The following is a 56,769-nucleotide window of genomic DNA, read 5'->3' as shown; positions in this document are numbered from 1 at the left end:
TCGCCGCTCGCCGACGCCGACGCCACCGGGAAGCCGTTGATGGTGAGGTCTTCGGTCGAAGCCTTGTCAACCCCGTCCATCCAGCCGGAATTGAGATAGTCCGAGAGCGACTGTTCGGCCGGCACCCGCACCACGTCGAAGCGCATCGCCTGGGTGCCGCCCTCGCGGACGCCGATCACGGCCTGCGCCGTGTTGTCCAGGGTGAACGTGTCGGGCGCGGCGAAGGAGAAGCCGAGCTTGGGGTGCAGGAAGCGCCGGCCGCGCACGAAGCCCTCGCTCGGATCCTCGCCGTAGACGATGTTGTCGATCGCGGCCAGATAGGTCTCGCGGTCGCGCTCGCTCGATTGCGGCGAAGCATATTGCCGGGCGCTCGCCTGCGCGTTCTTGACGCGCTCGGGCGTCGCCGGATGCGAGGACAGGAAATCCTGTGCGCGCGGATCCAGCGAGACCTTGCCGGCCTTGAGCGCCGCGTTGCGCTCCATCGCCAGCAGGAAGCGGGCGGCGCCATAGGGATCGAAATTGGCGCGCGCCGAAATGCCGACGCCGATGCCGTCAGCCTCGAATTCCTGCGCGCGCGAGAAGCTCGCCATCGTCAGCTTGGTCTTGGCCAGCGCCAGCGCCGTGAGGTCCGGATCGTTGCCCATCTCGGTGACGACGCGGGTGACCACGGCCGCTTGCCGCGCCTGGTCTTCCCGGATCGAGGCGTGCTTGGCCAGCACATGCGCCATTTCGTGGCTGAGCACCGAGGACAATTCCGAGGTGTCGCTGGCGAGCGCGATCAGTCCGCGCGTCACGTAGAGCTGCCCGGTCGGCAGCGCGAACGCGTTCACGGCGCCTGAATTGAGGATCGTGACCCGGTAGGCCTGGTCGGGGCGGTCGGATGCCGCGACCAGCCGGTCGACGGTCTTGCCGATCAGGGCGCTGAGCCTGGGATCGTCATAGGCGCCGCCATAGGAAGACAGGATGCGCTCATGCTCGCGCTCGCTCGCGGGCGTCTGCGCAACTGTCCGATTGGGCTTGGTCGACGCGGCCGTGGGGGCCGCGGTGTCCAGCCGTCCCACATTGCCGCAGGCCGAAAGAAGTAGCGCGACGCACAACAGCGCCGGCGCTGCCAAAAGGCGGCAGCCTGTCTTTTCCCCACGCCATCCCGCACGATGCGTCAAATCAACTACTGGGACCGGTGATCCGATCGGCTTCGATCAGACCCCGGTCTCATCCCCTTTGTTTGCCCATGATGGCTTCGAAACCGCCGCCGGGCCTCGAATCACGCGCTATTTTACGCTCAGAACCTCAACCTGCCCCACCCGCAGCAATTCGATCCGTGGTCCTCCCCGCGACCAGATATAGCCCCGGACACGAATCCGACGATTTTCGAGCGACTTGGCTCCAATTCCGGCCGACTCGAAGGCCGGCATGGTGCGCCTTGAAATAGTCGCGGCAAAGTCCTGTGTCCAGTTCCGCCCGAAATTCAGGTAGGTTGTCGCCCCCACCTGCCGAACAGACATTACCCTGCCCTCAACTACCAAAAAACGCCCCATCCCCGCCAGAATATCGCCCGCACTTTCCGCGTTTTTTATGACAGCGGGATCAGCCCATACTCCTTTTTTTGCCTGGCGCGCCACGCCTTCGGCGGCCGCCAGCGCGGCGGCGCAGTCCCTGTCGGTCACATCGACGGATGCCAGCGCCTCGCCGCGGCGAAGCATTTCGCCTTGTACCGATGTCTCCGAGCCGGTTGCGAAGACAAAGGCCGGCTGCCGGCCGTAGCGATCGGGTGCGTCGTCCTCGCCATGCAGCGTCACATCGCGCCCGCCGATGATGGCCGACAGCGCGGCTCTGCCGCGGGCCGCGTCCGTACCTGTTCGCTCGATCCCGGCAAGGCGGATTTCGCGGCCGTCATCGAGGCGAAAGCTGCGCCCGTCGATCACGGCGACGACGCGCCCTTCGCCCTGCGGCTCGAACGCGCAATCGGCGTCCGCGCGTGCGCCGGTGGACAGCAACAGCAGTGCCGCAACAATGCATCCGTGACGCCGGGCCGGATCGGTCATAACCTGGTTCTTGTCCCTGCCTGTTCCAGTAGAAGGGTGTCAGGGCTTTGCTACCAGAGATTGCCACGCGGGGGGAGGCCATGGAAGTCAACGGCATTGCACATATTTTCCTCACCGCCTCGAATTACAAGCGCTCCCGCGACTTCTACGCCAGACTGCTGCCGTTCCTCGGGATGAAGCCTGTGATCGACACCGAAACGACCTACTACTGCGTCGGCGGCCGCACCGCGATCGGCATCAACGCGCCGTCGCCCGAGCACGCCGGCGCGGCGTTCGAGCAAAAGCGCGTCGGCCTGCATCATCTCTGCTTCCGCGCCCGCGAGCGCGCCGATATCGACGAACTGCATGCCTTCCTGGTCGGCGAGGGCGCAACGGTTGTGCGCGCGCCGCGCGAGGACCGATGGGCGCCGGGATACTACTCGCTGCTGTTCGAGGATCCCGATGGCATCCGCCTTGAGGTCAATCACGTTCCGGGCAAGGGGCTGCTGGGGTAACCATTCCGTTCGGCGGAAAACGCAACAGGCCATGCTCGCAGCGCTCGCGCCTTGCCGCTGCTGACGGCATGCGGCATGATCGCGCCGACAAGAATGCTAAGCCGCAGGCAATGTGGCAGGGGAGGACTTTCAGTGAAAAAAACCATCGGCGGCATTATTATTGCCGCGGCGCTGGCGATGTCGGCGACCGCGGCGCTGGCGCAAGCCAAGCCACCGCTCAAGCTCGGCGGCATTCTCGACATGTCGGGCCTCTACGCCGATATCACCGGCGTCGGCAGCGAGACGGCCGCGAAGATGGCGGTCGAAGATTTTGGCGGCGAAGTGCTGGGACGCAAGGTCGAGATCGTCGCCGCCGATCACCTCAACAAGGCCGACCTGGCCGCCAGTATCGCGCGCGACATGCTCGACAACCAGGGCGTGGAGATGCTGTACGATGTCGCGGCGTCGGCCACCGCGCTGGCCGCCGGCGAGATCGCGAAAGCCCGCAACAAGATCGTCATGTACAGCGGCCCGGCCTCGATCCGCCTCAGCAACGAGGCCTGCGGCCCCTACACCGTGCATTATGCCTATGACACCTACGCGCAGGCGAACGTCACCGGGCTTGCCACCGTCAAGTCGGGTTTCGAGACCTGGTTCTTCCTGACCGCCGACTACGCCTTTGGCCATGACCTGGAAAAGGACACCACCAGCGTGGTGGTGAAGGCCGGCGGCAAGATCCTGGGCGGCGTCAGGCACCCGCTCAACACGTCGGACTTCTCCTCGTTCCTGCTGCAGGCGCAAAGCTCCAAGGCCAAGGTCGTCGGTCTCGCCAATGCCGGCGGCGACACCATCAACGCGATCAAGCAGGCGGCGGAATTCGGGCTGACGCGAAGCGGCGGCCAGAAGCTCTCGCCGCTGCTGGCGTTCGTCACCGACATCGACAGCGTCGGGCTGGAGACCGCGCAGGGTCTGTTGCTGGCCGAGGCCTTCTATTGGGATCTCAACGACGAGACGCGGGCGTTTTCCAAGCGCTTCGCCGAGCGCGTCAAGCGGCCGCCGACCGCGGCGCAGGCCAGCGTCTACTCCTCGGTCGGCCATTACCTGAAAGCGGTCAAGGCCGCCGGCACCACCGATGCGGCCGCGGTCATCAAGGTGATGAAGGACACGCCCATCAACGACATGTTCGCCAGGAACGGAAGGATCCGCGAGGACGGCCGCATGGTGCACGACATGTATCTGTTCGAGGTCAAGAAGCCGCAGGAATCGAAGGCGCGCTGGGACTATTACAAGCTGCTGGCGACGATCCCCGGCAGCGAGGCGTTCCAGCCGCTGGAGGCCTCGCGCTGTCCGCTGGTGAAGAAGTGATTGAGTGAAAGGTCGTCATTCCGGGATGGTGCGCTAGCACCAGACCTCAGATGCGCAATTGCGCACCGGGGAATCTCGAGATTCCGGGTTCGATGCTGCGCATCGCCCCGGAATGACGGAGCAATTAACAACAACGAAAGCATCCACCGATGAGCGCAAATGAAATGGTTCTCCAGCAGCTCGATGCCGGGCTGCTCACCATCACCATGAATCGTCCCGACCGGCGCAACGCGCTCAACCCGGACATGACGCGCGGGCTGGTGGAGGCGGCGCGGCGAGCGGCCGAGGATCATGAGGTGCGCGCGGTGCTGCTCAAGGGCGCCGGCGGCACCTTCTGCGTCGGCGGCGACGTCAAATCGATGGCGGAGGGGCGGGCGCCGCTCGGCTTCGAGGCCAAGATGGCCAATCTGCGCCGTGGCATGGAAGTCTCGCGCATCCTGCACCAGATGCCGAAACCGGTGGTGGCGCAGCTCGACGGTGCCGCGGCCGGCGCCGGGCTCTCGATCGCGCTGTCCTGCGACCTGCGCGTCGCCAGCGCCTCCTGCAAGATCACGACCGCGTTCGCCAAGGTCGGGCTTTCGGGCGATTACGGCGGCACCTATTTCCTGACCCAGATGCTCGGGGCCGCCAAGGCGCGCGAACTGTATCTGACCTCGCCGGTGCTGAGCGCGACCGAGGCCTACAATCTCGGCATCGTGACCAAGGTAGTGCCGGACGCCGACATTGACGCCGAGGCGCGCGATCTCGCGATGTCGCTGGCGCAGGGGCCCTCTGTGACGCTGGGCTACATCAAGCGCAACATCAACAACGCCGAGACGATGTCGCTGGAGGCCTGTTTCGACGCCGAGGCGATCCACCACTCGCGTTCGGGCGATACTGCCGACCACAAGGAAGCGGCGAAGGCGTTCGTGGAGAAACGCAAGCCCGCATTTCAGGGTCATTGAGATGACCGAATATCTCAGGCTGCGACAGATATGCCTGGTGGCGCCGCATCTGGAGCCGGCGATCTCGGACATCTCCGCGATCATGGGCCTTGAGGTCTGCTACCGCGACGGCAACGTCGCCAAGTACGGGCTGGAGAACGCGCTGCTGCCGGTCGACACCATACTGCTGGAGGTGGTGGCGCCGTTCCAGCCGGGCACCGCGGCCGGGCGATTTCTCGACAAGAACGGCGGCCGCGGCGGATACATGGCGATCTTCTGCTGCGACGATCCCGACGCGCGCGGCCGGCACGCCAACGGGCTCGGCGTGCGCACCGCCAACGTCATCACGCACGCGCCCTATCACGGCGTGCAACTGCACCCGCGCGATTGTCGCGCCGCCTTCATCGAGTTCAACCATACCACCGGCAGCGACGATGTGCTCGGCCCCTATCCGCCGGCAGGCCCGGACTGGCAGAAATCGATCAGGAAGGACGTCACGCGGGCGCTGACCGCGGTCGAAATGCAGAGCCCGGATCCGCAAGGCCTCGCCGCGCATTGGGGCAGGATCACCGGCATTGCCGTCAGCAACAATGCCCGCGGCGAGCCCGAGCTGAAATTGCCCAACGCCAGCTTCCGCTTCGTCAAGGGGCCGAGCGATCTGATGAGCGGGCTGACGTTCGAGGTTGCCGATATCGCCAAGGTGCGCGACGCCGCTCGCGCGAAGGGCTGCAAGGTGTCGGGCGACAGTTTCGATCTTTGCGGCGTGACGTTCAAGCTGGTGGCGTGAAGCGACACCGCGGCCCCTCTCCCCTTGTGGGAGAGGGTGGATCGACGACGCGAAGCGGCGGCGAGACGGGTGAGGGGTTCTCTCCGCAAACAAATCTCTCGCGTGGAGAGAACCCCTCATCCGGCGCTTCGCGCCACCTTCTCCCACAAGGGGAGAAGGGGAATTGCGGATGGAAACTTATCTTCCCTTGAAGTTCGCCACCCGCCGTTCGGCGGTGGCCTTGACGCCTTCCTTGAAATCTTCGGTGGCGCGCAGCCGGCTCTGCTCGGCGAGTTCGTGGTTGGTGGCCGCCAGCACCCGGTCGGCGAGGCCGGCGCGCATGGTGGCGCGGGTCGAGATCAGGCCGAGCGGCGAGCATTCGGCGATTTCCTGGGCGAGCTTCATCGCCTCGGCGCGCACCTGGTCCTGCGGAACGCAGAGATTGGCGAGACCCATCCTGGTGGCCTCCTCACCGGTGACGCGGCGGCTGGTGTAGAAGATCAGTTCCGCGTTGTTCCTGCCGACCAGTTCGGGAAGCGTCGTGGTCAGCCCAAAGCCCGGATGAAAACCGAGCTTGGTGAAGTTGGCGGCGAAGCGCGCCTCGGGGCAGGTGACGCGAAAATCCGCGGAGACCGCGAGCCCGAGACCGCCGCCGATGGCGGCGCCCTGCACGGCGGCGACGATCGGCTTCTTGTTGCGGAAGATGCGCACCGCATGCAGGTAAAGGCTGTTGATCGAACCCAGGCTGTCGGCCGGGTCGCCCTTGGACTTGGATTGGGCCTTGGCCTCTTCCGCCTCCTGCGCCTGCCGCGCCGGATCGCTGAAATTGGCGCCGGCGCAGAACGCCTTGCCTTGCGCGGCGAGAACCGAAGCGCGGATTTCGATCTCCCGGTCGAATTCCTCCAGCGCGTCCGCGATCTGGTTGATCAGCGAGATGTCGAAGAAATTCAGCGGCGGCCGCTGGATCTCGATCAGGCCGACATGGCCGTGCTTCTCGACGCCGATATCCGTGTACTTGCTCATGCGATTTCCTTTTCGAGTTGGCGAAGGCCCGGCCGCGCGCTAGCGCAAGCCAAGCCCGCGGGCGATGATGCCGCGCAGCACCTCGGTGGTGCCGCCCTGGATCGTCAGCTTGGGTGCGGTCTTGATCGCGAACGACAGTTGATGCTCCAGCGTCTCGCGGTTGGTGGCGGTTTCCTCGACAAAAGCGGCGAGGTCGCGCACCCGGTGCGGCAGCTGCTGTTCCCACACCGTGCCGATGTCCTTGACGATGGAGGCCTCGACCACCGGCTCCTTGCCGGCCTGCAGCATGCCCGCCACCGACACCGACATGCGCCGCATGGTGTGGACCTGCGCCACCAGCCGGCCGATGCCCTCGGCGCTGCGGGTGTCCGGGTTTTTGCCGACCGCCCGAACCAGTTCGGTCAAGACGTAATAGGTTTCCAGAAAACGCTCCGGCCCCGAACGTTCATAGGCGAGTTCCGAGGTCGCCTGCTTCCAGGCGCCGTCGACTTCGCCAAGCACATGATCGTCGGGAAGGAAGTGGTCGGTGAACACCACCTCGTTGAACTCGAATTGCCCGGTGATCTGACCGATCGGGTTCACCTGGATGCCCGGCTGCTTCATCTTGACCAGGAATTGCGTCAGGCCGTGGCGGCGGTTTTCCTTGGTCGGCGGCGAGGTGCGGAAGATCGCGATCATGTAGTCGGCGATATGGGCCGACGAGGTCCAGATCTTGGTGCCGTTGATCAGGTAGCCGCCGTCGGTCTTGGTGGCGCGGGTTTTCGCCGCAAACAGGTCGGAGCCGGAATTCGGCTCGCTCATGCCGATCGCAAAGCACACCTCGCCGCGGCAGATGCGCGGCAGGATGTCCATCTTGATGTTCTCGGGCGCGTATTTCAGCAGCACCGGGCCGCTCTGCCGGTCGGCGACGAAGAAGCGCCGGGTCGGCGCGTTGGCCACCCGCATTTCCTCGGTCACGACATAGCGCTCGAGGAACGAGCGTTCGTGACCGCCGTATTTCTTCGGCCAGGTCATGCCGAGCCAGCCGCGCGCGCCGACCTTGCGGGAGAATTCCGGCGCGTCGGTGTCTTCGCGATTGGGCTGGTGCGGGTCGAAGGTGCCGGCGGCGATTTCCTCGGCGAGAAAGGCGCGCACTTCCTTGCGCAACTGCTCGCATTCAGCTGGCAGGCGGATCGGATCGAAACGGAGGGCTGCGGTCATGTCAGGGTCTCGACTTCCAATGCGGACAAATCGGCGTGAAACTCAGCGCGAGGCCACCAGCGGCCACAGCTCATCGGCGCCTCGGGCGGCCACCAGCCTGCCGAGTTCGACCGCCCAGTGGCTTTCGGAACCGAAATCGTCGCGCCACGCCAGCGCGCGCAGCGAATACCGGTGCAGGATGTGCTCGATGGTGAAGCCGATCGCGCCATGGACCTGATGGGCGATGCCGCTGCCCTTTTCGGCCGCCTCCGCGCAGCGAATCTTGGCCGCGGCGGCCTCGAGGAACAGCTCATCATTGAAGGCGGTGGCGTTGGCAAAGGCGTCCGCGGCCGAAGTCGCCGCCGCCAGCGCCGCCGCCGACTCGCCGGCCAGCCGCGCCAGATTGTGCTGCACCGCCTGGAATTTGGAAATCTTCTTCTCGAACGCGACGCGCTCGTTGGAATAGCGCACGGAAATCTCCAGCATCGATTCCAGCGCGCCCGCGATCTGCAGCGAGCGCGCGACGCCGCCCATCAGCATCAGCTGCGTCTGGCCGAAACCAAAGGGCGCGGGCTTGATCGTGGCCGGCTGGGCCTTGTCCAGCGTCACGGTGTCGGACTGGTCGCCGCCGAGATTGAGCCCGGTCTCGATCCGGCATTTGCCGGCCTCGACCAGCGCGATGTGCTGGCTTCCCTTCGCGTCGCTGGCGAGGACCGCGATGTGCCGGGCTGATTTCGCAAACGGCACGCCGCGGGCCTTGCCCGACAGGGTCCCGTCGGCGTTGACGCTGATGCGGTCCCTCGGGCTGGCGGGCGCGACCGTCATTTCACCGTCGGGCGAGGAAATTTTCGCCTGCGCCAGCAGCCAGCCCGCCAGCATGGTTTCGGCGAGCGGCACGGCGACGGCAAAACGCCCGGCGACGCTCAACACGCTGAAACCTTCGGCCAGCGACGCGCCGGAACCGCCACACTCTTCGCCGACCCAGGACAGCGGCAGGCCGGCTTCGGTCAGCGCCTGCCACAGCGGCGCCTTCCAGGCGCCCTTGCCGTCGCGATTGATGGTCTGGGCGTCGGCGAGATCGGCGAAGATCTTCTCCGCGGTCTCGGCAACGATGTTATCACTCTCCGCCACGGCGTTCCCCGATATTGATGGGCGCGGCCCCGCCCTGGCGCGCCGCGCCAGGGCCTCGGGTGCGGCCTTTTCTTGCGCTTTATGATGGGCAAAAGCCATAGCCGTGACAAGCGCTGTCCGCAGGGCCGCCTGCGACGGTGGCATGAGGATCGGGCGCGAAGAATTAATTCCGCGCAACGGATTTTCTCGGATTTGCACGCCGTTCGTCGCGCGATATGGTAGGCGCTCTGCCTGCCGACCGGCGGCGCCAACGCCAGCTCAAGAACAACAAGAGGAAATGCGGATGTCGAAGGATGGTTTGTGCGCGATTGTCACCGGCTCCGCCTCGGGCCTCGGGGCGGCGACCGCGGCGATGCTGGCCAAGGGCGGCGCGCGTATCGTCGTCAACTATTCCAGCAGCAAGAAAGAGGCCGAGGCGACCGCCGACCTCTGTCGCAGCGCCGGCGCCGAGATCGTGGTGGTGCAGGGCGACGTTTCCCGGGACGAGGACTGCAAGAAGATCGCGGCCGCCGCGGCGTCCTGGGGCCGTCTCGACGCGCTCGTCAACAACGCCGGCGTCACCAAGCACGTGCCGCATGACAATCTGGACGGGCTTTCGGCCGAGGATTTCCAGCGCATCTACGCCGTCAACACCATCGGTCCGTTCCAGATGATCCGCGCGGCGCGCGCGCAGCTCGAGGCCGGCGCCAAGGCGTCCGGCCGTCCGTCCGCGGTGGTCAACATATCTTCGGTGGCCGGCATTTCCGGCGGCGGTTCCTCGGTCGCCTATGCCGCGAGCAAGGGCGCGCTCAACACCATGACGCAATCGCTGGGGCGGGCGCTGGCGCCGTTGATCCGCGTCAACACCGTCTGCCCCGGCTTCATCGATACGCCCTGGTTCACCAAGGGCCGCGGCGAGGCCGGCGCCAAGGCGGTGCGCGACTCCGTCGTGGCCAAGGTCCCGCTCAAGGTCGCCTCGAAAGCGGAGGACATCGCGCAACTGGTGTGCTTCCTCGCATTGCCCGCCTCGGGCCACATGACCGGCGAGTTCGTGCGGATGGACGCGGGGATGCATCTGGTGTTGTAAATGTTTGAGACCGTCATTCCGGGATGGTGCGTTAGCACCAGACCCGGAATCTCGAGATCCCGGGTTCGATGCTTTGCATCGCCCCGGGATGACGGCCACGCCGTCAGCGGTTACCCGGATCGGAGATCACGTGGCTCATTTCGCTTGCGAACGATCGATGGGAGAGGCGGCATGAACCGAACAGGTCCCGCGCTTTTCGCGGTCGCCGCCCTTGTCGGTTCCGCGTCACTGGTTCCGGCCTACGCCGCGCCGCCGACGGTGATACCCTCGCCGGGCTATGATCTGCGGTTGCGGGAGCAGCGGGCCGCGTCGCGGGCGGTCGTGCAGCCGCCTGCTCCGGTCATCAAGCCGGCGAAGCCGCGTCGCGCCGAGCGGGCGCCCGCGCATTGATGCCGCCGATGTTGCGACGCTCCGCATTGAAGATATTACTCGCGCTCTGCGTAAGCGTGCCGTTCGCCGGCACGGCCGAAGCCGCCGACTATGCCGGCGCCATCAGCGCCTTTCGCCGCGCGCATGGATTGAAGCCGGTGAAGCTCGACGCCAGGCTCAACGCGGCGGCGCTCAAGCAGGCGCAGGCGATGGCCGCGAGCGGCTCGGTCAGCCACAGTGCGGCCGGCAGTTTCTCGTCGCGGATGGCGCCGTTACGCAAGTCGCAGGCGGCGGAGAATATCGGCGCCGGTTTTCTCACCTTCGCCGAGATGCTGAAGCAGTGGCAGAATTCTCCCGGCCACCGCGCCAATCTGCTGCTGCCGGGTGTGAGCCGCGTCGGCGTCGCCTTTGTCGACAACGCGAGGTCGCCCTATCGAAAGTTCTGGGCAATGGTGATCACGGACTGAAGCCGCCGGCCGGCAGCCCGTTTGAAACACGGGCGCGCAAGGGCGCAGTTCAACTTCGCTTCTGTTTGGGTTGCGACGCCTGCGACGAGCCGAACATCTTCTTCAGGCCGTCGATTCCCTGCGAGAGCCGCGGCCATTCGCAGGAGAACGAACTCCGCGCGCAATTGATGGCCCTGATCCGCGCCGCCTGCTTGACGGGGCTGGCCACCGGTATCGGCACCTTTTCGGTTTCGCTGCGAAGGGAAACCTGTTGCACCGGCTTCGGTTGCGCCTCCGGTGGCTGAAGTTGCTGGGCCATCAGCGCCGCGGCGATGCGGTTGCGGCGCTGGCGATCGAGATAGGCGGTGTACTGTTCGTCGATCTTCTTCTGCTCTTCCGGCGTGGGGTTCGGTCCCGCGATGTCGAAGGTCCGGTCCTGCATGAAATCGTAATAGGTATAGCCGCCGCCGGGCTTGCGGCGGCCGGCGTATTTGGCGTTGCAATCGGCAAGCGCCGCTGTCTTTTCTTCTCTGCTCTTGGCCTTCTCCGCCAGATCCGCGCACGATTCGAAATCGAACGGCGTACTCCGCCACCACTGCGCGCCGGAGCTTACCGGCGCCAGCACCAACAGGCTCCCGACTGCGGCAACAACAAACGCAACTGCACGTGAGGCGATCACGGAAGGTATTTCTCCAGTCGATTCTTGGGAGCTTTGCTTGATTCGATTGTCATCATTTTGGCAGCGCTGTCACCCCAAAATTGTACCGCTTTCTCGCTTGCGCCGCAGTCTGGATCGCGGCAAGTCGATGGAACTTTTGTCGCTTGACAAGAAATTCAAGGAAATTCAACGACGAAGAGTTGGCGGGCGCCGCCACGCAGTGATCACGGATGCGTCACGTGAGGTATGGGGAAAAGCGCCAAATTGTGGCTGGAATCATCTCGACCGCGGCGGCCGTCATGATTCGCATCGTTCGCCCGGCTCCGCCACCTCAACTGCAGAATTCGTAGTCGAGCGAAAATCGGTTCTGTCCTTCGACATCGGCTGGCTGGCGGATCCTTAAGGACCGGGTGGCCCGTCCCGGTTGGCGGGTATTGCGCCAGGTGGCGGAATGACCGAAGAAGGCTCTGTTTTGGCGACCGCGCCCTAAGTCGCATGTGCCAAAGCCGTGAGGGGGAAAGCCGTCTGCATGAACATCACCACCGCCATGACCCGCGTGGCGAAGGCCGCGCCTGACCTGATCGAGGCGTTCCGGGACGCGCCGACATCCGTGATCAGCGACAATTTGGCCCGGCTTCCGGGCGCGGTGGGCCTGCGGCCGTTTCACCGCGGCGGCCGGCTGGTCGGCCAGGCCTTTACGGTGCGCACCCGTCCCGGCGACAATCTGGCGATCCATCACGCGCTCGAACTGGTTGGGCCGGGCGACGTGATCGTGGTCGATGGCGGCGGCGACGAGACCCGGGCGCTGGTCGGCGAGATCATGAAGAACATCGCCGAACACCGCGGTGCGGCGGGCTACGTGATCGACGGCGCGATCCGCGACGTCGCCGCCTTCGCGGCTTCCGACTTTCCGTGTTTCGCCCGCGCGGTCATCCATCGCGGCCCCTACAAGAGCGGACCGGGCGAGATCAACGTGCCGGTCTCGATCGGCGGCTCGGTGATCAACCCCGGCGACATCGTGGTCGGCGACGAGGACGGCGTGGTGTCGTTTCCGGTCGCGATCGCGGCGACGTTGCTGGAGGCGGTCCGCGCCCAGGTCGCGCGCGAGGAGCAAACCCTGGTCGCGATCCGCGAAGGCCGCTATCAGGGCAGCTACGGCAAGTCTTGACAGGCACAGGCGCGCAACGGCGCTGACGGAGGATCCATGAGTCAGAAGAACGAGTTTCACAATCTCGACCATCCCGATGACGGCCTGTTTCGCGATCTCGCGCCGGGCCTCACCACGCGCATTTTCGCCGGCGAGCAGGCGATGCTGTCGGTGGTGACGCTGGCGCCGCATTCGCAAGGCACGCTGCACCATCATCCCGAGGAGCAATGGGGCGTGCTGCTCGAGGGCTCCGCGATCCGGGTTCAGGGCGGCGAGGAAATTCCGGTCAAGAAGGGCGACTTCTGGCGTACGCCCGGCAACGTGCCGCACACGATGCGGGCCGGGCCCGATGGCGCCCGCGTGCTTGACATCTTCAGCCCGCCACGGCCGGAGTACAAGAAGGCCGGGTCCGGCTTCGGCGCCTGACCGGTCACGTCTGCGACAAGAGCAACAGGTTCGGGGACAAACGGGGAGAGATTTTGTGAAGATTACCAGACGTGGATTGCTCGCGGCGTCAGCCGCGTTTTCGGTCGCGCCGGCGTGGGCGCAGCCGGCGAAGAACCTGACGCTGGTGGTGCCGTTTCCGCCGGGCGGATCCACCGATGCGCTGGCGCGGCTGCTGCAGTCGCATTTGCAAGTAAAGCTCGGCCGCACTGTTCTGGTGGAGAACAAGTCCGGCGCGGCCGGCTCGCTCGGCGCGGCGCAGGTCGCCAAGAGCGCGCCTGACGGCGCGACGTTTCTCGTCACCTTCGATTCGCACGCGGTGATCCCGGCCATTCTTGAGAAGCCAGGCGTCGACGTCGAGAAGGAGCTGGAGCCGGTGTTCCTGGTCGGCACCGCGCCCTATGTGGTCGCCGCCAACGCCAGCCGTCCGTACCAGACCTTCGCCGACGTCGTCGCGGCCTGCAAGGCGAGCCCCGGCGCGGTGAAATACGCTTCCGTCGGCATCGGAACGCTTGGCCATCTGGCGATGACGCTGCTCGGCAAGAAGGCCGGCGTGGAAATCACCCATGTGCCTTACCGCGGCGGCGGCCCCGCCATGAACGACGTGCTCGGCGGCCATGTCGATCTGATCGTGGGATCGGCCGCGCTGATCACGGCGCAACTGGGCGCCAGCACGCTTCGTCCCATCCTGCAGATGGGGCGCGAGCGGTTGCCGGTGCTGAAGGATACCCAGACCGCGATCGAGGCCGGCTATCCCGATTTCGAGACCCTGGCCTGGTGGGGCATATTCGCGCCAAGGGACACGCCCGCCGAACTCATCGCCGGCATGGCGAAATCGGTGCGGGAGATCCTGAGCGAGCCGGCGGTGGCGGCGCAGCTGCGCGACACCCAGCAGATGTCGCTGCTGCTCGCCGAAGGCAAGGATTTTGCGAAGTTCTTTGCGCGGCAGGTGAGCATCTGGGGCCAGGTCGTGCGCGAGAACAACATCAAGGCGTGAGGGCGTGCTGCCACTGCGCTCATCGTGGCCTCCTGTCACCAGCAGCCCAGCCCTCATACCAGCCTGAGGGCCTGCATGGAGGGCTGGCGATGCCACGCCCGCTTTGGTATGAAGCGTCCAAGTACCCGCCAATCCAGCGGGTCCGCGGTCCCGTAGCTCAGCCGGATAGAGCGACGGTTTCCTAAACCGTAGGTCGCATGTTCGAGTCATGCCGGGATCGCCAGCTTTACAAGGATTTTACGCGCTCCGATCGGGGGCGCGTTTTGTTTTTGGCTCTTTTTTGGCTCTCGCGTGCAATCGCTTCTTTGATCAGTCACGTGCGCGGGATTGGCACATAGAATACGTGCGACGTAGAGGCCAGGTCGTCGAAATAGACCGACATAAACACATCCCGCTCCGCTGCCTCCTCGATCGACGACGTCACCGCCGGTGCCCTGCGAGGTAGTCGATGAAGCGGTCCAAAAAGCCTCCCCGAGATGATCGGGGAGGGTAACCGAACGCGGGAGGTGCGCCCGGGCTGGGGGAACGGTGGCACATGGTGCCCTCATTGAATCATATATTAGGTTCCCGTGCGTCGTTCGGGCGGACAAGGCTCCAGCGGAGACAGGTATGAGTCGCACGAAAGATAAAACGCACTGCATGGCGGCGGGGTAGGCTATTGAGCTGCCGTCGTGCTCAGCCAAATCTAACTACTAGCTTGGCACCATCTACTCGCAGAGTTACGGGCCGCTTTGCTGGCAGGCTATTAGCTCCGTAACGCCAATCGTCATGCTTATGGGGATGTCCCTTGTGTTGGGCAAACCATACCAAGGCGGAGGATGGCCGCGGAGCCCAGGCTTCTCGTTTTCAATGTTAAACCAAATGGCGTATCCCTTTCCGTCTATCCGAGCGCAGAGGGGAATGACTTTGGTCTCGCCAGGTAGCAAATCGAACAGACCGCTGCGCAGCGTCCTCGATAATGCGAGACACATCGCTGTAACCAACCAGGTCAAGTTCCACGACGGTCTTGTTGGGCATGCTGTCGCTCCATTTCGAGGTAGTTGGCACGATCTTTAGCCGTTCCGACACGTAATTCGGTGTTTAGACGTTTAGACTACTCCAAAACTAGAACAGGGACACCCCGGCGTGGCGGTTTTGGCACATCGCGTCATTTCGCTGCGCTACGGAATTTGGTCGCTATAAGGGTGCATAGCGGACATCGATCAAGCACGCACCAATCAAGCTCGATTTATGAGTACGCACGCTAGATTCATTTCAGCGGTCACGTGATAAGAATCGGGATCAGCAAGTTTATTGACCGGAAGTTAGTCAATTGCGCGAAGTGAGTTGAATACAATGAAGCCCTTCGATCGAAGAGGCTTCATACCTTATCTGCATTCCTCCAAAGGTTCACGCGGTGAGGGCCTATGACCGCGGCACCGCGGCGACGACCTTCGAGACGACGTACGAATTGTTGTCGTTCTCATATATGCCGAGTTCCGGAGAAAACGTTTGCTTGTAGGTGATCTCCACATCGAGCGCATCACCGGCCCCGAACAGAACTTCATGGCGGTCGATCTGATCAAGAAACCCGGCGTCTGAAATAGGTGCGGAAATCGGCACACCATTCCATTCGAATGACCATTTTCGCTTCGCGTGATTAAGCCACGGTTTGATGACGAGCAGACGGGCACGCTCTCTTCTGAAGCGTTGGTTTGCTTCATCAATCGATTCAAGGATTGCCGTCTTAGGAAAGGCGGGGAAGTCGGCGCGCGGTATCTGAATGGTCGGTTTCGCATCGTTGAGACTAGCCGTCATGCCGAAGTCGGTAACGGCTTTGTCCGCTTCGAGCGCCCGAAACATCCGTCGGATTCCTTTTTCAACTACCGGATTTTTCTTGGCGTTCTGGCTTGTATTGTAGACGTTTCGCGGCACGATGACCGTCTCGTGCCCGACCTTAATCGTGACTTCGGCGGTGGTGATGATGATTTGCGGTGGCGGATCTGACGGCTTGAGCGTGTGGTCGTAAATGACGGTTGCCACAATCGCCCAGAAAATCGCCTTAACTCCTTCCGTTAGAAGGCCGGGTCCGTCCTTGCGGATACGGCGAATAACGGTCCGGTAGCTTCCGGGCCCCGCGGCCTCGACGACGATTTCAATCTCCTGGCCGGGATCGACAGTCGAGCTGATGGCGCGCGCGGTTTCCGCAAAGCCGATGAGTGCTTCGCCCAAAGTGTAAGCGTCCATGCGGCCTGGCAGTCCGCCAAAGTGCAGGACGATCGTTTCGTCTCTGAAGCCGTCAACCCTGATAGTCGCCATTGCGCACCCCTACCCTCATCCTATGGTTGCGCTTCTGCGCAGGCAACTCGCTGTCACGAGAGGCTAGGGTGTAATTGCTTGAAAAGACTTGCTTTAAAAAATGTTCTACCGTGATCTACGAAAGCCCTTGTGCTTCTTCCGACGCGATGCCATTATTTTATAGTACACCGTAGTACAGGACGAGAGAAGATAATGCCCAATACGGCCCATATCTACAAGTCAAAGTCTGGGAACTGGAACATCAGCTTCCATCACCCGATCTGTCGTGACGGCTCCATCGGCAAGAAAATTCATCGCAGTCTCAAGGTGAGTGAAGAGCCGGACGCTCAGGCACTTCGACTGCAGATGGACGAGTTGTTGGCGCTCGCCGACAATCCATCGTTGCTGCCGACACGAAGCTACGCAATTGCCGACCAGAAGTATGCGGCCGTCGTCATCGACGCCTTTTTCGATTGCATGACACCGGAGCCGATTGATTATCTTGCGCTCCGTGAACGAGCGATGCCGTTACCGGTCAAGAACAAAAGAAAAGGAAAGGTCCCCCACATCCTGCTCGTGGGGCCGACCGGCTCCGGCAAGAGCCGCTTTACTCAGCATCTGCTCCAAACCACATCGGAAAACTTCCCGATGCGCGGCGCAGGACGTACCACAGTCGCTGACACCGAAATAATCGTTGACGACGTCGATTTTGCAGCTGCCTTCACCCTTTATGCAAAGAATGAAATCCGGGAGGTCATCAAGGAGAATATTCTCGAAGCCTGCGCGTTCGCTCACAGAGAGCAAGGGGACAGGGAAAAAATTGCTTCAAAGCTTCTTGTCGATTCCGACAAAAGGTTCCGTTTCAACTTCACACTAGGTAAGTGGACGAGCAACGATAAAATTACCGATGCAGATTTCGAATTCGAGGCCGAGGACGACGAATCCGATTTAGACGCTGGGGCAGAATTGGTCGCTGAGCCTTGGACGAAGTTTGAATCATGTGTTGATCAGATCGTTTCAATGACCGAAGTGGCGGTGGATAAAGCGCGACGCGAGCTCCAACCGACGTCAGAAAAGGATGAATTGGTCATCGATGAATACTGGGTGCAGTACATCGACCAAGACCAAATTTCCTCCCTTGCGGAAGAAATATTGGAAGAGCTTGAAAGGCGGCTTTGCGAGGCCACTGGGGTGTCTTCCTGGCCGGTAATCCACAGGATAAAAGACACGACTGACAAAGCGGATTTCTTTCGGCGGCTTCGCCCTTTTTACCAAAACGACCGAAAATTCTTCGGCGGATTGCTCACTCCGCTCGTGCAAGGAATTCGAGTTCAGGGTCGATTTGCGCCTCCCGGCTGGGCGTCCGAAAATATGCCTACCTGGGTGTTGCTCGATGGTCAGGGTGTAGGTCATGATCAGGGCGGAGCTACCAAGATCAATCGTACTGTCCCGCCTGAACTGGTAAGAAAATTCTCAGGCGCGGATTATATCTGCCTTGTTGATCGAGCAGTGCCAGCCATGACCGGTGACGCGCCAATTCTTCTCGAGAACCTGATTGTCAGAGGTTATCAAGATCGTCTTGCGATAATCTTCACGCATTTCGAAAATGTAGAGGCTCCCGATTTGGATTGGTCGGGCAGAAAAGCAAAGGTGCTGGAGGGGCTCAGTAATGCAATTCAAAGTATTGGGTCACTTCCAAAAGCACAGCGCGTTCAGCTTGAACGCACTGGAGAGGCAAAGGCCTTTTTTCTCTCTCGCCTCAATCAGCGTGATATCAAGCTGAAGTCGACCCAATCAGAAATGCATCGCATCTGTGATGCATTCAAACGAAGCGTATTTGAAGCGGACATTCCAAAATTCCGGCCCCTCTATAACGAGTATCAGATTGCAAACGTTTTGAGCCGAGAAGTTGCTGCTTTCAGGAGCGACTGGAGCTCGGCGGAGCTTGCCTCCTATCAGTGGAAGATTATGCAAGCGCTGACAAATTGGATCGGTCATGGGTACAGCGACGGGTATCCGAGGCGAAACTTATATCCAGCGCAGGACCTTTCGCAGCGCATCGTTTCAGCGATCTCGACTGAGCTGGAATCGCCGATTGATTGGGACCCTTACCAACCGGAAAACGAAAGCGAGCAATCTCGCATTCTAAATGCAATCCGAAGCAAAGTTGGCGACGGCGTCGACGCGTATTGCCGTGACGTCGTTGTGCGCGACCCCCGCAAAGCGCTATGGCTCCCTGCGTACGAAGATATCTCCGGAGCTGGCACGCAAAAACGACGGGCGAGGGCGGTAGCGCGTATTCTTGAGGATCGGGCGCAATTACCCGACGAAGGCCTTGGCACGTTTACCAAGGATATTTGGAGCATCGTCGAAAGGGCGGTAAATGAAATTTGCTCAGCAGGAGAAGGACAAGTCTCGCCGTCTGTGGCGAAAGCTGTCTAGAGGCCGATCGACTAGAGCTCCCGGGCGCGGCGTGCGCGCTGCGGCTTTCCGCGGGAATTTTCGCGGAAGAAGAGCTCCTCAGCTTTCCGTCGCGCATGACGAGGTAGGGTAGACCGCTCAATGTCTATTCCAGGGATTCCCGATCGGTTCTCCGGCGGCAGGTCATCGTCTATCACAGAGTTTCCTAAACCGTAGGTCGCATCTTCGAGTCATGCCGGGATCGCCGATACGCGTGCCATTGGCGAGCATGACCCAGGTCAAAGGGGGCGCGCAGGCCGTCCCTAACGTGATAATCTAGAACGCCATGGGCCGATCGGATAACGCGCTTGTCATCGCAGCCAACAGAACCACCGAAGCCAGCGGAGCCGGGCACCTCCTCGTCGCATGGGCTGTGGTCATGGCCGTTTGAGTCGGCGAAGCTGGCGCTGGAATCGTATTGGTGGTGGTTCGATTCCCGAACCGGATTGCCGGATCGAGCGGGCGAGAGTTCCTTGCCCTGGACCACCGCCAATTCCATCGCGCTTGAGCTGCCGTCGATGCGGCTGCGCGAGTTTTCCCGCAAGCGTGCCGGGCGGCCGGTGCTGGTCTGCGCGCCTTACGCCTTGCATGGCGCGTTGATTACGGATCTTGCGCCAGGCCACAGCGTTGTCGAAGCGCTGCAGCAGGGTGGCCTGGGCCGGGTCTATGTCACCGATTGGCGCTCGGCCGCACCCGAGATGCGCTACTTCTCGATCGACAGCTATCTGTCCGATCTCAACGTCGCCATCGACGAGATCGGGGCGCCGGTCGATCTGGTTGGCCTTTGCCAGGGCGGCTGGCTCGCGCTGGTCTATGCCGGCCGTTTCCCAGGCAAGGTGCGGCGGCTGGTGCTGGCGGGCACGCCCGTCGATATCTCGGTTCCGTCGGATCTGTCGCGGATGGTCGCCAACCTGCCGCCGCAGATGCTTGATGCATGGATCGACCGCGCCGGCGGCACCGTCAGCGGCGGGCGAATGCTTCATCCTTGGTCGCCCTCCTACAGCCTGCACGACAAGGAAGTTATCCTGCAGCTCGACGAAGCCGGCGGCACGCCGCAAGCGTCGGATGTGCTCGAGCGGTTCAATCGCTGGAATGACGCGCCGCTGGATTTGCCCGGCGCATACTATCGCGAGGCTACCAACTGGATTTTTCGCGAGAACCGGATTGCCGAGGGGCAGTTCGTGGCGCTCGGCCGCAAGATCGATCTGGCGGAGGTCAAGGCGCCGGTTTTCCTGCTGGCCGGCGAAAACGACGAACTGGTGCCATTGCAGCAGGCGTTGGCGACCGCCCGCCTGCTTGGCACTCCCTCGTCATCGCTCGTAACAGCAAGCGAACCTTGCGGTCACCTCAGTCTTTTCATCGGCCGCAAGGCGTTGAGCGATTCCTGGCGCCGGATTGCCGAATGGCTTGCTAAGGATGATGTCGCCGGTCCATTGGATAAATCGCGGCTCCCCCAGGTTCCTGGTTCCCGGTGAAATTCGTGCGTCGGAAGAACCTGATCGGTCCCGGCGCGTTACCTGTCACTGTCTGTTTGGCGGGAGCCAGGACCACGACGCAAGTCCTGGAGGCTGCATTGTAACGGTGGACCTGGGACTTTGGTGGAGCGACGTCGTGACCAGTGAACAGCCGCGGGCGCAAGCCCGCGTCCATGGCTTCTACGAGAAGCGAACCTCCAGCATCCAGTATGTGGTGGCCGATCCGCAAACCAGGAAATGCGCGATCATCGATCCGGTGTTGGACTTCGACACCAATTCGGGCGGCACCGCGACGCGATCGGCCGATGAGATACTGGCCTTCATCGCCGAGCGCGGCTACGAGCTGGATTGGATTCTGGACACCCATCCCCATGCCGACCATTTCTCCGCGGCCGGCTATCTGACGGACCGGACGGGCGCGCCGACGGCCATCGGCGAGAAGGTCGTCGACGTCCAGAAGCTCTGGCAGAAGATCTATCATTCCGAGGACTGCTGCCCTGCCGACGGCTCGCAGTGGGACAGGCTTTTCGCCGACGGCGACCGCTTCAAGATCGGCGCCATGGATGTCGAGGTGATGCTGACGCCCGGGCACACGCTGGCATCGATCGCTTATGTCGTCGGCGATGCCGCCTTCATCCACGACACGCTGTTCATGCCGGACGGAGGCACCGCACGCGCCGATTTTCCCGGCGGCAGCGCCCGCGATCTATGGGCCAGTATCCAGCGCATCCTGACGCTTGGCGACACGACGCGCCTGTTCACTGGCCATGATTACTGCCCCGGTGGTCGCGACCCAAGGTGGGAAAGCACGGTGGCGCAGCAAAAAACCGACAATATCGACCTTCGCAAAGCCAAAACGGAGGCCGACTTCGTCGCGCTTCGCGAGGACAAGGACCAGAGACTGCCAATGCCCCGGCTCATCCTGCAATCGCTGCAGGTGAACCTGATGGGCGGACGCCTGCCCGAACCCGAGAGTAACGGCAAACGCTACTTGAAAATTCCACTAGACGCCTTCAAAAGCGTGCCGTGGAGCGATTGAGGCGGCAGCGCCTGTGACTTGCGCCCGCGAGTGTTTCAGTCATCCCTTCGTTTCCCGTTCGACCTTTACATCGCCCAATGCAGGGACGCGCACGGTGCCAGCCTTGCGGAATGCGTCGGTAACGACATCGGCGATGCGTTGATCTCGCCGGACGACGTCGTTTCCGTTGGCGAAGGTGGTAAACTTGTGCAGTCCTTCCAGAAATCCCGCGTTGACCGCGACGCGGTAGCGACGCGACGGATCGAGCGGAGAGTTCAGGACCGAAATGTCCCGAACGCGCTGACCGGCGCTTCGGCGCAAGTCGGCCGACCACGCTATCCCGTCGCTCTGGATCAGACCGCCAACGCCATCCAGCGGCGCCGGCGGGGCCAGGTTTACGGCGGCCTGTTCGAGTACGTCGTGAAGCTGCGTTCCGCTCAGGGTAAGGGTCGCGATCTTCGAAGGGTGAGGCAGCAGCGTCGTCAGGGCTTCGCGCGAGATCGGGCCCGGATTCACGGAAACGCCGTAGCCGACGCCGGGCATGAACGCGATTTCCGCGCCGGTAGCTTCGCGGAGAATGCGGCAGACGAGTTTGTCGAACGGGCTCTCCGAGCGATACTGGCGACCAATTCGTTCGCCCGCATTGGCGATCACGTCACCCAGTTGCCGGCCGTGCGGCGCCCGCAGTCGGGCGATCAGCTTGCCGATCGCCGGGTCGGGCGCGAACGTGTCGCTCCACAGCTCGTGCATGGCGCCCTTGACTTGCGCCACCTTGCCGTCCTGCACCGCGAGCGTCACCTCTCCGAGCATGGCGCCGTCCGACATCGCCTGCACCAGCCATCCGCCGCCGACGCGCTCGGGCGGGGTGATAAGGTCATGCGAGTGAGCTCCGATGACGAGATCGATTCCCTCGACCTCTTCAAGCAATTTGCGATCGACCTTTGATCCCTGGTGCGAGACTACGACGATGGCTTCGGCCTTGCCGCGCATCCCGGACACCAGGCGCCGCGCAACATCGATGCCGCTGACGAATTCCAGCCCATCGACGTTGTCGAGGCTGCCGGTGAGGTGGGTGTTGTGATACCCGAGCGCAAGCAATCCGACCGTGACGCCGCCCACCTGTTTCAGAAGCGTCGCCTCCCCGATGAACGGCCGGCCGGATCCGCGTTCGATGATATTGGCGCCGCGCATGGGGAACGTCGCAATACGGGCCAGCTCCCGAGTTCGCTCGACGCCATAGTCGAAATCGTGATTGCCGAGCGCCATGAAATGGTAGCCGACCGCATTCATCAGCCGAATGACGGCTTCGCCCCGGGTGAGATTGCCGAGCAAATCATCGGCAAACGTATCGCCGCCGTCGACGAGCAGCACGTTGTCGCGTCCCAGCGCAGCCCGTCGCCGGGCAAGCGCGGTGGCCAGTTGGCCGAAACCGCCGATGCGTCCTGATCGGCTGAACTCCTGGTGCTCGCGTCCATGGTCGCCGGTCTGGGCGGTAGCGTTGCCGCCGGAAACGTCGAACGGCAAGTGACGGCCGTGGCGATCATTGGTGTGCAGAATCGTGAACGTACGCCGGCCGCTGGCCGGCTGCGCCATGGCCGGCGTGGTGCTCAAGGCCAGTCCGGCAATCAATACATCGCGACGCGTCGGCATCTCACTTGTCCAACTCAATTCGACGGTGTCGACCATCCCCATTTGCGAAACACGGCAGCGCCTTCGCTCGACGCCAGATATCGGGCGAACGCCTCGACCTGGGGGTTATCCTTGCCGCGCCGCGTGAGCACGATGCCGGTGTCGCGGTAGATTCGAAACTCGGGTTCGACCTCGACGACGTCGGCCAGCGTGGGGTTGGCGACTTGCCAGATGTTCCAGATGATCCAGGCGTCGAGCGTAGGATCATCCGTCCAGGCCTGCTTTGCTTCGGCGCTGGTTGCCGCGAAAACCTTGATGTTCGACCTCAGGGTGCGCACCATGCCGATGTCGCCCGACCGCCCAGCCATATCCTCCCACAGCCCATTCTGACCGGCGCCGTTAACAACCAGAATCCGCCGACCCGGAGCGAGGAGGTCCTTGAAGCCCTTGATGCGCTGCGGGTTGCCAGGGCGCACGAGAATGGCTGAAGGTCGCAGATACAGAGGTCGCACCTCGACCGGGTTGACGCGGTCTCCCAGCGCCGTGACGAAATCCGTCATCATGGTTTCGGAGCCGCTGTATATCAGGTCACCTCTGGATTTGGCCTCTTCGATCCACTTTGCGGTTGGACCGCCCACGACTTCGACCTGTACCCCCGCTTTGGCGCTGAACTGCGCCGCCGCCTCTTTCATCGCCGGCAACGGGCCGCCTGGGCCATAAACATGAACGACGCTGGCCTCGGTCTTTGGGCCCGGCTGGGCGGGAAGGGGCGTGTGCAACGCCGATAGCAGGGTAAGCGCGGCTAGCGCGACGTTGCGGATGTGGCTTTTGGGCGTTCGGTACATCGAGACACTTCCTTCTATCGCAACGCGTGCGGAACCTCGCCTTGAAGAACCCATCCCGTAGTGGAGAGTTCCATGATTTGCCTGAGTTGATCGACCCGCGGAAACATCGCCCGGTCCTCATTGGTGACGGCCTGCGGAGCGCGTCACGAAAGGAAATTCAGCTACGGTTCCGAGCCGATCAGAACCGTAGCTTTTGGCGTTCAACGGGCCGTTGGGTCGCACCCTACTTCTTTGCGCGCGCCGCAGCGCGGGCGTCGGCGATCGCCTGTTTGAAGCCGGCGGCGTCGAGCACGCCCGGCACGCGGAAGGTGCCGATGATGAAGGCGGGTGTGCCCTGGAAGCCGAAAGCCTCGGCCTGCTCGTTGTTGCGGGCCAGCAGCGCATCGATGGCCGGCCCGTGAGTCGTCATGTCCTTGACGGCCCGGTCAACGTCGACGCCGGCCTTTGACATCAGATCCCGCACGATCTGCTCGCTGAGCCTCGTGGTCGCTCCGATCAGGGCGGCGTGCGCCTCATGGTACTTGTCCTGGTACCTGGCTGCGAGAACCATTCGGGCGGCGTATCGTGAGGCGCCGCCGAAGATCGGCCAGTCCTTCATCACGATCCGCAGCTTGCCGTCCTCCTTCGCTATTTTCATCAGCTCCGGCGCGACCTTCTTGCAGTACGGGCACTGATAGTCGAAATACTCGACGATCGTGATGTCGCCTTGCGGATTGCCCATGGACGGAATGTCCGGGTCGCGCAGCACGCTCTCCCTGAACGCGTCGGCTCCCTCTCCGGACGCGGTGGATGAAAGGCCGGCGAGGCCGCCGATGGCGACGCTTGAGGCGATGGCGAGAGCAGCGATGGTTTTCTTCATGATGAGACCTCTATTTGGTGCGTGCCGCTGCGTCGTTGAATGCAGCCGTCACGGACGACGTGGAAAGGATTTCGGAAAGGGCGATGCCGCGGGGAGCCGCGGGACCAAACACGATGTTGAAGGGAATCCCGTAGCGGCCGTGTTGCTGGAGAAACCGCGCGATCTCAGGGTCCGGCCTGGTCCAGTCGGCGCGCAGCGGCACGACATCCGACAAGAGTCGACCCGCCACCTGCTGCCGATTGATGACCAGAGCCTTGTTGATATTGCAGGCGATGCACCAGTCTGCGGTGACGTCCACGAACACGGTCCGACCGTCCGCCACCAGCGACCGCAGTTCCTGCGCCGAAAACGTCCGCCAGGGAATTTCGGCCGGCGCGGACGACGGATGTTGAGGTGCGAAGGCCGCAAGCGCCGCCATGATGACAACCACCACCGCGCCGGCTCCGGCGAGCCTCGCCAAAGCGACACCCTTCACCAGGCCGAGAATAGCGAGCGACACGGCCACCGCCACGCCGATGGAAAGCGCCAGTGACACGCCCGCCACCTCGCCCAGCACCAGAAGCAGCCACCCGGCGGTTGCGAGCAGCGCGACCCCGAACACCCGTTTGACCAGGCCCAGCCAGGGGCCCGGCTTCGGGATGGCCTTGGCGACCGCCGGAAATACCGCAACGAACAGATAGGGCGCCGCCATGCCGAGGCCGAGGGAAGCGAAGATCAGCAGTATTTCTGCCGTTCCCTGCGACAACGCGAAGCCGACGGCGGTCCCGACCAGCGGCGCCGAACATGGCGTCGCGAGCAGCGTCGCGACGAACCCGCTGAGGAAGTGTGAGGTCGTGGATGTTCCTCCGGCGATCCCGCTCACTTTTGTCAGCAAAGCGGGCGGCGCGGCGAGATGGAGCAGATCGAACTGGCTGGCGGCGAATAGCGACAGGATGATCGCCATTCCCGCCAGGAACACCGGTTGCTGGAACTGGATGCCCCACCCGACGCTCGCGCCCGCGGCTTTCATCGCGGCAAGCGCGCCTGCGAGGACGAGGAACGAAACCAGGATGCCCGCGGCGGATGCCGCGAAGCCTCGCCTGACCTGGCCTCGGCCCGCGGTGCTGCCATGGACAAAGGACAGCAGCTTGAGCGAAAGCACGGGAAAGACGCAGGGCATGAAGTTCAGAATGAAACCGCCGGCGAACGCGATGCCGAGGAGCCAGAGCAAACCTGGCGGCGCGGACGCCGGCTGGCGAGCGGCAGGCTCTACCGAACTTTGGCTGCCGCCAGCCTCTATCGCCGGCAAGACAGCGAGCACGCTTTCGTCGCCGGAAACAACGGTGGCCGTCACCGTCCGCTTGCGGAGGTCGGCCGCGGTCGTGCCGGGAAGGTCGACGGAAAGCGTGGCGCGGTTGCCATCATCGAACGTCACCACGGGCTTGTCCGCGCTGAGCGGCGGCTCGCTCTCGATGAACACGTCGGGTGCGAGAAGCGGCTTGCTCGAGGAGATCGCGATCCGCAGCGACGCCGCCTCCGTCGAGGAGCGCTCGATCGAAAGGATGGAAAGCACGTCCGACCCGGGACCGGGGACCTTCGACCGCCACGCGTCAATGGCGGGCTGGGACGGCCCACCATCACCCGGCCGGAACGTCGCCTCCAGCAGGCGCTCTTCGCGGACACAGATCGTGCTGCAGGCATACACGGCAAGCTTGAGGCGGATATTCGTGTCTGCGTTGGGGTCCTGGACTCTCAGCCGCACTGGAAACAGAACTTCCTGCGTGTACCCGACCGTCTCCAGTCCGAGAATGGACAGCCGCGAGGGCGCAGGCCATTGCACCTGCGCGTCTGCCACGTTCGATGATCCCGACCAGTCGAACTCGGTCGGAAGTCCCGCCTCGCCAGGCGATTTCCAGTAGGTCTTCCATCCCGGGCCGAGATCGATGCGGACACCGAGCCACCTTTCGCCGGGCGCAGCGGCAGTGCCGTCGCCCATCATCAGTTCGGCCCTGATATCCGGCTTTGACGTCGCCGGCTTTGAGGCTTTCCCGTCCGCGGCGGCGGCCGCGAAGATGCCAAGCGCGAGAGCGGCGACTGTGCGCAGAATGGTGTAGATAAGCATTTCAGCGCACCTCCGACGCGGCGGACGACATCAGCGCAGCTGCTCGCGACTCAGCCTCGGAGAGCACCACGACCCTGGATCCGACGGGGACGCGGTTGAAGAGGTCGATCACGTCGTGGTTGAGGAGGCGGATGCAACCGCTGGATACGTTCTGGCCGATGCTCTCCGGCTCGTTGGTGCCGTGGATGCGATAGAGCGTGTCCTTGCCGCCCCGGTACAGATAGAGCGCCCGCGCTCCGAGCGGATTGTCGATGCCCGCCGCCATGCCCTGCCGGTACTGCTTGAGCTCGGGCTGCCGTCCCATCATGGCGGAGGTCGGCGTCCAAGTCGGCCACTGCGCCTTGCGGCGGATGTCGGCCTGGCCGGTCCATCCGAAACCGTCGCGACCAACGCCCACGCCGTAGCGCAGCGCGAAGCCGCCTTCCTGCACGAGGTAGAGGAACTTGGCATGGGGATCGACGATGATCGTGCCAGCCGCATGCGTCGTTGGGTAACGCACGCGTTGCTTGACGTATTTCGGGTCGAGGGTTTCGGCCTCGACCGCTGGAATGCGGACGGCGCCGTCCGCAAGTGCGTCATATTGTGGCGAGGGTGGCGCGAACGAAGCCTGCTGGAGCGTCGCCTGGTTGCAGGCGGCCAGCAGTACGTTCAGTCCGGCCGCGCAGAACGCGCGCAGCAACGGATGCGCCGCCGCACGTCGTGCGGCTAACGGCGATATCATCGGGGGGTTCTCCAGGGATCTATGGACGCAATGCGGACGCCAGCAGCGAAGCTGCCGGCGTTTATGCGACGGTCCGGGGAGGCCTGAACTGGGGAGCGCCGAGCCACTGCGCTCGAAGCGCGACGTCGGCAAGCGGCGTGCGTCCGGCGCGAGACGACAACGGTTGGAGAGTGACGGAGCTGGTCGCGGCGAGGCCAACCATGGCGCCGGCGCTGCACGGCGTGCCTACCACGCCCGGAACCGTGCGCGGACAGGGCTTGCCGCTCTTTGATGCCAGGTTCTTCAGAATAAGGGTTTTCTCGACCGAGGTCGGAAACGCGGTGTCCGCCTTGGCCGGGCCCCGTAGGGCTCCCGGCAGCAGGAACGATGCACAGAGAACCGCCACGCAGAACGCGGCCAGCGCCAGACGAGACAGGATTGTCCGCCGAGGCGAGGTGGCTTTGGAACGTGAGGGATTCGCGCGCATCGAATGCTTCTCTCTAACCCGAGCAGGACTGGCAAATCACCTGTCCGTGATGCTTTGGACTCGAATTGTCAGCGGCGCGTTGATAAGGACGATCTTCCGAATGAGACGGTCCTTCCCATGACCCGCATCGTCACGATCACCCTAAACCCGGCGGTCGATCTCTCGACCTCGGTGGACATCATCCAGCCGGTGGCAAAGCTCCGTGGGAAGTCGCAGCGCCGCGATCCCGGCGGCGGCGGCGTCAATGTGGCGCGGGTGATCAAGCGGCTCGGTGGCGAGGCCTGCGCGATCTATCCGGTCGGCGGCGCGATCGGCACGCTGCTGCGGCGGCTGCTCGATCAGGAGGGCGTCGCCAGCCGTACCTTCACGATTGCGGGGGAAACGCGGGAGAATTTCTTTGTCGGCGAAATCGCCAGCGGCAAGCAATACCGGTTCATTCTCCCCGGCGCGCGGCTCAGCGAAACGGAATGGCAGGAGTGCCTCAAGCTGGTTTCGGAAATCGAGCCGTTCCCCCGTTTCCTGGTCGCAAGCGGCAGCCTGCCTGATGGCGTCCCCGATGATTTCTACGCGAGGCTGATACGGATCGCCAGGCAGCGCGGCGCCAGGGTGTTCCTGGACACGTCGGGCCCGGCGCTCGCGGCGGCGGTGGCTGATGGCGTCGACCTGATCAAGCCGAACCTGCGCGAAATGCAAGAGTTGGCCGGAAGCGAAGCATCGAATGCCGGCGAATGGGAAGCTGCGGCCCGGGCGATAGTTGCCCAAGGGAAAGTCGCGGCCGTGGCGCTGACGATGGGCCATCTCGGCGCGGCGCTGGTGACGCGCGACGAGGTGCTGCGCGCGGCGCCGATTCCGATCACGCCCCGGAGCGCGGTCGGCGCCGGCGACAGTTTTCTGGGCGCGCTGACCTGGCGGGTCGCCGATGGCGCGTCGCTCGCCGACGCCTTCCACACGGCGGTCGCTGCCGGCGCGGCGGCTCTGCTCCATCCCGGGACCGAACTTTGCCGGCCCGACGACGTCAGGCGTCTTGCCGATCAGGTGACGATCGAGCGGCTGTGAACGGACGGCAGCGCTCTGCGCCTTTTCCGTCATCGGCACGCGCTGCGGTTGGCAGTTGAGGATTGCTCCATGGAGCCTGTCGTGATCGCGCTCTTGCGGGCCCTTGAACGCCCGCTGCCGCTCAGACGGGTATCTTAACAGGGGACTAACTCTAAACCGGGAAGAAGGCCTCGCCCGTAGTTAAGCGGAGGTGCCTACTCGGAACGAACTCCACGATCTGTCGCTTATCGTTTGTGATGCTGATCGGGGATATTGCATATGTCGGACCGTAGATATTTCTCGTCGACCCACAAGTACGGCGTTGAACTCAAGGAAGCCGGGAGTCTCGACCTGGAGATGCACGCCCGGTTGGAGGCAGGCTTGCTGGATCCGGAACCCTTGAGCCGCTCTCTATTGATGGTCGTTGGGGAACCCGATAAGCCGTCGAAGTGGCAGACCCTGAGAAAGTTTTTCCACTGATTGAGGTCGGCGGCCCTATTCGCCGACGAGCCAACCGGCCAATGACGGCGAGTAATGCGGCAGGCGGCAATTTCGGCCGCATGGAACTCGTTTTGTGCACACGGGTCCTTCTACGTTTCCTTGCGTTGGGATGCTGGCAACAGGCAATCCTACGGTACACCTTGGTTCGCGACCACTATCAGCAAGCGTTGGAGGCCAGCATGGATGAGCACCAGATAAACGTGATTATCGCAACCGCGATCTGCGAATGCGAAAAGCATCAATCGGATAGGAAGGTCGATCTGGAGCAAGCCAAGCAAATGGCGAAAGCTGTAGTCGCAGCGCTAAAGGATGCCGGACTGCAGATCGATGCTGTCGAAAAACCTTGACGAGTCCTGCAGCCTGATCTGGCTGCGCGTTCGCGCACGGGGAAAGGCGCGGCGCCTGGATCAGGCCGAACTGACGTGATGAGGCGGGGGCAATGTCGCGGTCAAAGAATCCGCCTCATTCGAACCAACTCGACAACTTGTTCGGCGTTGATGATTTCAGCAATCAAGGGTGGTTGAGGAATCGTCTTGATGTCGTAGAGGTGCCGGGTTCCCTCCGGCCGGGCCATGAAATTCTTGATGCATTCCTCGAGCGTGCCTTCCAAGACGAAGTAAGGCCCGGTTCCGCCTTCACGGCGGGAGTTATTCAGCGACGGCCACTTTCGAACCTTGGCGGGTACGTCAAACCTCACCGTCTCGACGTCCGCGCTCATATTACGTTACGCCCTCGCGGCTTCGGAAACTTCACGAACTCCGGTACATCGCCCTAACCCAAAGCACTGTTGATTGTTCCACAGCCAAATCGGAAACGCTTCCCGTGCGGCCGATTCGAATGCGAAGCGGATGGGTCCCGCTCTCGGCAGAGCGAGAATTTACTGGAAACCGGGAGTGGTCCACCGGGGGGCGCTCCTGGCGAACGCCAGCATCCAGCGAAAGTCAGCCGCGAGGGAGACCTCTCAATCGTGCGGGTCGGCAAGATAGAAGTTTATCGCATCCCCGACGCGTTCGGGGGGGGGACGGATGATTGACCTGCAATAGAATACAATGCAGCGGTCGACCATCACCGCTGCCATCGTTGCGGGAATGGCGGAGCCCTTCTCCTTCACGCGCGCTGGTCCAGCATCACCTTGAAATCCGCCCGCGCGCGCTGGGCCTCGCGCCTGGCGGTCTCGGAGGCTTCGCCGAGGCCGAAATAGCCATGGATCAGGCCGGGGCCGTCATGATATTTGGTCGGGACGCCGGCGGCCTGCAGCGCCTGCGCATAGGCCTTGCCCTCGTCGCGCAGCGGATCGAACCAGGCGGTGGTGACGACCGCAGGCGCCAGCCCCGCGAGGTTCTTGGCGCGCAGCGGTGAGACGCGCCAGTCGGCGCCGTGGCTGGCTTCGGCGAGATAATGGCCGCAGAACCACTCCATCACGGCGCGCGACAGGAAATAACCCTCGGCATTCTCCGCGCGCGAGGGAAAGCGGGCGTTCTCGCCTGCATCGGCGAAACTGCCGAACACGTCGGTGACGGGATACACCAGCAATTGCGCCGAAAGCCGGATGCCGGCGTCGCGGCAGGCGATCGCGGTGGCGGCCGCCAGGTTGCCGCCCGCGCTGTCGCCGGCCAGGCCGACGCGCCGCTCGTCGCCGCCGAATTCGGCAATCCGTGCGATGACGTCCCGGGTGGCAGCGAAGGCATCCTCGAACGCGCCGGGAAAGCGCACCTCGGGCGGGCGGCGATAATCAACGGAGACGACGATGGCCCCGGTCTCGATCGCCAGCCAGCGCGCCTGCCGGTCGTGGGTGTCGAGGTCGCCGGCGACCCAGCCGCCGCCATGGAAAAACACCACGGTAGGCGACGTCTCGCCGGAGTTGCGATAGACCCGCGCGGCGAGAAATCCGGCAGCGCCCTTCACCTTGATGTCTTCCGCGCTCATCACCGGGGGCGGAGGAACGGCGGCGCGCGATGCCGCCAGCGCGCTGAGCGCTTCGCGCGCGCTTTGCGGCGTCATCGCCGCGGGATCGCGCAGCGGCAGCAGCGGAATGATCTCAGCGATGACGGGGTCGAGCGGCGTAATCATGCGGTGGGCCTCGCGGTTAGACGAGGCCGCAGCATAGGTAAGGCGCGCCGCTCCCGCAATTGCTGCGTTGACAGGGGGGTGGCCGGATCGGCCAGCGTTGCTGGCGATCGGGGTGCCGGACGATCCCGCGGATTTTCATCAATTGAGAGCGATTCCCTCAAGCAAACAAGCGGGAATGCGTTGCTAGACTCGCACACCGCTTAACTCCTTCTTATCCGTAAGGGGCGAGCGGACGTGGTGAACAGTCCGCCGGGCTGTTCACCACTCAAGCCAAAGGAGGCGCGTGATGAAACAGTTGGTAGGCGTGGATCTGGCGCTCGACGAATTGCTGGTGCAACTCGGCGCGATGGTGCTGAGGCTGTCCAGCCCCGAGGTGACGCGGACCGCCGAAGAGCGGCACGCGCTGTCGCTCTCGGTCAAGAAATTCTCGGTATGTGCATCGCGATCGAACGACCCGCGCGTGCATCAGCTCAAGACCCAACTCGATGCGACCATCAGGCCGCAATTGCGGCTGGTTGGCAGCGCATAGGTTCTCACACTACCGGCACGCGCATCGCGGCGATCGCGGCCGGAGAGATGATTTCGATATCGAGCGGCACCCGCCAGCGTTCGGTCAGCCGTACGCGCGGAGCTTCATTACGGCCGCCAGCGCCTTCGATGACGAAGCCCTCGAAGCCGCCGCTCATCACCTCGTTGCACTTCTGGACATAGACCGGAAATCCGCCGATATAGGGCATGAATACCCGCGGCCGTCCCGGGATATTGGCGCCGACATACCAGGAGCTGCAGGTCGACCGCAGCGAGACCTTTGATACCTCGTTGACATGGTCGACCCATTGGTCCTCGTAAGCCTGGATCGGTTCGATCGTGGCCGCGCCGATGTCGCGCAGATGCGCCATGCAGTCGGCCATCCAGTCGACATGCTGCTCGATCGCCTGGATCATGCTGGCCAGCACCGACGGGCTTCCCGGCCCGGTGATCGTGAACAGATTGGGAAAGCCCACCGTCGCCACGCCGAGATAGGTGCGCGGGCCGGCGCGCCATTTTTCGGCGAGCGTCTGCCCGTTGCGGCCGGTGATCGCGATCCTGTCGAACGATCCCGTCATCGCGGCAAAGCCGGTGGCGCAGACGATGGCGTCGAGCGGATATTCGGTGCCGTTCACCTCGATGCCGCCGGCGGTAAACCGCTCGATCGGCGTCTTCGACACATCGACCAGCCTGACATGGGGCAGGTTGTAGGTCTCGAAGTACCCGGTATCGACGCACAGGCGCTTGCAGCCGAACACATTGTCCGGGCACAGGAGCTCGGCGGTGGCGGGGTCACGAACGATCGAGCGGATCTTGTCGCGCGCAAATTCGGCGATGGTGTCGTTGGCGGCCTTCTCGAACAGGAGATCGCCGAAGGCGCCGAGGAAGGGCAGGCCGCCGCGCTGCCATGCTTCCTCATATTGCCGCGTGCGTTCCTCCGGCGCTGCCTCCAGCGCAGGCTTCATGTTGAAGGGAAAATAGAACCCGGTCGGTCGCGCCCGGGCCTTGGCGCGGAGCGCCGGATAATCTGCCTTGATGGCCTGCCGGTATTCCGGCGTCAGCTTCGTGTTCCAGGCCGGGACCGAATAGGTCGCGGTGCGCTGGAATACCGTCAGCGCGGCGGCCTGCTGCGCAATCAGCGGGATCGACTGGATCGCCGACGAACCCGTGCCGATCACGCCGACGCGAAGCCCGGTGAAGTCGACCCCCTCATGCGGCCATTCGCCGGTGTGATAGAGGGCGCCGCGAAAGTCCTCGCGGCCCCTGAACGGCACGTGGTTGGCCGCCGACAGGCAGCCGACCGCCATGATGCAGAATTTGGCGGCGACCCGGTCGCCGCGATCGGTCGCGATCCGCCAGCATTGGTCGCTTTCGTCGAAGCTGGCCGCCGTCACGCGGGTATCGAACATGATATCCCGGCGCAGGTCGAACCGGTCGGCGACATGGTTGGCGTAGGCCAGAATCTCCGGCTGCGGGGCGTACTTCTCCGACCAGTCCCATTGCTGGTCCAGCTCTTCCGAGAACGAAAACGAATACTGCATGCTCTCGACGTCGCAGCGGGCGCCAGGATAGCGGTTCCAGTACCAGGTGCCGCCGACGCCGCCGCCGGCCTCGTAGACCCGCGCCGTGAAACCAAGTCCGCGCAGCCGGTGCAGCATGTAAAGGCCGGCAAAGCCCGCGCCGACGATCACGGCGTCGAACACCTGGTCCACTTCCGGCGAGCGTTCTGACTGTTCCTGCATGAAGGCAGCATCGACCGAAAACACGCCGGCGGTCAATCGCGTCGCAGCGCCGGGCGGCCATGCGATTCGGTGCTTGCGGCCCGAGCGGCCGCTGCCGGGGACGGCGGGCCGCCGGTTTCACAGGTGGGCATGCAGGAAGCCCGGTCCGGCTAGAGTGTCTTGAGGTACTCGATCAGCGCCTTGCGATCGCCGGGCGACAGAGCCGGACCGATGACGCCCTTGATCTCCTTGTCCTTGCGGTATTCCTTCCTGAATTCGTGCCCGGTGTTCCAGTTGCCGCGGATCGAGGTGTCGAATTCGAAGCCGTTTTCGATCTTGTCGAACCTGTAGCCAAGATTCACGGGGTCGTATTCGCGGTTGCCGAGATAGAATTTCTTCGGCCGGTCTTCCGGCGGGCCGAGCAGCGCCTCGACGGTGGGGACCGAGCCGTTGTGAAGATAGGGCGGCGTCGCCCAGACACCGTTGAGCGGCCGCACCTTGTAGGCGAGATCAGCCCGAATCTCGTTGGGCATGTTCCCGTCTATGCGCTTTCGTTTGGCGTCGCTCAAGGGCGGCTCGCGCTGTGCGTAGATGCGATTGACGGTGTTCTCGACCACGGTTTTGAGCGCGTATGCGAACCGCGGGTCGTTGAGCCCGAGGTTGGAGGGAAGCGAAACCGTGCGGTTCGCCATGTCTTCGGCCTGCGCGGGATCGGTGCCGATATGCGAGATCGGGATGTTTTCGATCTTGACGATCGCCTCGCCGGCACCGTTCTTTGTCCACGCTTTCTCGTTGTCGAAGTTGTAGAACGCCTCGCTCGCGACCGGCGGGCGGTGGCATTCCTGGCAATGGGTCTTGTAGAGCTCCGCGCCCTGGGCCGCCAGCTTCTGGTCGATCGGCGGCAGGATGTCAGCGGGCCATTTCGGCGATTTCAGGCCCGAGAACCCGTCCCTGGCGTTCGGCGGAGTCTTGCCCTTGATCAGTTGCTCCATTCTGTCGAGCGAGTCGATGTTGACGCTCGATTTGTAGAGGCCCCTGGAGGGCTCGGTCAGGTTGATCTCCGCCGATACGCCGAGCGCCTCGCCGGCATTGCGCACCATCGGCTGCATGATCGAGCCGTTGTACTGCACCCAGTCGAACCACGGCGTGTTCCATATCCTGGGGTAATGCACCGGCGCGGAGGAGCCCGCATAGTTTTCCGGCTTCTTCAGTCCGATCGCAAATACCTGGTTGCCGATCCGGTTGAGCGCGTCCAGCCGTCCATAGCCTTCGCGAACGCTCTGCGAGGCGACGCGTTCCTCCAGCTCCTTGACCTGCTTGTATTGGCCCAGGACCTGGTCGAGCTGGTATTTCAGCGCCTCGCGGTCGTCGAGCGTGGCGTCCGGCCCCAGCACGCGCTCGGCGAAGCGGTCGAAGCGGCCGGGCCAGACCTTGGTCAGCAACAGCGAGACGCCGATGCCTTGCTTCATGGTCAAGAGGCTGGTGAGCGCCGGTCCGCCGTCGATGACGATCTCGGTGTCCTTGTAGGTGAGGCGGCCGGTATGACAGGCCGCGCAGGTCAGGCCGATACCCTTCATGTCCAGCTTCGTGCGCGGATTTTTCCATGGCGCGCCCGACGGATCCAGCATCGGGCCGCCTTGCGCAAGCCCGATCGGCAGCGCCTCTTTGCCGGAGATGATTGTATCCGGAATGAAGCCGTAGCGATCGAGATAGGCGGTCTCGCTGAAGCGGCCGACGGCGGTGAACAGCAACGGCGAAATCGTCGGCTGTTCCAGCGCCATGAACCATTCATAGGGGACGCCGAAGGTCCGCGTCCCCTGATCGGCGTGATAGTACCAGCTCAGTTCCTCCTTGCTGATACCCTGATCGAGCCAGACGGTTTTCTTGGGTTGCGGATATTCCACAAGTTTGACGTGCAAGTCCTGCCACAGCTGGGCGATGTCGTCCTTGAAGGCGGCGTAAATGCCGCCCATGATCAATACCGCGACACCAAGTTTCGCTATCGTCCCGCCGCGCATGGCCAGATCCTTTCAAAAAAAACGCGCCGTTCGCGCGCAATATGATTCATCTGCAAAAAAGCCGGAACGTGATTCATCCCCGGCGTGCGCTCCAATATCATGCCAGCTTATAGTCGCGTCAAATGTCTGTCCACAAATCCGGGTGGCTGGGCCTGGCGACAACGGCAACGAGGCGCGGTGACCGGATGATGTCGAAAGGCTGACGATCAGATGAAAGCGGTCGACCCGACGCCACTCCGAATTGAGATCAAGCCTGGTGAAGCGGTTTCCGCGCTTTTGATCCGGCCGCCGCAGCCTCGCGCGTGCTACGTTTTCGCACACGGGGCGGGGGCGGGCATGTCGCACTCGTCGATGGAAACGATAGCGGCGGGTCTTGGCGAGCGCGGCATCGCGACGCTGCGCTATCAGTTTCCCTACATGGAAAGAGGCGGCAGCAGGCCGGACGCGCCGGCGGTGGCGCATGCCGCGGTCCGCGCCGCGGTGGTGGAAGCCGGGCGATGCTGCCCGACGCTGCCGCTGGTGGCGGGCGGAAAATCGTTCGGCGGGCGGATGACGTCGCAGGCGCAGGCGCTGTCGCCGCTACCCGGCGTCCGCGGGCTGGCGTTTCTCGGCTTTCCGCTGCACCCCGCCGGAAAGCCGTCGGCCGAACGCGCCGCGCATCTGGCGCAAGTGAAGGTCCCGATGCTGTTCCTGCAAGGGACGCGCGATGCGCTGGCGGAACCCGCGCTGCTCGAGCCTGTCGTCGCGGCGCTGGGATCGCGGGCGACGCTGCGCTGGTCCGACGGCGCCGATCATTCCTTTCATGTGCTGAAGCGGTCGGGGCGAAACGATCGCGAGGTCATGGGCGAGGCGCTGGACGCGTTATCGGCATGGATTGATGGGGTTGTCAGCTAACCCTCTGAAGTCGTCCCTGCAAACGCACTAGGGCATGCACACATCTCTAAAACGGACTCCAAAACAGTGACTTAGGTGATCCCTTTTTCGGACCGGTCGTGGGGTAGATTGCTCGGCGATCATTGAAAAGACTCGTACTTTTCTCCGATGCAACGAGCCGATCAAAAGATGTGTGCATGCCATAGTGCGAACGCAGGGACCCATACGCCGCGGCCGTTATGATAGGGCGTTGTGGCAATCGCATTGCCATTCAGCTAGGCTCTGTGGTTATGGGTCCCGGATCGCGCGGAGCCTGTCATCGGGCGGCGCTTCGCGCCGACCCGTTGGCTTGTCCGGGACGACGGTGAGAGAGTTGCGCTTCGTTCCATCCCGGTTACGATGCGTTCATGACAAGAATCCTGATCGTCAATCCGAACACCACATCTTCCATGACCGAGACGATCGGCGCGGCGGCGCGCGCGGTCGCGGCACCTGGCACCGAAATAGCGGCGGTGACCTCGCCGATGGGGCCGGTCTCGATCGAGGGCTATTACGACGAGGCGTTTGCCGTCCCCGGCCTGATCCAGGCACTCGTCAACGCGCCCGATGCCGATGCCGCCATCATCGCCTGCTTCGACGACACCGGGCTCGACGCCGCGCGTTCGATCGCGGGCTATCCTGTCGTTGGCATCTGCGAGGCGGCGCTGGTGACCGCCGGCCAACTGGCCAAGCGCATCGCGGTCGTCACCACGCTGCCGCGCTCGATCGTGCCGCTCGAAGAACTGGTCCGCCGCTATGGCTTTGCGGAACGGGCCGCGGTCACCGCCTGCAACGTCGCGGTGCTCGATCTCGAAAGTCCGGGCTCGGGTGCGGAAGCCAAACTCGAGGCCGAGATCGCGCGCGCTCTCGACCGCGGCGCGGAGGCGATCGTGCTGGGCTGCGCCGGCATGGCCGACCTCACGGCCAAATTGTCGCGGAAATTCGCCGTGCCCGTCGTCGATGGCGTGGCGGCCGCGGTGAAGCAGGCCGAAGCGCTGGCCGGGCTCAAGCTCACGACATCAAGGCGCGGCGCTTACGCCTCGCCGGCGGCCAAGAACTACAGCGGGATACTGGCGCCGTTCGCGCCGACTGAAACGTCATAGCGCTGCAAGGAACAAAGGATTGCTTCGCTTCGCTCGCAATGACGGTGGTCACACCGGCGCGCCGTAGATCTTGTCGCGCAGCCGCCGCATGCCTGTCAGCCAGCGGTCGCGGCTGGAAGCCTTGCGCTGAACATATTCCGCGACCTGCGGATGCGACAGGATGAGAAAGCGTTCGGCCTCCATCGCCTCGATCACCATGCGCGCGACTTCCGGCGGCTGCAAGACGCCGTCGACCCGCGCGGCGCTCGGGCCGGGCAGCGTCATGCCGGTCTGCACCGATTGCGGGCACAGCACCGAGACGCGGATGCCGCGGTCGCCATACTGGATGGCCAGGTGCTCGGCGAGCGCGATCGCCGCGTTCTTGGTGACGCCGTAGGGCATCGAGTTCAGCGACGCCAGCAGGCCTGCCGCGGAAGCGGTGTTGAGCAGATAGCCGGATCCGCGCGCGAGCATGCCGGGCACCAGCGCGCGGGCGGCGAACACATGGCTCATGACATGCACCCGCCAGCTGACGTCCCAGTCGGCGTCGGAGGCGCTTTCCTGTCCCTTGCGCGACAGGCCGGCGTTGGAAAAGAACACGCCGACCGGGCCATATTTGGCTTCGGCGGCCGCGACCAGCGCCTTGATATCGGCTTCAAGCCCTACGTCGGCGGTCACCGCGAGGCCGTCGATATCGCCGGCGACGGCAGCCAGCCGGTCGCGCGAGCTTCTGAGGTCGGCGACGACCACGCCCGCTGCGCCTGCTGCCGCATAGGCGCGCGCCACCGCCTCGCCGATGCCGCTCGCGCCTCCGGTAACGACGCAAACCTTGCCCTTGACCTGCATGATGCCGCCTCCCGCTTGTTGAATGTTCAGCCCTTGTAGAGCCCCTTGTCGCGTGCCTGCCGGATCGCCAGCGCGGCGAGGAAGTCGAGCATCGGCGTCGCCAGTCCGGCGGCGCGCGCAAACGCGGCCGGCGCGCGAACCAGCGCGTCGATCTCCATGGCGCGGCCACGCTCATAGTCCTGCAGGATCGAGGGCTTGTGGTCCGGCGCCGGGCCGGCGCGCGTCACGCGCCTGACCGAGGGAAAACAGTACTGCGCCACGCTGCTGGCCTCGTCGAGCAGGCGCGGCACGATTTCGGCCAGCGCAGGGTCGTCGCGAACCCCGCGCGCGGTCTGCCCGGTCAGCAGGCACAGCACCGACATCGACATGTTGGTCAGGAGTTTCGACCAGACTGTCTCCCTGATTTGCGGGACGTCCGGCGATTCGATCTCGGCCTCATTCAGCGCCGCACGCAGCCGCGCGATCCGCTCGCTCGAACGGTCGTCGCATTCGCCGATCAGGAGGCGGTTGCGCTCGGGCGAAAGGTTGGCGGCCACGCCCGGCGCGATGACCTCATTGGACGAGAACACCACGCCGCCGATGATCCGTTGCCTCGGGATCGCCGCGCGCAGCCGTCTGCCGGGATCGAGAAAGGCGAGATCAGGCACCGGCGGATGTTCAGCGGAAAGCCCGATATCGTACCACCAGGGAATGCCGTTCTGCGCGAACACCACGCCGGTGTCCTCGCCGAGAAGGGGTTGCAGCCCGGCGGCGAGGCTGGCCAGCCCGGTCGCCTTCAGGGTCGCGATGACGACGTCCTGCAGGCCCAGCGCCGCCGGATCGTCCGACGCCTTCACCCTGGCCTTGAGATCGACGTCGCCGACCCGCAGCGTCAGCCCGTTTGCTTTCACCGCCTCCAGATGCGGACCCCGCATCACGCAGGAGACCTCGTGCCCCGCCAGCGCCAGCCGCACCGCGAAATGGCTGCCGACGGCGCCCGCACCGAAAACGCAGATACGCATGGGGTGGATTTCCTGCCGGAGCGAACGAACGTCTGGAGCGCCTAGTTTTCACAAGCCTCGTTCTGGCGCAACCGCTCTCGCCGGGCACGAGGGTTGCGGAACGGCGCGGACCCGCGGAAGCCGTGCCGTTCAGTCGATGTTCATCAAACCTCCCGTCCAGTTGGTGGTGTAACCAGGTGGGGCGTGCCATGTCGAAGCTTGGACTGGGAATTGCTGTCGTTGTTCTGGCGGCCGCGCTGTCGGCGGCCGGATATGCGGACGCGAAGGGTGGTCACGGCGGCGGCCGTGGCGGCGGGCACCATGGCGGCCGTCACCATGGTGGCGGTCACGGCCACAAGCATTTTGGCGCGCGGCATCATGGCGGTGGTCATGGCTACAAGCATTTCGGCAGACGGCATCATGGCGGCCAATTTCGCGGCAGGCCGGCGCATTCCCGCGCATTCTCCGCCTACCGCATGAATGATGGCGGCCGTGCGCCGAACGCGCGTGCGTTCGCCCGCAGCCACCGTCACGCCGTTGCCTTGCATAATCCCGCCGCACGGACCCGGATGATTGCAGGCGCGGCGCTCGCCGGATGGCACCACAACGGCTCCCGGGGCGGCTGGTGGCGACACGGAAATGGTGGATACGGCTGGGTCGGGCCGCTGTTCTGGCCGTTCGCCTATTTCGACATCTACGATTATGCGCTGTGGGGACGTGGTGCGACCGCCCCGTTCTGGTTCTATGGCCATGACGACATCTATGCCGGCCTGTTCGGGCCGTATGACTACGAGGGTCTTGCGGGCTACCTGCCGCCGCGTGGCGCTCCCGACGTGGCGGCGGGCCGGCTGGCGTCACTGTGCGGCGACGACAGCCGCGAAGTCGCCGGCCTGCCGATCGAGGTGATGGCGCAGGTGATCGATCCCGCCGAGGCGCAACGCGCCGCGCTCGACGAGCTCGCCAATGCGTCGGTGACATCGGCGCAAAAGATCAAGGCGGCGTGCCCGACGACGGTAGCGCTGACGGCGCCTGGCCGGCTCGCCTCGATGCAGCAGCGCATCGAGGCGATGATGTCGGGCGTCGCCACCGTGCAGCCGCCGCTGGAGAAGTTTTACGGACTGCTGGACGACGAGCAGAAAGCGCGGCTGAATGCGGTCGCCGACGATCAGGGCCGGAAAAGCGGACGGCGCGGCAACAGGTCGTTCACGCGGGCCTGCGACGTCACGGAGCCGTCTGCGCTGCGATGGCCGGCCGAGGAGATCGAGGCAAGGCTGCGTCCGACCGATGCGCAGCGCACGAGCCTTGCCGCCCTGCAAGACGCCAATGCAAAAGCCGCCGAAATGCTGAGCGTCTCGTGCCGGGCCGACGACGCGATCACGCCGCCGGCGCGGCTTGCCGCGGCCGGCAAGCGGCTCGACACCATGCTGCAGGCGGTCAGGCAGGTACGCGCGGCGCTCGACGGCTTCTATGCGACGTTGAACGACGAGCAGAAAGCCCAGTTCGAGGCGATCGGGCCGCGGCGAACCTCGCTCGCCGACAGGTCGGACATGATGCAGCGGCGCGGGCGCAGGTAGCTCGACCACCCCGTGACAGCGACTGCGATCCCGGCCTATGGTCCGGAATTGTCAACCTGCCGAACAAAGGGGCTCGCCGATGACGGCCAATCCGGTGTTGTGGGATATCGACGGGCGCGGCGTGGCGACGGTCACGTTGAACCGCCCGGAAGTGAACAACGCCTATGATGCCGGGCTGATCAACGGCGTGCTGGCGGCGATAGACGACCTCGGCAACAAGCCCAACCTTCGCATCGTCGTGCTGAAGGGCAACGGCAAGCATTTCCAGGCCGGCGCCGACCTGAAGTGGATCAATGGCGTGCGGCCGAAATCGGCCGGCGAGAACGAGGCGGTTTCGCGCGCCACCTTCGAGGCGGTGCAGCGGCTGAACACGCTGCCGATCCCGACGGTGGCGCTGGTGCAGGGCGGCTGTTTCGGCGGCGGCACCGGCGTGATCTCCGCCTGCGACGTTGTGATCGCCGCCGACAACGCGCTGTTCTCGATCACCGAGGTGCGCTGGGGGCTGACGGCCGCCATCATCATCCCGCAACTTTGCGACGCCATCGGCGTCCGCCAGGTGCGCCGCTATGCGCTGACCGGCGAGCGCTTTGGCGCCGCCGACGCGCGCCGGATCGGCCTCGTCCACGAGGTGGTGCCGCTGGCGGAACTGGAAGCCGCCGGCGCCCGCTTCGTGGAGCAGTTGCTCGCCAACGGCCCGGAGGCGCTCTCGGAAACCAAGGCGCTGGCGATGGAGAGCTCGTTCGGCGGCATGGGCGTCGATGATGACGCCTATGCGCGGCTGGTGCGGATGCATGCGAGCCGGCGGCAGACAAGCGAGGCGTCGGAGGGGCTGGCGTCGTTTGCGGAGAAGCGCGCGGCCAACTGGGGGAGGGGGAAGGGATAGATCACGCGGGCTGCGGATTGACCTGCCGGAGGCGCGGTTGCTACGTTGGCGGTGATACGGGCATTGCCGTCATTCCGGGATGGTCCGAAGGACCAGACCTCAGGTGCGCAATTGCGCACCGGGGAATCTCGAGATTCTCCGGTGCGCAATTGCGCACCGTAGTTCGATGCTTACGCATCGCCCCGGAATGACCATGCATTTTCATGCATTCCCGCGATCTTCCCGGAACAGGTCGAGCTTCTGCTGCACCGGGCGGTCGGAGAAGCTGAACAGCACCGCGTCGTCGTCGGCCTCGTGGGTGACCCATTGCCAGCTCGGCGCCACGAACAGGTCGCGCGCGCCCCACTCGAAGCTCTGCTCGCCGATCCGGGTGCGGCCCTTGCCTTCGACCACGGCGAACACGGTGGCGTCGGTGGCTCGGTAGCGGGCGGTCTTGAAGCCCTTCGGCAGCAGCTGGATGAAGGTGCCGATCGTCGGCATCGCGAAGTCGCCGGTTTCGGGGTTGGAGAATTTCAGTTTCAGCCCGTGGCAGGCATCCCACTCCTCGCGCATCCGGGCCCGCTCCAGCGCCTCGCGCGTGTGGCTGTAGGGATAGTTGAAGATCGGCGAAGTTCTTGATTTGCGCGTCGCGTCCACCGGCAGCAAATTGTGGCCGTAGCGCGCAAAGCTGTCGCCGGCGGGCCGGGTAATCTTCTGCTGGTCTTCGCTCGAGCCTTCGGCAAACGACGCATCGAAGAACTGCACCATCGGGATATCGAGCCCGTCGAGCCAGAACATCGGCTCCGAGGTTTCGTTGGAATGGTCGTGCCAGGTCATCGACGGCGTGATCACGAAGTCGCCGGGCTCCATCAGCGTGCGCTCACCGTCGACCGCGGTCGCCGCGCCCTTGCCTTCAAGCACGAAGCGCAGCGCCGACTGGCTGTGGCGGTGCGCCGGCGCGATATCGCCGGGAATCACCATCTGCACCCCGGCAAACAGCGACGTCGTGATCTTCGACTGGCCGCGCAGGCCCGGATTTTCCAGCACCAGCACCCGCCGCTCGGCTTCCTTTGCCGTGATCAGCCGGCCGGCCTCCGTCATGTAGTCGCGGATCGAATCGAACTTCCACAGATGCGGACGGCAGGCGCTCTTCGGCTCCGGCGTGATCAGGTCGCCCATCACGTTCCACAGCGCGGAGAGATTTTCGCCGTCGATCTTCCGGTAGAACGCCTCGCGCTCCGGGGTCTTCTGCACGGCTTCCATGGTCGGCCTCCGTCGTTCCTGCCTCGATTGACAGTATACTTACGATATGGCTAACGTCAATCGGCGACTGTCACGGAACAGGGGACTTGACGGGAGGTTTCCGATGAAGCTGCACGGCTATTTTCGCAGCGCCGCGGCCTATCGGGTCAGGATCGCGCTCAATCTCAAGCGGCTTTCGGCCGAGCACCTGCCGCATCATCTGCGCAAGGGCGAGCAGACCGCGCCTGACTATCTTGCGATCAACCCGCAAGGGCTGGTGCCGGCGCTGGAGGACGACACGGGCGCGGCGCTGACCCAGTCGCTCGCCATCATCGAATGGCTGGACGAGACCCATCCCGACCCGCCGCTCCTTCCCAGCGATCCGTTGCGCCGGGCCAAAGTGCGCGCCTTTGCGCTGGCGGTCGCCTGCGACATCCATCCGGTGCAGAACCTCAGGGTGCTGGCGCGGCTGCGCCAGCTCGGCCTGCCCGAGGACAAGGTGACGGAATGGGCGGCCTGGGCCAACCGGGAAGGCCTGGCGGCCTGCGAAATCCTGGTCGCCGGCGAGCCAGGGCCGTTCTGCTTCGGCGCGGCGCCGACGCTGGCGGATCTCTGCCTGGTGCCGCAGCTGGCAAACGCGCGGCGCTTCGGCGTCGACGTCTCGGCCTATCCGCGCCTGCTCACGGCCGAGGCCGCGGCTGCAAAGATGAAGGCGTTCGCCGACGCCGCGCCGGACAGGCAGCCCGATGCCGAGTAAGCCTCCAGCCATCACGATGGACGCGGTCTATGCCGCGCCGGGCTATCTGTTCCGGCGGATGCAGCAGATCGCGGTCGCCATCTTTGTCGAGGAGTGCCGCGCGTTCGACCTGACCCCGGTGCAATATGCGGCGCTGGTGGCGATCCATACCCACCCCGGCATCGACGCGACGCGGCTGTCGGCGGTGATCGCGTTCGACCGTTCCACGCTGGGCAACGTGATCCTGCGGCTGGAAAGCAAGGCACTGATCGAGCGCAAGCCCTCAAGCGAGGACAAGCGCGTCAAGCTGCTGCATCTGACCCGCTCCGGCGCGGCGGTGCTGCGCGACATCATGCCGTCGGTGGATCGCGCGCAGGCGCGGATGCTGCAGCCGCTGAAGCCGGCCGACCGCAAGGCGCTGCTGGCGCTGCTGACGCAGCTGGTCGACCTCAACAACGAGGCTTCGCGGGTGCCGCTGCGCGCCGAGGACGCGCTCGAACATCTGGGAAGGTCCGGCTGATGATCGCGCGCCCGGTCCTGATCGCAGGCGGCGGCATCGGCGGGCTCGCAGCGGCGCTCGGGCTGGCGCAAAAAGGCATCCGGTCGGTCGTGCTGGAAAAGGCCGCGGCGCTGGGCGAGATCGGCGCCGGCATCCAGCTCGGCCCCAATGCGTTCCACGCCTTCGATCATCTTGGCGTCGGCGCGGCGGCGCGCGGCATGGCGGTCTATATCGACCAGCTCCGGCTGATGGATGCGCTGACGGCCGAGGAGATCACCCATGTCGACCTCGGCGAGCCGTTTCGCGCCCGCTTCGGCAACCCCTATGCGGTGGTGCATCGCGGCGACCTGCATGGCGTCTTCCTGCGCGCCTGCCAGAACCATGAACTGATCGAGCTGCGCGTCAGCAGCGAGGTGGCCGGCTACGACCAGGACGGCTCGTCGGTGACCGCCAGGTTGGCGAACGGCGAGCGCGTCACCGGAGCGCTGCTGATCGGCGCCGACGGATTATGGTCGAACGTCCGCAAGCAGGTGGTCGCGGACGGACCGCCGCGCGTCTCCGGGCACACGACCTATCGTTCGGTGATTCCGACCGAGCAGATGCCGGAAGATCTGCGCTGGAACGCGGCCACGCTGTGGGCCGGGCCGAAATGCCATATCGTGCATTATCCGCTGTCGGGCTGGAAGGTGTTCAACCTCGTCGTCACCTATCACAATGACGCGCCAGAGCCGGTCGCGGGCCAGCCGGTGTCCGACGCGGAAGTCATGCAGGGCTTTGGGCATGTGCATGAGCGGGCGCGGGAGATCATCCGCCACGGCCGGAACTGGCGGCTGTGGGTGCTGTGCGACCGCGATCCGGTCGAGCGCTGGGTCGACGGCCGCGTTGCGCTGCTCGGCGACGCCGCGCATCCGATGCTGCAGTACTTCGCACAAGGCGCCTGCCAGGCGATGGAGGACGCGGTCTGCCTGTCGCACCTGCTGGCGCAGCATGACGACCACGCCGTCGCGCTCGAAGCCTACCGCGCGCAGCGCTTCCCGCGCACCGCGCGCGTGCAGCTGCTGTCCCGCGCGATCGGCGAGCACGTCTATCATCCCGCCGGCGAACATGCCCGCCTCCGCAACGCGATCATGAGCGCGAAGACGTCGGAGCAATGGTACGGCGACCTGGCGTGGCTCTATGGCGGGACGGGCCTGGCGGGGTAGAATGCCGTCATTGCGAGGAGCGAAGCGACGAAGCAATCCATCTATCCCCGGGCGGGAAGATGGATTGCTTCGCTTCGCTCGCAATGACGAGGCCCTTACATCTTCAGCAGCGCCTGCCGGTCGATCTTGCCCGTCCCGGTTTTCGGCAGCTCCCCGACGAAGGCGATCTCGCGGGGGTATTTGTAGGGCAGCAGCTTTGTCTTGACGTAGTCCTGCAGCGTCCGCGTGGCGTCGGCGGCGTCGAACCCGTCCTTGTTCATCACCACCACCGCCTTCAGCGTCATCCGCCGGTCGGGCAGCTCGGCAGCGAACACGGCGCATTCCCTGATATCGGGGTGCTCGGCCAGGCACAATTCGACTTCGAGCGGGTAGACCCATTGGCCTGAAATCTTGATCAGGTCGTCGGCGCGGCCGCGAAAGAAGTGGAAGCCGTCGCTGTCGCGTAGGAAGCGGTCGCCGGTGTAGATCCAGCCGCCATCCCGGATCGTCTCCGCCGACTTGTCCGGCCGGTTCCAGTACAGCGGCGTATTGGAATCGCCGCGCACCCACAAGACGCCTTCCTCACCGTCTTGGACGTCGCGGCCGTCGGTGTCCCGGAGCCGGATTTCATAGCCGGGAACGCGCAAGCCGGCTGCGCCGGGTTTCTTGTGCCCGGGCCGGTTGGAGAGGTAGATGTGCAGGACTTCGGTGGAGCCCAGCCCTTCCACGATTTCGATTCCCGTCAGCGCCTTCCAGCCGTTGAAGACCTCCGCCGAAAGCACCTCGGCGGCCGACAGCGCCATCCGCAGCGACGAGAAGTCCGTCGCCGACGCGCCCTCGGCTTTGGTCAGCGAGGTGTAGAGTGTCGGCAAGCCGAAGAACACGGTAGGGCGATAGGTTTCGATCGCCTCGAAGATCGCCGCCGGTTTCGGCTGGCCGGGCAGCAGCAGCGACGCCGCGCCGACCGAAAACGGAAAGGTGACGGCGTTGCCGAAGCCGTAGGCGAAGAAAATCTTCGGCACCGAGAAGCAGATGTCGTCAGGGCCAAGCTTGAGCACGTGGCGCGCAAACGCCTGCTCGCTATAAGCCATGTCGTGCTGCAGATGCACGATGCCCTTGGGGCGGCCGGTGGAGCCCGACGAATACATCCAGAACGCCATCTCGTCGCGCCCGGTGTCGGCTTCCGGCAAATCGGTGGCGAAACCTTGCAGCCATTGGCTGGCGATCAAGCCGTTAGGTACGGCGTGGTCGCCGGCGGCGCCATTGGTCACGACAAGGGTTTGCAGCAGCGTATCGGTGCAGGCCTGCGCATCAAAGCGCGCCACGAACTCGGCGTCGGTGACCGCCACGGCGGCGGCGGAATCGGCCAGGTAGAACTGCAGCAGGTCGGGCGGTGTCAGCGTGTTGATCAATAGCGGCACGAAGCCCGCGCGTACCGCGCCGAAGAACGCCGCCGGATAGGCCGGCGTGTCGTCGAGCAGCATCAGGATGCGGTCGCCGCGGCGCAGGCCGAGCGACCGGAAGCCATGGCCCCATTGCGAGGCTTCGGCGCAGAGTTGCGCGTAGCTGCGCTGGCCGCCGGGGCCGGTCAGCGCCAGCCGGTCGCCGCGCCCGTGCGCGAGATTGTCGTAAAGGATGCGGCCGGCATTATAGATCTCCGGGACCGCAAACCCGATCTCGCGCGCACCCGCGCTGTCTCTTGGGACCTGGTCGGTGATCTCCTGCGTCATGGCCGGCTTCCGATGCTCTTTTCGGCTTCGTAGCGCGCCATGAAGGCCGGTGACATCGCCCGCAGCCGCGCATCGTCGATTCGCCCCGACCGGGTGATGTAGCCATAGGCGAAATCCATCAGGTCGCGCTTCATGTGTTCGGGGAAATGCTCGTACCAGTCGGCGCTGGTGCGCGCCGCTTTCACCAGCTTCGCCACGATCGGCTTGCGCTCGGCCTGGTAGCGGGCCAGCGCCGCAGGAATGCCGGCCTCCGCCTCCAGCGCTCTCGCCAGCGCGATCGCATCCTCGATCGCCAGCCGCGTCCCGGAGCCGATCGAGAAATGCGCCGAGTGCAGCGCGTCGCCGATCAGCACCATGTTGCCATGCGACCAGTTCTCGTTCCAGACCCAGGGGAAGCTGCGCCATATCGAGTTGTTGGAGACCAGCGAATGACCGTCGAGGGTGGCGGCGAACACCTGCTCGCAGATCGCCTGCGATTGCTCGATCGTCTTGTCCGCAAAGCCGTAGGCCTGCCAGGTGGCGGCGTCGCATTCGACCAGGAACGTGCTCATGTCGGGCGAATAGCGGTAGTGGTGCGCGTTGAACGCGCCAAGGTCGGTCTTGACGAAGGTCTGCGACAGCGTGGCGAAAGACTTGCGGGTGCCATACCAGGCGAACTTGTTGGTGGCGTGCGAAACCGTGGTGCCGAACGCGCCCTCGAAGCTGCGGCGCACCAGCGAGTTCAGACCGTCGGCGGCGACGACGAGGTCGTATCCTTCGAGTTCGCTAATCCAGCGGATGGTTGTGCCGTATCGCGGCGCGACGCCTACGGCGCGCACGCGCTGCTGCAGGATGTTCAGCAACTCGAGCCGGCCGATCGACGAGAAGCCGACCCCGTCGATCTCGACGCTCTGCCCGCGCAAATTGACCGTGATGTTGTTCCAGCTTTCCATCTGCGGCGTGATCGCGTCCACCGTGTCGGGGTCGTCGGCGCGCAGGAATTCCAGCGCCTGGTCGGAGAACACCACGCCGAAGCCCCAGGTCGCGCCTTCGGGGTTCTGCTCGAACAGGTCGATCTGCGCGTCCGGATGGCGTCGCTTCCAGAGATAGGCGAAGTAGAGGCCGCCGGGGCCTGCGCCAATCACGGCGATACGCACGTCTGCCTCCTGATCGACAGTATACTGATTAACCGGGATCGCAGCCTAATCCCCGCCTGAATTCCGCGCTACTGAAAAATCATACGGCGTTCGGCAAAAACCCGGCGGCGGATGTTGCGCGCAGCCTGCGTCGCGGGGGACGCAGGCGCCCGCGCGGCTACACCCTCACCATTCGTTTGCCGCGGTTTTCTCCGGCGAGCAGGCCGATCAGCGCCCGCGGGGTGTTTTCGAGGCCGTCGATCACGTCCTCCTGCACCTTCAGCTTGCCCGAGGCGACCCAGGATTGCAGGTCGGCAAGCGCGGCGGCGCTCTGGTCCATGAAGTCCATCACGATGAAGCCCTGCATGATGAGGCGCTTGACGACGATCAGGCCGGGCACGCCGCGCGGACCATGGGCCGACGGCACGCCGTCATATTGCGAGATCGCGCCGCAACAGGCGATGCGCCCGCGATTGTTCATCTGCGACAGACAGGCTTCGAGGATGTCGCCGCCGACATTGTCGAAATAGACGTCGATGCCTTTGGGGGCTGCCGCGCGCAGCGCCTTGAACGTCGCGCCGTCCTTGTAGTCCACCGCGGCATCGAAACCGAGTTCGCTGGTCAGCCAATGGCATTTGTCCTTGCCGCCGGCGATGCCGACGACATGGCATCCCTTGATCCTGGCAATCTGGCCGACGATCGATCCGACCGAGCCGGCCGCGGCTGACACCACCACCGTTTCACCCTCTTTTGGCTTGCCGATTTGCAGCAGGCCGAAATAGGCGGTGAGGCCGGCGATCCCGTACACGCTGAGCAGATGGGTCATCGGCTTCAGCTTTGGCATCCTGGTGAGATGCTTGCCCGCTACGGCGGCGTAGTCCTGCCAGCCGGTGTCGCCGAACACGATATCGCCCGGCGCAAATCCCGGCGCCCTGGAGGAGATGACTTCGGCGATGCCGCCACCGGCCATCACGGTGTTGGCCTCGACGGCGGCGCGATAGGTCGCGCCATGCATCCATGCCCGGTTGGCGGCGTCGAGCGAGATGTAACGGGTTCGCACCACGACCTCGCCATCCTTCGTTTCGGGCATGGTGCCGTTGACCATCCTGAAATGCTCAGGCCCGAGCTTTCCAGTTGGTTTCTCGACCAGCAGGATCTGACGATTGACGGTGTCGCCCATGGTGTTTGCTCCCCTGAAGCGGTGTCGTGTTCTGGCGCTTGCGGACGCATGCACGGCGGATGCGCGGCTTTCCCTTTAATTGTGCGCCTCGTTCAAAGAAAATCCAAATCCCGCGAATTCAGGCCGACCTGATGCAGAAATTTATTGCCGGATCGGCATCAGGATCAGCAAGTAAATTGCGCCGAATCAGCATTAACGAAGCCTTTTTCTCGTCATGCATTCGGAGTTCGTGGCTGTGCTGTAGATCATGTTGACTATGTCAGCCCCGTGCGCAAATGAAGCGTCAAATCATCCATGATTTCGCGGGTTTTCGTCCATTCGCGATCGTGAATCCCAAGACATTCGATATCAGGACGTCAGGAAAACGAAACCGCATGAGCGCGTTCTATCGAGAGAAAGTTCTTTCCGTCCGGCACTGGACCGATACGCTTTTCAGCTTCACCGCCACCCGCGATTCCGGCTTCCGGTTTCAGAACGGACAGTTCGCGATGATCGGCCTCGAGGTCGAGGGCCGGCCGCTCCTGCGCGCCTACAGCATGGCAAGCGCCAATCACGAGGAAGAGCTCGAATTCTTCTCCATCAAGGTTGCCGACGGACCGCTGTCCTCGAAGCTGCAGAAAATACGCGAAGGCGACGAGATTCTGGTTGGCCGCAAGGCGACCGGCACGCTGGTCGCCGACAATCTGATTCCGGGCGATCGGCTGTTGCTGTTGTCGACCGGCACCGGCCTCGCGCCGTTCGCGAGCCTGATCAAGGACCCCGATGTCTATGAGCGGTTCGAGACCATCGTGCTGATGCATGGCTGCCGGCAGGTTTCCGAGCTCGCATATGGCGAGGAACTCGTCGCCAGGCTGCGCGATGACGAGCTGTTCGGGCCGCTGTTGTCGGAGAAGCTGATCTACTACCCGACCGTGACCCGCGAGCCGTTCCGCAACCGCGGCCGCATCACCGATCTGATCACTTCGGAGCAGCTGTTCAACGACATCCGCCAGTCGCCGCTCGACATCGCGAGCGATCGCGTCATGATGTGCGGAAGCCCGGCCATGCTGGAAGAACTGCGCGAGATGTTCGAGGCCCGCGGCTTTGTCGAGGGAAGCCACAATACGCCGGGTCATTTCGTCATCGAGAAGGCGTTCGTCGAGCGCTGAGGCGCGAGCCTGCTGCGAGGCGGGTGAGCGCCGACCAGCCAGTGACTTCAAAGAACTCCGCAGCGGTCGCGCCGCCGTGCCGGCAGCACGGGACGGTTGCACCGCACTGCAAAAAACGCCGGCGATCGAGCCGGCGACGGTCCGCTGGGCGACCGAACCCATTTGCGAATCCCCGTCGCTTCCGTGAGTATCAATCCGTATATCGCAGCGCCGCTCGCTGGACTAGGCTGGTCCCGCCGCGACAAATCGGTTTGAGGGGATTCATGGAAACGCTGCTGCTTCCGTTCTCGCCACGTTTCATCGTGCTGACGATCTGCGCCGTCATCACTGCATTGCTGGTCGGCATCGGGATCTTCGACAATAACCTGAAGGTCTGGGAGATACTGCTGCTTCCGATCGTGATCTTCGGCGCCCTGACATTGCTGGGCATCCGCGACCTCCTGCAGAAGAACCACGCGGTTTTGCGCAACTATCCGATCTCGGCGCATATCCGGTTCCTGCTCGAGGAGATCAGGCCGGAGATGCGGCAGTACTTCTTCGAGAGCGAGAAGGACGGCATGCCGTTCTCCCGCGACACCCGCGCCCTGGTCTATCAGCGCGCCAAGATGGTGCTCGACAAGCGGCCGTTCGGCACCCAGGAAGACGTCTATCGCGAGGGTTACGAATGGATGCATCATTCGGTGGCGCCGAGGGCGCGCAGCGGTGCGGAATTCCGCGTCACGATCGGCGGTCCGGATTGCGCCAAGCCGTATTCGGCGTCGGTCTTCAACATCTCGGCGATGAGTTTTGGTGCGCTCAGCCCGAGCGCCGTGCGCGCGCTCAATGCCGGGGCGAAGAAGGGCGGCTTTGCGCATGACACCGGCGAAGGCGGCGTCAGCCCCTATCATCGCGAGAATGGCGGCGACATCATCTGGGAGATCGGCTCCGGCTATTTCGGTTGCCGCAACCGGGACGGCACGTTCAACCCGGCGGAGTTCGCGCGGGTCGCGGCCGACGACCAGATCAAGATGGTCGAGCTCAAGGTCAGCCAGGGGGCCAAGCCGGGCCATGGCGGCGTGCTTCCGGCCGCGAAGGTGTCCGAGGAGATTTCCAGGATCCGCGGCGTCGCCATGGGCGAGGATTGCATTTCGCCGGCCACCCACCGCGCGTTTTCGACGCCGCTGGAAATGATGGCCTTCATCGGCGAGATGCGCCGGCTCTCCGGCGGCAAGCCCACGGGATTCAAGCTCTGCATCGGCCATCCCTGGGAGTTCCTGGCGATCTGCAAGGCGATGCTGCAGACCGGGATCTATCCTGATTTCATCGTCATCGACGGTAATGAGGGCGGCACTGGCGCCGCGCCGCTGGAATTCATGGACCATCTGGGCATGCCGATGCGCGAGGGCGTTGATTTCGTCCACAATGCCTTGATCGGCATCAATGCCCGCGACCGCATCAAGATCGGCGCCGCCGGCAAGATAGCGACCGCCTTCGACATGGCGCGAGCCATGGCGATCGGCGCCGACTGGTGCAATTCGGCGCGCGGATTCATGTTCGCGCTCGGCTGCATCCAGTCGTTGAGCTGTCATACCGATCGCTGCCCGACCGGCGTGACCACGCAGGATCCGACCCGCGCCCGCGCGCTGGTGGTGCCGCTCAAGACTGAGCGGGTCTACAATTACCATCATGCCACCCTGCACGCGCTGTCAGAGCTCCTCGCCGCCGCCGGCCTCGACCACCCGCAGCAATTGCGCACGATCCACTTCTCGAAGCGGACGTCGAGCACCGAGGTATTGTCGTTCGCGAAGCTCTATCCGTCGCTGCGTCCGGGTGAGTTGATCGAGGGCACCGGCGATCCGCGCTTCCGCGACGCCTGGGCGATGGCGCGGGCGGATTCGTTCCAGCCGGCCGCGTGAGGTCGCGCGAGCGCCTTTTCGCTGGAAGATGCTCTAGAATTCGCCGTGGAAGCGGCCGGAAAAGACGTGGACCGGGCCCCGGTCGGCGTTGTAGGCGGGGTTGGTGATCAGCTGGTAGTCCGCTGTGAGCGTCAGATGTCTGGAAAGCGCGTAGGCGTAATAGGTTTCCAGGATGCGCTCCTTGCGGTAGTTGAGCCGGCCGTCGCCGATCAAGGGGCCCAGTCCGCCCGCGGCGATGAAATCCCGATGATCGCGCGACAGGGCGTTGATCGCGCCGCCGAGCCCGATGACGTCGTCGGGGCGGCCCCACCGGGCGCCCTTGATCGAGGCGCCGAGCGACAGTGACGCGTCGATATCGGTAAACGACATGATCTCGGTCTTGCCGTTGTTCCAGCTCCAGCGGCCGAACAGGCCGATATCATCGGTCAGCGCCTGCTCGAGATTGACCACGTAGCCGTATTTGATCCGGCCCCTTCGGGTCAGGGAGATATCGAGATTGAGCGCCGGGTTGTCCAGGGTCTCGCGATAGCTTCCCGAATTGGCGTTGCTGAACCAGGCGATGGTGCGCAGCTTGCCCGGTCGGGAAAGCAGCGAATAGCGCGTCTCCAGCTCGGCCACATACTGGCCGCGGCGAAACGCCAGCGTGTCGAAATTGTTCGAGTTCGATTCCGCGCCGATCAGGAAATAGCCGCCGCGCAGCGCCCATTGCTTCGCGTTGAGTTCGGCGGTCATGCCGTAGGTCAGCCCGAGCTTGTCGGCGGCGTAATCGAATGCGCCGGGCGCCCAGATCGACCAGTTGATGAAATCCTTTCGGGTATCCTTGGCATAGGCATTGCCGTCGAAGACGTCGCCGACCGAGAATTTCCCGGCCTGCAGCGTCAGCCTGTTGACGTCGACCTTGTTCGCGAGCTGTTGCTGGGCGCTGGCAAGCTGCTCCTGCTCGCCGCCAAGCCCGAAAGTCTGGCGCACGAACAGCCGCGAGGTGTTGTAATGCGGGTAGGGGAAGTTCGACTTCTGCGCCTCGCCGCTTGTGAATCCGGCGATGCCCACGGTGTCGCTCAAGCCGAACCCCTGCAGCAGTTCGGGGTTGTAGTAGATCTCACCACCTTCCCAGAGTCGGGCGTTCAGATAAAGGCTGTTGCTCCAGGTGGCCTGCGCCTGTCGCGCTGGCGTCAGGCTGTTGGGGCCGGTATAGGGCGCGCGGAACGCCGGATAGCCCTGGCCCAGATAGGTGGTCTGGCCATGAATTTCCCAGCGGTCGGATTCAGGATCGGTCAGGTCGCTCGTCGGTGTCCCGTTTTTCGATCCCGGCCAGTCGACCTTGCGATTGAGGCCGAGGCGCAGGGACTGGAAGTCGAGCGTCGAACTGAATTGCGTTCCTGATGGAAACCGGACGTCGGCTTTTCCGAACCGGGCGTGGAGATATTCGAGCCGCACGCTCCAGTGCGGCGCGAAGGCGTATTCCAGCCCGGCGCCGGCTGCCCAGCCCGTTCGTATGCCGATGTGCTTTTCCTCGACGTCGACGGCGGCGGGGGTATTCAGGAAGCGTTCGCCGGCCCAGGCGAATCCCCCGGTGGCGTAAGCAAGCCACCGCCCGCTGGCATAGCCGACCCGCCCGCGTGCGGTGCCGACATAGTCCCATCGCTCCTCGGCGGTCGAGCGCGCGGTCGCAAAACCGGAGACGACATGATTGGTCGGCAGATAGTTCGGAAAGGAAAGATCAGCTTCGACGCCGAACAGGACTCCCGAGGACAGGCGATGATTGTATCCGGCCTGCACGCCGCCGATCACGCCGCTGACGATACTGTTGGTGGTGCTGATGGCGGGGTCGGCAAGGGTCGCGCGGGACGAGCCGCGGTGGTAGCCGGCATGCCCGCCGATGTAGAAACCACTCCAGTCGAACGCCGGATGAAGCCGGGTCGCCTTGAGCGGGAGATCAACCGCCGCGGCCGGGCCGCCGGGCGCCAGGACGCCAAGCGCCACGCCTGCCAACGCATGTGCCAGAGATCGGTGGTTCATCGTGCGGAAGTTTCCAGTACGAAGCAACTTTAGCCTTATTGCGAATAATTCGCAAGTAGGTGACGTGTGCCGTGGCGCCGGAAAAAACAAAAAAAGACCCGCCCAAGGTGCGGCACGGGGTGATGCGGCGTCCCGATTCCGGTTCGAAAACCTGACGTCGGCGCAGGAATCCAAGGAATATGTATATAATGCAGCTACTTAGATGACGTCCTCGGCGCCGTTAACAGCCGCTTGACGTCGAACTTGTGGACATCAGCAAGCAGTTCGCAGAACGCGCGCGCGCCGTGATCGAGCAGTTTCTCGCCGTTTTCCGCGGACGCTTTTGTCGCGTCGCCGACAGCGCCGCTGGGATGCAGATCCTGCGCCTGCCAGGCGAACGGCGCGGGCCGATGCGCGGAGAGCCAGCGAAACTCCTTTTCCATCGCAATGCTGGCGGAACGAAAATCGGCGATCGCTTCCCTGCGCACCGTGTGCGGATAGCGCGCCAGCATGATCGAGGTTTCGACGGCGCCGCCATGGATACCGTGACGCAACTCCTCGGCGGAGAACAACCCATCCGGCACGCCAAAGCGCGACCAGCTTGCGGTCACCACGAGCAGCCCGTGATGCGCGCGCAAATCCTGTGCGACCAGCGACATCGCCGCGCTGTTGCCGCCATGGCTGGTCACCATCACGAGCTTGCGGATCCCCGATTGCGCCACGCTCTCGCCAATCGCCATCCACTCCCGAAGCGCAACGTCGGTCGGCAGCGTCAGGGTGCCGGGATAGTCGATATGCTCGGTGGAAATGCCGACCGGCTGCAGCGGCAGGAAGGTGGCGGGGATATTGGGGGGCAGCAGTTCGCGCACCTTCGCCAGATAGGCCGCGCCGATCAGGACGTCGGTTTCTAGCGGCAGATGCGGGCCATGCTGCTCGGTGGCCGCCAGCGGCAGCACCGCAATCCAGCGCGCGGGCGTGGCGCCGGTGATGTCGGCCCATTGGATATCGGTCCAGTCGCGGGGCGGAACAGGTGAGGCCATCGAGCGAAGCGTTTCTTTCGATGAATTTGCAGGGTAGTTTGTCAGCCGTTCCGGGAATCGATTCAACCCCCGGAGGCGCGGCCAGCGTCCATTACCTCCCATCATGGGCCAGAACGATTGACGGAGTCCAATATGAACCCGGCTTTCTTGCCGCGAGCGTTAGCCGCCGGTCTCTTGGCGTTGGCGGCGTTGCCCCCGGGCGCGCGGGCCCAGACGCTCGACAAGATATCGTTCGGAACCAACTGGGTCGCACAGGCCGAGCACGGCGGCTTCTTCCAGGCGGTCGCCGACGGCACCTATCGGAAATACGGCCTCGACGTCACCATCGTGCCGGGTGGGCCCAACGCCAACAACCGCATGCTGCTGATCGCCGGCAAGCTCGACTTCTTCATGAGCGCCAACACCCTGCAATCGTTCGACGCCGCCGCCAACAAGGTGCCGCTGGTCGCCGTCGCCGCCATCTTCCAGAAGGATCCGCAGGTTTTCCTGACCCATCCTGAAGCCAAGATCACCAAGCTCGAGGATCTCAAGCCGCTGACGCTGTTCGTCTCCAAGGAAGGGGTCGCGAGCTATTTCCAGTGGCTGAAATCCGAATACGGTTTCAGCGAGAGCAAGGTCAAGCCCTACACCTTCAATTCCCAGCCCTTCATCGTCAACAAGCAGAGCGCGATGCAGGGTTACGTCACTTCCGAGCCCTACGCCGTGCAGAAGGCGGCGGGTTTCAAGCCCGGCGTGATCCTGCTGGCCGATCATGGGTTCAACGCCTATTCGACGCTGATCGAAACCCGCCGGGACGTCGCGGAGAACAAGCCCGATTTTGTCCAGCGCTTCGTCGATGCCTCCGTCATCGGCTGGTACAGCTACCTCTACGGCGACAATTCGGCGGGCAACGCCATGATCAAGAAGTTCAACCCGGAAATGACCGATGAACTGCTCGCCTACTCCGTCGGCAAGATGAAGGAGTACGGCATCGTCGATTCCGGCGACACGGTG

At 64.1% G+C, this 56,769-nt stretch carries 52 protein-coding genes and 1 tRNA gene (2 of these 53 cut by a window edge); 28 read left to right on the top strand and 25 right to left on the bottom strand.

Features of this window, described 5'->3' with window-relative positions:
* Together Q0D31_RS13505 and Q0D31_RS13500 are read right to left on the bottom strand one after the other, a co-directional pair.
* On the bottom strand, positions 1–1,115 hold the 5' portion of the coding sequence (locus Q0D31_RS13505) for a M48 family metalloprotease (RefSeq protein ID WP_291851381.1). Its footprint begins 325 nt before the window's first position; the window shows 1,115 of its 1,440 coding nt (coding positions 1–1,115); its start codon is at positions 1,113–1,115; the stop codon falls past the left edge of the window.
* A gap of 156 nt (positions 1,116–1,271) precedes the next feature.
* Positions 1,272–2,045 (bottom strand): thermonuclease family protein, encoded by a 774-nt coding sequence (locus tag Q0D31_RS13500; protein WP_291851378.1) that lies wholly within the window; start codon positions 2,043–2,045, stop codon positions 1,272–1,274.
* Between the two features lie 80 nt (positions 2,046–2,125).
* Between Q0D31_RS13500 and Q0D31_RS13495 the strand changes: the two genes are divergently transcribed.
* From Q0D31_RS13495 to Q0D31_RS13480, 4 genes are all read left to right on the top strand, one after another.
* Positions 2,126–2,539 (top strand): VOC family protein, encoded by a 414-nt coding sequence (locus Q0D31_RS13495; protein ID WP_291851375.1) that lies wholly within the window; start codon positions 2,126–2,128, stop codon positions 2,537–2,539.
* Positions 2,540–2,671: 132 nt separating this feature from the next.
* A complete protein-coding gene (locus tag Q0D31_RS13490; RefSeq protein WP_291851372.1) occupies positions 2,672–3,883 on the top strand; it encodes an ABC transporter substrate-binding protein in 1,212 nt (403 codons plus the stop codon).
* Positions 3,884–4,032: 149 nt separating this feature from the next.
* The gene (locus Q0D31_RS13485) at positions 4,033–4,827 is read left to right on the top strand and encodes an enoyl-CoA hydratase (protein WP_291851369.1); all 795 of its coding nucleotides are present in this window, start codon (positions 4,033–4,035) and stop codon (positions 4,825–4,827) included.
* Position 4,828: 1 nt separating this feature from the next.
* On the top strand, positions 4,829–5,593 hold the full coding sequence (locus Q0D31_RS13480) for a hypothetical protein (protein ID WP_291851366.1): 765 nt from the start codon (positions 4,829–4,831) through the stop codon (positions 5,591–5,593).
* Positions 5,594–5,770: 177 nt separating this feature from the next.
* Here Q0D31_RS13480 and Q0D31_RS13475 read toward each other — a convergent pair whose 3' ends face one another.
* Genes Q0D31_RS13475 through Q0D31_RS13465 form a run of 3 tightly spaced genes read right to left on the bottom strand, consistent with a single transcriptional unit; the run spans position 5,771 to position 8,905 of the window.
* A complete protein-coding gene (locus tag Q0D31_RS13475; protein ID WP_291851363.1) occupies positions 5,771–6,595 on the bottom strand; it encodes an enoyl-CoA hydratase/isomerase family protein in 825 nt (274 codons plus the stop codon).
* A 39-nt stretch (positions 6,596–6,634) separates the two neighbouring features.
* Positions 6,635–7,795 (bottom strand): acyl-CoA dehydrogenase family protein, encoded by a 1,161-nt coding sequence (locus Q0D31_RS13470; protein ID WP_291851360.1) that lies wholly within the window; start codon positions 7,793–7,795, stop codon positions 6,635–6,637.
* 42 nt (positions 7,796–7,837) lie between these two features.
* Complete coding sequence (locus tag Q0D31_RS13465) at positions 7,838–8,905, bottom strand: acyl-CoA dehydrogenase family protein (protein ID WP_291851357.1); 1,068 nt, start codon at positions 8,903–8,905, stop codon at positions 7,838–7,840.
* A 283-nt stretch (positions 8,906–9,188) separates the two neighbouring features.
* On the opposite strand from Q0D31_RS13465, the gene Q0D31_RS13460 reads away from it, so the two are divergent.
* From Q0D31_RS13460 to Q0D31_RS13450, 3 genes are all read left to right on the top strand, one after another.
* The gene (locus Q0D31_RS13460) at positions 9,189–9,971 is read left to right on the top strand and encodes an SDR family NAD(P)-dependent oxidoreductase (protein ID WP_291851354.1); all 783 of its coding nucleotides are present in this window, start codon (positions 9,189–9,191) and stop codon (positions 9,969–9,971) included.
* Positions 9,972–10,142: 171 nt separating this feature from the next.
* Positions 10,143–10,361: a hypothetical protein gene (locus tag Q0D31_RS13455; RefSeq protein WP_291851351.1), complete on the top strand. Its 219-nt coding sequence runs from the start codon at positions 10,143–10,145 to the stop codon at positions 10,359–10,361.
* An 8-nt stretch (positions 10,362–10,369) separates the two neighbouring features.
* Positions 10,370–10,807 (top strand): CAP domain-containing protein, encoded by a 438-nt coding sequence (locus Q0D31_RS13450; RefSeq protein WP_291851348.1) that lies wholly within the window; start codon positions 10,370–10,372, stop codon positions 10,805–10,807.
* 49 nt (positions 10,808–10,856) lie between these two features.
* Here the strand turns inward: Q0D31_RS13450 and Q0D31_RS13445 are convergent, their stop codons facing one another.
* Positions 10,857–11,474, bottom strand: a complete 618-nt coding sequence (locus Q0D31_RS13445; protein ID WP_291851441.1) for a hypothetical protein — start codon at positions 11,472–11,474, stop codon at positions 10,857–10,859.
* A gap of 28 nt (positions 11,475–11,502) precedes the next feature.
* Between Q0D31_RS13445 and Q0D31_RS13440 the strand changes: the two genes are divergently transcribed.
* The 5 genes from Q0D31_RS13440 (at position 11,503) to Q0D31_RS13420 (ending at position 14,255) form a co-directional block, all read left to right on the top strand.
* On the top strand, positions 11,503–11,847 hold the full coding sequence (locus tag Q0D31_RS13440; protein WP_291851344.1) for a hypothetical protein: 345 nt from the start codon (positions 11,503–11,505) through the stop codon (positions 11,845–11,847).
* 126 nt (positions 11,848–11,973) lie between these two features.
* The gene (locus Q0D31_RS13435) at positions 11,974–12,612 is read left to right on the top strand and encodes an RraA family protein (RefSeq protein ID WP_291851341.1); all 639 of its coding nucleotides are present in this window, start codon (positions 11,974–11,976) and stop codon (positions 12,610–12,612) included.
* Between the two features lie 36 nt (positions 12,613–12,648).
* Positions 12,649–13,017, top strand: coding sequence for a cupin domain-containing protein (locus Q0D31_RS13430; RefSeq protein WP_291851338.1), 369 nt, complete (start codon positions 12,649–12,651; stop codon positions 13,015–13,017).
* A gap of 55 nt (positions 13,018–13,072) precedes the next feature.
* The gene (locus Q0D31_RS13425; RefSeq protein ID WP_291851335.1) at positions 13,073–14,032 is read left to right on the top strand and encodes a tripartite tricarboxylate transporter substrate-binding protein; all 960 of its coding nucleotides are present in this window, start codon (positions 13,073–13,075) and stop codon (positions 14,030–14,032) included.
* 146 nt (positions 14,033–14,178) lie between these two features.
* A tRNA-Arg gene (locus tag Q0D31_RS13420) sits at positions 14,179–14,255 on the top strand.
* A gap of 1,181 nt (positions 14,256–15,436) precedes the next feature.
* On the opposite strand, the gene Q0D31_RS13415 is transcribed toward Q0D31_RS13420, so the two are convergent.
* The gene (locus Q0D31_RS13415) at positions 15,437–16,330 is read right to left on the bottom strand and encodes a hypothetical protein (protein ID WP_291851332.1); all 894 of its coding nucleotides are present in this window, start codon (positions 16,328–16,330) and stop codon (positions 15,437–15,439) included.
* Between the two features lie 192 nt (positions 16,331–16,522).
* Between Q0D31_RS13415 and Q0D31_RS13410 the strand changes: the two genes are divergently transcribed.
* The 3 genes from Q0D31_RS13410 (at position 16,523) to Q0D31_RS13400 (ending at position 21,283) form a co-directional block, all read left to right on the top strand.
* On the top strand, positions 16,523–18,751 hold the full coding sequence (locus Q0D31_RS13410; protein WP_291851330.1) for a hypothetical protein: 2,229 nt from the start codon (positions 16,523–16,525) through the stop codon (positions 18,749–18,751).
* Positions 18,752–19,242: 491 nt separating this feature from the next.
* The gene (locus tag Q0D31_RS13405; protein ID WP_366518519.1) at positions 19,243–20,244 is read left to right on the top strand and encodes an alpha/beta fold hydrolase; all 1,002 of its coding nucleotides are present in this window, start codon (positions 19,243–19,245) and stop codon (positions 20,242–20,244) included.
* Positions 20,186–21,283 (top strand): MBL fold metallo-hydrolase, encoded by a 1,098-nt coding sequence (locus Q0D31_RS13400; protein ID WP_291851326.1) that lies wholly within the window; start codon positions 20,186–20,188, stop codon positions 21,281–21,283. Before Q0D31_RS13405 ends, Q0D31_RS13400 begins: the two co-directional genes overlap by 59 nt.
* Before the next feature lie 39 nt (positions 21,284–21,322).
* On the opposite strand, the gene Q0D31_RS13395 is transcribed toward Q0D31_RS13400, so the two are convergent.
* The 6 genes from Q0D31_RS13395 to Q0D31_RS13370 form a co-directional block, all read right to left on the bottom strand.
* Positions 21,323–22,855, bottom strand: coding sequence for a bifunctional UDP-sugar hydrolase/5'-nucleotidase (locus tag Q0D31_RS13395; RefSeq protein ID WP_291851434.1), 1,533 nt, complete (start codon positions 22,853–22,855; stop codon positions 21,323–21,325).
* A 71-nt stretch (positions 22,856–22,926) separates the two neighbouring features.
* A complete protein-coding gene (locus Q0D31_RS13390) occupies positions 22,927–23,736 on the bottom strand; it encodes a substrate-binding domain-containing protein (RefSeq protein ID WP_291851323.1) in 810 nt (269 codons plus the stop codon).
* Positions 23,737–23,959: 223 nt separating this feature from the next.
* Entirely contained in the window at positions 23,960–24,595 is a 636-nt protein-coding gene (locus tag Q0D31_RS13385; RefSeq protein ID WP_291851320.1) for a DsbA family protein, read from the bottom strand.
* A gap of 10 nt (positions 24,596–24,605) precedes the next feature.
* The gene (locus tag Q0D31_RS13380) at positions 24,606–26,696 is read right to left on the bottom strand and encodes a protein-disulfide reductase DsbD domain-containing protein (protein WP_291851317.1); all 2,091 of its coding nucleotides are present in this window, start codon (positions 26,694–26,696) and stop codon (positions 24,606–24,608) included.
* Between the two features lies 1 nt (position 26,697).
* Positions 26,698–27,417 carry a L,D-transpeptidase gene (locus tag Q0D31_RS13375; protein WP_291851314.1) on the bottom strand — a complete coding sequence of 240 codons (720 nt, stop codon included), beginning with the start codon at positions 27,415–27,417 and terminating at the stop codon, positions 26,698–26,700.
* A gap of 61 nt (positions 27,418–27,478) precedes the next feature.
* On the bottom strand, positions 27,479–27,883 hold the full coding sequence (locus Q0D31_RS13370; RefSeq protein WP_291851311.1) for a hypothetical protein: 405 nt from the start codon (positions 27,881–27,883) through the stop codon (positions 27,479–27,481).
* A 117-nt stretch (positions 27,884–28,000) separates the two neighbouring features.
* Between Q0D31_RS13370 and Q0D31_RS13365 the strand changes: the two genes are divergently transcribed.
* Positions 28,001–28,939, top strand: coding sequence for a 1-phosphofructokinase family hexose kinase (locus Q0D31_RS13365; protein WP_291851308.1), 939 nt, complete (start codon positions 28,001–28,003; stop codon positions 28,937–28,939).
* Between the two features lie 428 nt (positions 28,940–29,367).
* Positions 29,368–29,766: a hypothetical protein gene (locus tag Q0D31_RS13360; RefSeq protein ID WP_291851305.1), complete on the top strand. Its 399-nt coding sequence runs from the start codon at positions 29,368–29,370 to the stop codon at positions 29,764–29,766.
* Between the two features lie 101 nt (positions 29,767–29,867).
* Here the strand turns inward: Q0D31_RS13360 and Q0D31_RS13355 are convergent, their stop codons facing one another.
* Together Q0D31_RS13355 and Q0D31_RS13350 are read right to left on the bottom strand one after the other, a co-directional pair.
* The gene (locus Q0D31_RS13355; protein ID WP_291851302.1) at positions 29,868–30,137 is read right to left on the bottom strand and encodes a hypothetical protein; all 270 of its coding nucleotides are present in this window, start codon (positions 30,135–30,137) and stop codon (positions 29,868–29,870) included.
* Between the two features lie 389 nt (positions 30,138–30,526).
* A complete protein-coding gene (locus tag Q0D31_RS13350) occupies positions 30,527–31,489 on the bottom strand; it encodes an alpha/beta hydrolase (RefSeq protein WP_291851299.1) in 963 nt (320 codons plus the stop codon).
* Between the two features lie 286 nt (positions 31,490–31,775).
* Here Q0D31_RS13350 and Q0D31_RS13345 point away from each other — a divergent pair, with 286 nt between their 5' ends.
* Positions 31,776–32,018 (top strand): hypothetical protein, encoded by a 243-nt coding sequence (locus tag Q0D31_RS13345; RefSeq protein WP_291851296.1) that lies wholly within the window; start codon positions 31,776–31,778, stop codon positions 32,016–32,018.
* A 4-nt stretch (positions 32,019–32,022) separates the two neighbouring features.
* Here Q0D31_RS13345 and Q0D31_RS13340 read toward each other — a convergent pair whose 3' ends face one another.
* Entirely contained in the window at positions 32,023–33,759 is a 1,737-nt protein-coding gene (locus tag Q0D31_RS13340; RefSeq protein WP_291851431.1) for an NAD(P)/FAD-dependent oxidoreductase, read from the bottom strand.
* Between the two features lie 149 nt (positions 33,760–33,908).
* Positions 33,909–35,756, bottom strand: coding sequence for a di-heme-cytochrome C peroxidase (locus Q0D31_RS13335; protein WP_291851292.1), 1,848 nt, complete (start codon positions 35,754–35,756; stop codon positions 33,909–33,911).
* A 210-nt stretch (positions 35,757–35,966) separates the two neighbouring features.
* Between Q0D31_RS13335 and Q0D31_RS13330 the strand changes: the two genes are divergently transcribed.
* A complete protein-coding gene (locus Q0D31_RS13330) occupies positions 35,967–36,650 on the top strand; it encodes an alpha/beta family hydrolase (protein WP_291851289.1) in 684 nt (227 codons plus the stop codon).
* Between the two features lie 386 nt (positions 36,651–37,036).
* Positions 37,037–37,771, top strand: coding sequence for an aspartate/glutamate racemase family protein (locus tag Q0D31_RS13325; RefSeq protein WP_291851285.1), 735 nt, complete (start codon positions 37,037–37,039; stop codon positions 37,769–37,771).
* 48 nt (positions 37,772–37,819) lie between these two features.
* Here Q0D31_RS13325 and Q0D31_RS13320 read toward each other — a convergent pair whose 3' ends face one another.
* A complete protein-coding gene (locus tag Q0D31_RS13320) occupies positions 37,820–38,596 on the bottom strand; it encodes an SDR family oxidoreductase (RefSeq protein WP_291851282.1) in 777 nt (258 codons plus the stop codon).
* A gap of 26 nt (positions 38,597–38,622) precedes the next feature.
* Positions 38,623–39,597 carry a 2-dehydropantoate 2-reductase gene (locus Q0D31_RS13315; RefSeq protein WP_291851279.1) on the bottom strand — a complete coding sequence of 325 codons (975 nt, stop codon included), beginning with the start codon at positions 39,595–39,597 and terminating at the stop codon, positions 38,623–38,625.
* A 188-nt stretch (positions 39,598–39,785) separates the two neighbouring features.
* Between Q0D31_RS13315 and Q0D31_RS13310 the strand changes: the two genes are divergently transcribed.
* Positions 39,786–41,150: a Spy/CpxP family protein refolding chaperone gene (locus Q0D31_RS13310; protein WP_291851276.1), complete on the top strand. Its 1,365-nt coding sequence runs from the start codon at positions 39,786–39,788 to the stop codon at positions 41,148–41,150.
* A 79-nt stretch (positions 41,151–41,229) separates the two neighbouring features.
* Complete coding sequence (locus Q0D31_RS13305) at positions 41,230–42,033, top strand: enoyl-CoA hydratase-related protein (protein ID WP_291851273.1); 804 nt, start codon at positions 41,230–41,232, stop codon at positions 42,031–42,033.
* Positions 42,034–42,234: 201 nt separating this feature from the next.
* Here Q0D31_RS13305 and gtdA read toward each other — a convergent pair whose 3' ends face one another.
* Positions 42,235–43,275 (bottom strand): gentisate 1,2-dioxygenase, encoded by a 1,041-nt coding sequence (gtdA, locus tag Q0D31_RS13300; RefSeq protein ID WP_291851270.1) that lies wholly within the window; start codon positions 43,273–43,275, stop codon positions 42,235–42,237.
* Between the two features lie 103 nt (positions 43,276–43,378).
* Here gtdA and maiA point away from each other — a divergent pair, with 103 nt between their 5' ends.
* The 3 genes from maiA to Q0D31_RS13285 are packed head-to-tail and all read left to right on the top strand — an operon-like array spanning position 43,379 to position 45,691.
* Complete coding sequence (gene maiA, locus Q0D31_RS13295) at positions 43,379–44,011, top strand: maleylacetoacetate isomerase (protein ID WP_291851267.1); 633 nt, start codon at positions 43,379–43,381, stop codon at positions 44,009–44,011.
* Positions 44,001–44,510, top strand: a complete 510-nt coding sequence (locus Q0D31_RS13290; RefSeq protein ID WP_291851264.1) for a MarR family transcriptional regulator — start codon at positions 44,001–44,003, stop codon at positions 44,508–44,510. The genes maiA and Q0D31_RS13290 overlap by 11 nt, the downstream gene beginning before the upstream one ends.
* On the top strand, positions 44,510–45,691 hold the full coding sequence (locus Q0D31_RS13285; RefSeq protein WP_291851261.1) for a 3-hydroxybenzoate 6-monooxygenase: 1,182 nt from the start codon (positions 44,510–44,512) through the stop codon (positions 45,689–45,691). Before Q0D31_RS13290 ends, Q0D31_RS13285 begins: the two co-directional genes overlap by 1 nt.
* Before the next feature lie 95 nt (positions 45,692–45,786).
* Here Q0D31_RS13285 and Q0D31_RS13280 read toward each other — a convergent pair whose 3' ends face one another.
* From Q0D31_RS13280 to Q0D31_RS13270, 3 genes are all read right to left on the bottom strand, one after another.
* Positions 45,787–47,400, bottom strand: coding sequence for a benzoate-CoA ligase family protein (locus tag Q0D31_RS13280; protein ID WP_291851258.1), 1,614 nt, complete (start codon positions 47,398–47,400; stop codon positions 45,787–45,789).
* A complete protein-coding gene (locus Q0D31_RS13275) occupies positions 47,397–48,536 on the bottom strand; it encodes an FAD-dependent monooxygenase (RefSeq protein ID WP_291851255.1) in 1,140 nt (379 codons plus the stop codon). Before Q0D31_RS13275 ends, Q0D31_RS13280 begins: the two co-directional genes overlap by 4 nt.
* Before the next feature lie 157 nt (positions 48,537–48,693).
* Entirely contained in the window at positions 48,694–49,695 is a 1,002-nt protein-coding gene (locus Q0D31_RS13270; RefSeq protein WP_291851252.1) for an NADP-dependent oxidoreductase, read from the bottom strand.
* Positions 49,696–50,069: 374 nt separating this feature from the next.
* Here Q0D31_RS13270 and Q0D31_RS13265 point away from each other — a divergent pair, with 374 nt between their 5' ends.
* Positions 50,070–50,843 carry a ferredoxin--NADP reductase gene (locus Q0D31_RS13265; RefSeq protein ID WP_291851249.1) on the top strand — a complete coding sequence of 258 codons (774 nt, stop codon included), beginning with the start codon at positions 50,070–50,072 and terminating at the stop codon, positions 50,841–50,843.
* A gap of 263 nt (positions 50,844–51,106) precedes the next feature.
* A complete protein-coding gene (locus Q0D31_RS13260; protein ID WP_291851246.1) occupies positions 51,107–52,738 on the top strand; it encodes an FMN-binding glutamate synthase family protein in 1,632 nt (543 codons plus the stop codon).
* 33 nt (positions 52,739–52,771) lie between these two features.
* Here Q0D31_RS13260 and Q0D31_RS13255 read toward each other — a convergent pair whose 3' ends face one another.
* The gene (locus Q0D31_RS13255) at positions 52,772–54,757 is read right to left on the bottom strand and encodes a carbohydrate porin (protein ID WP_291851243.1); all 1,986 of its coding nucleotides are present in this window, start codon (positions 54,755–54,757) and stop codon (positions 52,772–52,774) included.
* A gap of 194 nt (positions 54,758–54,951) precedes the next feature.
* Positions 54,952–55,776 (bottom strand): creatininase family protein, encoded by an 825-nt coding sequence (locus Q0D31_RS13250; RefSeq protein WP_291851240.1) that lies wholly within the window; start codon positions 55,774–55,776, stop codon positions 54,952–54,954.
* A 132-nt stretch (positions 55,777–55,908) separates the two neighbouring features.
* On the opposite strand from Q0D31_RS13250, the gene Q0D31_RS13245 reads away from it, so the two are divergent.
* Positions 55,909–56,769, top strand: partial view of an ABC transporter substrate-binding protein gene (locus Q0D31_RS13245; RefSeq protein WP_291851237.1) — the 5' portion only. The gene runs 159 nt beyond the window's last position; only the first 861 of its 1,020 coding nucleotides appear in the window; the start codon lies at positions 55,909–55,911; the stop codon falls past the right edge of the window.

Origin of the sequence: Bradyrhizobium sp., assembly GCF_022844465.1 — a bacterium.
In the GTDB taxonomy this organism is placed as follows: Bacteria; Pseudomonadota; Alphaproteobacteria; order Rhizobiales; family Xanthobacteraceae; genus Bradyrhizobium.
The sequence above is the reverse complement of the archived record's forward strand: the minus strand, read 5'-3'. Positions and strand labels throughout refer to the sequence as shown.

Bases quoted from the DNA above. Each gene is read 5' to 3' on its own strand.
- Q0D31_RS13500 (WP_291851378.1), bottom strand. From the start codon at position 2,045: ATGACCGATCCGGCCCGGCGTCACGGATGCATTGTTGCGGCACTGCTG.
- Q0D31_RS13495 (WP_291851375.1), top strand. From the start codon at position 2,126: ATGGAAGTCAACGGCATTGCACATATTTTCCTCACCGCCTCGAATTAC.
- Q0D31_RS13485 (WP_291851369.1), top strand. From the start codon at position 4,033: ATGAGCGCAAATGAAATGGTTCTCCAGCAGCTCGATGCCGGGCTGCTC.
- Q0D31_RS13480 (WP_291851366.1), top strand. From the start codon at position 4,829: ATGACCGAATATCTCAGGCTGCGACAGATATGCCTGGTGGCGCCGCAT.
- Q0D31_RS13475 (WP_291851363.1), bottom strand. From the start codon at position 6,595: ATGAGCAAGTACACGGATATCGGCGTCGAGAAGCACGGCCATGTCGGC.
- Q0D31_RS13470 (WP_291851360.1), bottom strand. From the start codon at position 7,795: ATGACCGCAGCCCTCCGTTTCGATCCGATCCGCCTGCCAGCTGAATGC.
- Q0D31_RS13460 (WP_291851354.1), top strand. From the start codon at position 9,189: ATGTCGAAGGATGGTTTGTGCGCGATTGTCACCGGCTCCGCCTCGGGC.
- Q0D31_RS13455 (WP_291851351.1), top strand. From the start codon at position 10,143: ATGAACCGAACAGGTCCCGCGCTTTTCGCGGTCGCCGCCCTTGTCGGT.
- Q0D31_RS13450 (WP_291851348.1), top strand. From the start codon at position 10,370: ATGTTGCGACGCTCCGCATTGAAGATATTACTCGCGCTCTGCGTAAGC.
- Q0D31_RS13435 (WP_291851341.1), top strand. From the start codon at position 11,974: ATGAACATCACCACCGCCATGACCCGCGTGGCGAAGGCCGCGCCTGAC.
- Q0D31_RS13430 (WP_291851338.1), top strand. From the start codon at position 12,649: ATGAGTCAGAAGAACGAGTTTCACAATCTCGACCATCCCGATGACGGC.
- Q0D31_RS13415 (WP_291851332.1), bottom strand. From the start codon at position 16,330: ATGGCGACTATCAGGGTTGACGGCTTCAGAGACGAAACGATCGTCCTG.
- Q0D31_RS13410 (WP_291851330.1), top strand. From the start codon at position 16,523: ATGCCCAATACGGCCCATATCTACAAGTCAAAGTCTGGGAACTGGAAC.
- Q0D31_RS13400 (WP_291851326.1), top strand. From the start codon at position 20,186: ATGATGTCGCCGGTCCATTGGATAAATCGCGGCTCCCCCAGGTTCCTG.
- Q0D31_RS13395 (WP_291851434.1), bottom strand. From the start codon at position 22,855: ATGGCGCAGCCGGCCAGCGGCCGGCGTACGTTCACGATTCTGCACACC.
- Q0D31_RS13390 (WP_291851323.1), bottom strand. From the start codon at position 23,736: ATGTACCGAACGCCCAAAAGCCACATCCGCAACGTCGCGCTAGCCGCG.
- Q0D31_RS13385 (WP_291851320.1), bottom strand. From the start codon at position 24,595: ATGAAGAAAACCATCGCTGCTCTCGCCATCGCCTCAAGCGTCGCCATC.
- Q0D31_RS13380 (WP_291851317.1), bottom strand. From the start codon at position 26,696: ATGCTTATCTACACCATTCTGCGCACAGTCGCCGCTCTCGCGCTTGGC.
- Q0D31_RS13375 (WP_291851314.1), bottom strand. From the start codon at position 27,417: ATGATATCGCCGTTAGCCGCACGACGTGCGGCGGCGCATCCGTTGCTG.
- Q0D31_RS13370 (WP_291851311.1), bottom strand. From the start codon at position 27,883: ATGCGCGCGAATCCCTCACGTTCCAAAGCCACCTCGCCTCGGCGGACA.
- Q0D31_RS13365 (WP_291851308.1), top strand. From the start codon at position 28,001: ATGACCCGCATCGTCACGATCACCCTAAACCCGGCGGTCGATCTCTCG.
- Q0D31_RS13355 (WP_291851302.1), bottom strand. From the start codon at position 30,137: ATGAGCGCGGACGTCGAGACGGTGAGGTTTGACGTACCCGCCAAGGTT.
- Q0D31_RS13350 (WP_291851299.1), bottom strand. From the start codon at position 31,489: ATGATTACGCCGCTCGACCCCGTCATCGCTGAGATCATTCCGCTGCTG.
- Q0D31_RS13345 (WP_291851296.1), top strand. From the start codon at position 31,776: ATGAAACAGTTGGTAGGCGTGGATCTGGCGCTCGACGAATTGCTGGTG.
- Q0D31_RS13340 (WP_291851431.1), bottom strand. From the start codon at position 33,759: ATGCAGGAACAGTCAGAACGCTCGCCGGAAGTGGACCAGGTGTTCGAC.
- Q0D31_RS13335 (WP_291851292.1), bottom strand. From the start codon at position 35,756: ATGCGCGGCGGGACGATAGCGAAACTTGGTGTCGCGGTATTGATCATG.
- Q0D31_RS13330 (WP_291851289.1), top strand. From the start codon at position 35,967: ATGAAAGCGGTCGACCCGACGCCACTCCGAATTGAGATCAAGCCTGGT.
- Q0D31_RS13325 (WP_291851285.1), top strand. From the start codon at position 37,037: ATGACAAGAATCCTGATCGTCAATCCGAACACCACATCTTCCATGACC.
- Q0D31_RS13320 (WP_291851282.1), bottom strand. From the start codon at position 38,596: ATGCAGGTCAAGGGCAAGGTTTGCGTCGTTACCGGAGGCGCGAGCGGC.
- Q0D31_RS13315 (WP_291851279.1), bottom strand. From the start codon at position 39,597: ATGCGTATCTGCGTTTTCGGTGCGGGCGCCGTCGGCAGCCATTTCGCG.
- Q0D31_RS13310 (WP_291851276.1), top strand. From the start codon at position 39,786: ATGTCGAAGCTTGGACTGGGAATTGCTGTCGTTGTTCTGGCGGCCGCG.
- Q0D31_RS13305 (WP_291851273.1), top strand. From the start codon at position 41,230: ATGACGGCCAATCCGGTGTTGTGGGATATCGACGGGCGCGGCGTGGCG.
- gtdA (WP_291851270.1), bottom strand. From the start codon at position 43,275: ATGGAAGCCGTGCAGAAGACCCCGGAGCGCGAGGCGTTCTACCGGAAG.
- maiA (WP_291851267.1), top strand. From the start codon at position 43,379: ATGAAGCTGCACGGCTATTTTCGCAGCGCCGCGGCCTATCGGGTCAGG.
- Q0D31_RS13290 (WP_291851264.1), top strand. From the start codon at position 44,001: ATGCCGAGTAAGCCTCCAGCCATCACGATGGACGCGGTCTATGCCGCG.
- Q0D31_RS13285 (WP_291851261.1), top strand. From the start codon at position 44,510: ATGATCGCGCGCCCGGTCCTGATCGCAGGCGGCGGCATCGGCGGGCTC.
- Q0D31_RS13280 (WP_291851258.1), bottom strand. From the start codon at position 47,400: ATGACGCAGGAGATCACCGACCAGGTCCCAAGAGACAGCGCGGGTGCG.
- Q0D31_RS13270 (WP_291851252.1), bottom strand. From the start codon at position 49,695: ATGGGCGACACCGTCAATCGTCAGATCCTGCTGGTCGAGAAACCAACT.
- Q0D31_RS13265 (WP_291851249.1), top strand. From the start codon at position 50,070: ATGAGCGCGTTCTATCGAGAGAAAGTTCTTTCCGTCCGGCACTGGACC.
- Q0D31_RS13260 (WP_291851246.1), top strand. From the start codon at position 51,107: ATGGAAACGCTGCTGCTTCCGTTCTCGCCACGTTTCATCGTGCTGACG.
- Q0D31_RS13255 (WP_291851243.1), bottom strand. From the start codon at position 54,757: ATGAACCACCGATCTCTGGCACATGCGTTGGCAGGCGTGGCGCTTGGC.
- Q0D31_RS13250 (WP_291851240.1), bottom strand. From the start codon at position 55,776: ATGGCCTCACCTGTTCCGCCCCGCGACTGGACCGATATCCAATGGGCC.